Raw genomic sequence first — 56,809 nt, 5'->3', positions numbered from 1 at the left:
TGCGCCACGACGGGCGCTTCGACCTGTGCGAGCGCAGCTTCGATGCCAACGGCCGCATCGGCGAGGTGGCCTACCAGGGCCGCATGATGCTGCCGCACGACGCCGGCACCGAACCGGCGCCGCGCTGAGCGGGGCCGGGCTCAGGCCCGCAGCCGCTTGCGCATCTCCACGTGCGGGATGCCCGCCTCTTCGAAGGCGTCGCCGACCTGGGTAAAGCCGGCGCGCGCGTAGAACGGCGCAGCGTGGGTCTGCGCGTTCAGCACCAGTTCCGGATAGCCCAGCTCGGCGGCCTTTTCCATCAGTGCGTCGAGCACGCGCGCGCCGACGCCGGTACCGCGCGCGGACTTGAGCACGGCCATGCGCCCGACATGGCCATCCGGCAACAGGCGGCCGGTGGCCACGGCCGAGCCGTCCTCGCCCAGCGCGAGCGCGTGCCAGCTCGGCTCATCCCACTCGTCCCATTCCAGCTCGACCGGCACGCCCTGCTCCTCGACGAACACGGCATAGCGGATGGCACGGGCGCGCTCGCGCGCCTCGGCCCATTGGCAAAGGAGGATGGCAACGGTCATGACGGAAGGCAGTAACGAAAGATGATGATGAAAGACGGAGACGACAGGCAGGGCAGGCAGCCGAGGGAAAGCAGCGCATCCGGCTGCGCGCCGTGCAGCGCCGTGTCCAGCCACGATGATAGGGCCTCGGGAGCGGAAATGCGAAGGCCCGCGCCTCGCCGCCCCACCCCGCCACCGATCGCATCGCTGGTCGCGACAGATGGCGGTGCCGCGGATTTGCGGGACAATAGCGCCCTTGCCGCCCGGCCATCGCGCGGCGCGGCCATCGCCTGTGCTGCCGGCGGCGCCTCGCGACGGCCGGGCGGGCGCACTTGCAGTCGCTGCCGGCCATCCTACCGTTCCTGAATCTTCATGCGCCTTACCCGTTTTCCCTTGCTTCACCCCTTGCTGCGCCCGTCATCCGCCCTGCCCGCCCTGCGTTCCCTCTGTACCCGCCTCGGCCGCACCGCCACCGCGCTCGCGCTGGCTCTCGCCGCCGGCAGCGCCTGCGCCGCCGGCCAGGTGTTTTCCGACGCCGCGCCTTCACCCACGCTCGGCCGCGAGCTGAAGTTCACCGTCTATGTGCCCGACGGCTACCAGGCGGGCGCGGCCGCCTATCCGGTGATCTACCTGCTGCACGGCGCCGACGAGGATGAAAACAGCTGGCGCGTCAAGGGCGGTGCCATCGAGACCATGGACGGCCTCATCGCGCGCGGCCAGCTCCGTCCCTCCATCGTGGTGATGCCCAGCGAGGGGCCGTCGTCGTGGTGGACCGACGGCGCCGTGGCCAAGGCCGACACCGCGCTGGTCAAGGACCTGCTGCCCTATGTGGAATTGCACTACCGGACGCAGAAGGAGAGGCGCGCGCGCTCGGTGGCCGGCCTGTCGATGGGCGGCTACGGTGCGGTCAGCCTGTCGCTGCGCCATCCGGACCTGTTCTGCGGCGCCGCCGCGATCAGTCCCGCCGCCTACGACCCGCTGCCGCCCGAGACCTCGGCCGCGCGCCGCGCGCCGCAGTTCATGCGCAACGGCAAGTTCGACCCCGATGCCTGGAAGGCGCTCAACTATGCCGGCCAGCTCGATGTCTACCAGGCCGGCAAGCTGCGCGTGCCGATGTGGATCGCCTCCGGCGACCACGACCGCCTGGGCATCGCGGTGGTCTCGGCCATCATGTTCTGGCGCCTCTACCAGATCCAGCCCAAGCAGGTGGAGCTGCGCATCATGGATGGCGACCATGAATGGATGCTGTTCCGCGACGCGCTGCCCGATGCACTGCGCTATGTCGACCAGCAATGCGTGCGCAGCTGAGGCGCACAGCCTCGATGCGCAGCCTCAGCTGCGCCGGCCCGGCTCCGTCATGACGCGGGCTTGACCACCTCGTAGGCCTCGATGATTTCCCGCACCGGCCCCGGGATCGGCGCCGATTTCTGCGTCGCGGGATCGGCGCAGACGTAGACGATCTCGCCGGTGATCAGGTGCTCCTCGCCGCGGAAGATCTCCACGCGGAACAGCATGCTCGAACGCCCCAGGCGCGCCATGCGCCCCCGTACCTCGAGCTCGTCGTCGAAGCGGGCCGAGGCGTGGTATTCCAGCGTGGACTTGGCGACGAAAATGTCCACGCCGTGCGCGCCCAGCACGTCCTCCGGGTAGCGGACGCCGAGCGCGCGCCAGTATTCGGTCACGCAGATATCGCAGTAAGTCAGATAGTGCGCGTTGAAGACGATGGACTGCGGGTCCACCTCGGCCCAGCGCACGCGCAGCGGCACGCTGTGGCGGAAATCGGTCTTGGCCATTGCCGGTTCTCTCGTGGGCGATGCAAGGCGGCCGCGCCGGGCCCGGCGCGGCCGGCCACCTTACTGCGGTCGGGCCAGGCCGAGCTTCTCGATGATGGCCTTTTCCTTCTTGACCGTCTCGGCGGCGAACTGCGCATACTGCTCGCTGCTCATGTAGTACGGCTCCATGTCGAACTTGGCCAGCTCCTGGCGGTAGTTCGGCATTTCCATCGCCTTCTTGAAGGCGTCATGCAGCTTCTTGACGATCTTCGGGTCGGTGCCCTTGGGCGCCACCAGGCCGAAGGGCGAGGTCTGCACGATGCCGTAGCCCAGTTCCTTCAGCGTCGGGGCGTTGGGGAAGCGTGCCGAGCGCTTGTCGCCCCAGGTCGACAGCAGGCGCAGCTTGCCGCTCTCCACGTACTGCGCCCAGCCCGGCGTGTCGGCCACCGACATCACGTGTCCGCCCAGCAGCGCCTGCAGCGACTCCGAGTTTCCCTTGAACGGCACATGCGAGAACTGCACGTTCTGCTTCAGCGCCAGTTCTTCCATGGTCAGGTGCAGCGTGGTCATCGAGCCCGGCGAGCCATAGGTCAGCTTGCCCGGATTGGCGCGCGCGTAGGCGATGTACTCCTGCATCGACTTGATCGGCGAGTCGGCCGGCACCACCACGCCGAAGGAATAGCCGGCCAGGTTGATCACATAGGTCAGGTCCTTGACCGGGTCCCAGTTGATCTTGGTGGTATACGGCAGGCGGTACACCGGCATCGCCACCTGCGCCAGCGTGTAGCCGTCGGGGGCCGTGGCCTGCATCATCTGCGCCGGCAGCACCCCGCCCGCACCGGGCTTGTTCTCGACGATCACCGGCTGGCCGAGGATCTTGCTGGCGTTCTCGGCCAGCACGCGGAACGGGATGTCGGTCGAGCCGCCGGCCGTGTAGCCGATCACCAGCCGGATCGGACGTTGCGGGAACTTGTCCGCGGCGGAATCCGCGCGGGCCGGCGCGGCGGCGAGGCCGAAGGCGGCGGTGGCGGCTAGCGCGCTGGCGCGGACGATGAAATGGCGGCGTTGCATCGGTTCTGTCTCCTTGTGCTACGAACTGCGAAAAAAGGGGGTCGGGGAAGCCCGTCTTGTGCGCGGGCCTGGGCCGGGCCGGCAGCGCTAGGCGGCGCCGAAGGCGCCGCGCAGCGCGGCCACGGCATCGTCGTGGGCCTGCCCCACGGCCGGCACGAAGCGGCCCAGCTTGAAAAAGTCATGGATCATGCCCGGATACTCGGCCAGCTCGGCCGGCACACCCGCGGCGCGCAGCTTGGCCGCGTAGGCCACGCCCTCGTCGTGCAGCGGATCGTAGCCGGCCACGGCGATCCAGGCCGGGCAGCAACCGGCCACGTCGGCACCGCTGCCGCCGCCGTCCAGCGGGGCAAAGCGCCAGTCGTCGCGGCTGGAGTCCTGGTCCAGGTACTGGGCGAAGAACCACTGGATCATCTCGGCGGTCAGCAGGTAGCCCTCCGCCAGCGCCCGGTGCGACGGCGTATCCTGGCGCGCGCAGGTGCCGGGATAGATCAGCATCTGCAGCACCGGCGCATGGCCCAGGCGGCGCGCCTCGACCGCGCAAGCGGTGGCCAGGGTGCCGCCGGCGCTGTCGCCGCCCAGTGCGATGCGCGCCGGATCCGCCCCCAGCGCGCCGGCCTCGGCGTAGGCCCAGGCCAGCACGTCGAAGGCATCGTGGACCGCCGTGGGAAAGCGCCACTGCGGCCCGAGCCGGTAATCCACCGACAGCACCATGCAATCGGCACGCATGGACAGCAGCCGGCACAGCGGATCGTGCGAAGCCGGGCTGCCCACCGTGAATCCGCCGCCATGGAAGTACAACAGCAGCGGCAACGGGTCGGCCCAGCTCGCCTCACGCGGCGCATACAACCGTGCGCCGATGGCATGGCCGTCGCGTGCCGGCACGCTCAGGTCCTGCACGTGATGCACGGGCAGCGGCGCGATATCGAGGATGGGGGCGCTCTTCTCGTAGGCGATCTTCGCATCGAGCGGATCGAGCGCGTTGATGGGCGGGCGCTTGGCGCGCGCGATCAGGTCCAGCAGCTGCGCCACCTGCGGATCCAGCGCGGCGTCCGGCCTGCCGGCCTGGGGCCGCGGGTCGGAAGAAGCCTGGGGGGAGCCGGGGGTGGTGGAGGAGGCAGCGGACATGGGAAGCGAGGTCAAGCGGATATACGGGACAAGCTGCAAACGGAAATCTGATCACGCAAACGTCATCGGCGGGATGCGCACCGGCACACCGGCCGCCCCGGGATCGGCATCTCGCCTCCATACCGGAAGTTCGAATTATGAACGATCGTTCGATTTTTTACATCATGCCAGTGAACGGCGCGGCGGGCATTACGAAATAACCCCGATTCCGGCCGCTGACGCAGATTTTGCGCGATGATCGCGCAAAACGCGAACGGAGCCTTGACAGCCCGGCCGATGCGCCGCAGGCCTGCAAGAACAACGCCCCCTGGGCCGCGAAGCCGAGGGGGCGTTGGTCCGGGGCCTGCCAGGCACCCGGGGAAACAGCGGAGAAAGGGAAAGACGGGTGCTCTAGAAGTCCAGCCCGGCGCCGGCACCCGGCCCTTGTGCCACGCTCGGCTCCTCGCCCTTGGGCAGCTCGAACACCGCCGCATCGGTGGTCAGGATCAGGCCCGCCACCGACGCCGCGTTCTGCAGGGCGGTGCGCGTCACCTTGGTCGGGTCCACCACGCCGCCCTCGACCAGGTCGCCGTACTCGCCGGTGGCGGCGTTGTAGCCGAAATTGCCGCTGGCTTCGGCGACACGCGCCACCACCACGCTGGCTTCCTCGCCGGCATTGGCGACGATCTGCCGCAGCGGCTCTTCCAGCGCCCGCAGCACGATCTTCACGCCGGCTTCCTGGTCGGCGTTGGCTCCCGCGACGCCGCGCACGGCCGCGCGGGCACGGATCAGCGCCACGCCGCCGCCGGGGACAATGCCTTCTTCCACGGCCGCGCGGGTAGCGTGCAGCGCGTCCTCCACGCGTGCCTTCTTTTCCTTCACTTCGACTTCGGTCGCGCCACCCACCTTGAGCACGGCCACGCCGCCGGCCAGCTTGGCCACGCGTTCCTGCAGCTTCTCGCGGTCATAGTCCGAGCTGGCTTCCTCGATCTGGGCACGGATCTGCTGCACGCGCGCCTGGATGCGCGCCGCCTCGCCTCCCCCGCCGATGATGGTGGTGTTCTCCTTGCCGATCTCCACGCGCGAGGCCTGGCCCAGGTCATGCAGCCCGGCCTTCTCCAGCGTCAGGCCGATCTCCTCGGAAATGACGGTACCGGCGGTCAGGATGGCGATGTCTTCCAGCAGGGCCTTGCGGCGGTCGCCGAAGCCCGGCGCCTTCACCGCGGCCACCTTGAGGATGCCGCGGATATTGTTGACCACCAGCGTGGCCAGCGCCTCGCCCTCGACGTCTTCCGCCACGATCAGCAGCGGCCGGCCGGCCTTGGCCACCTGCTCCAGCACCGGCAGCAGGTCGCGGATGCTGGAGATCTTCTTGTCCACCAGCAGCAGGTAGGGCTGCTCCAGCGCGACGATCTGCTTCTCCGGCTGGTTGATGAAATAGGGCGACAGGTAGCCGCGGTCGAACTGCATGCCCTCGACCACCTCCAGCTCATCGCCGAGCGACTTGCCGTCTTCCACGGTGATCACGCCCTCCTTGCCCACCTTGTCGATGGCCTCGGCGATGCGCTCGCCGATGGCGCTCTCGCCGTTGGCCGAGATGGTGCCGACCTGGGCGATCTCCTTGCTGGTGGTGGTGGGCTTGCTGATGCGGCGCAGCTCCTCGATGGCCACGGCCACCGCCTTGTCGATGCCGCGCTTGAGATCCTGCGGATTGAGTCCGGCCGCCACGTACTTCACCCCCTCGCGCACGATGGCCTGGGCCAGCACGGTCGCCGTGGTGGTGCCATCGCCGGCGTTGTCGCTGGTCTTGGCCGCGACTTCCTTGACGAGTTGCGCGCCGATGTTCTGCAACTTGTCCTGCAGCTCGATCTCCTTGGCCACGGACACGCCGTCCTTGGTCACGGTCGGGCCGCCGAAGCTGCGCTCCAGCACCACGTTGCGGCCCTTCGGGCCCAGCGTGACCTTGACCGCGTTGGCCAGGATGTTGACGCCTTCGACCACCTTGGCCCGTGCTGCGTCGCTGAACACTACGTCTTTCGCTGCCATCTCTGCTTTCCTTTGTCCTTTCTTCCTGATCCGGTTCCGATCGTGCCGATGTTCTCCATCGTGCCGATGATCCCGATCGCTTCTTTCGTTCTGCGTGGGGCTTGCCGCTGCGCGCGACGCGCTCAGCGCTCGACCACCGCGACCACGTCCTCTTCGCGCAGCACCAGCAGCTCCTCGCCGCCGATCTTCACCGCCTGCCCGGCGTACTTGCCGAACAGCACGCGATCGCCCACGCGCAGGTCCGGCGCAATACGCTCGCCGGCTTCGTTGCGGCGGCCGGGACCGACCGCCACCACCTCGCCCTGGTCGGGCTTCTCGGCGGCGTTGTCCGGGATGACGATGCCGGACTGGGTACGGGTTTCGTTTTCCGACCGCTTGACGATCACGCGGTCATGCAATGGGCGAAGGCTCATCTGTTCTGGGCTCCAGGGAAATCGGGCGGGCGCGGGAGGCCGGGATCGGCGCGGTGCCGGCCATCAGCACTCCCTGCGAACGAGTGCCAAAGTATAGGAAGCCCCCCCGGCACGCGCGAACTGATCATTTCGCATTTACATAGGCGCCCGTCGCGCAGCACACAGCACGGCATGGCACCGTGCAGCAGGTGCCTTCTTGCCGCCGTGCACCGTTCGAAGGATTCCTCGCAAGCTCATGCGGATTTCCCGCTTCCCTTTTGCACGGGCTTGCGCAAGGCTCCCACCTGCACGGTAACCGCGGCAGCGATAGAAGCCACAGCAGCAGCGACCGCCGCCCTATCCCTCATCCGCCCCAAGGAGCCTCCATGACCCAGCCACGCCAAGCCGACCACGACATCGATCCGCTGTTCCTGCAGCGCTGGTCGCCCCGCGCCTTCACGGCGGAAGCCATCGCGCCGCAGACCTTGCTGCGCTTCTTCGAGGCCGCACGCTGGGCACCGTCCGGCTACAACGCGCAGCCCTGGCGCTTCATCTATGCGCGGCGCGACACGCCGGACTGGCAGCCGCTCTTCGCCTCGCTGTCGGAGTACAACCAGGGCTGGGCCGCGCGCGCGGCCGTGCTGGTGGCGGTGCTGTCGCGCAAGACCTGGACAGCGCCGGGCAAGAGCGAGCCGCAGCCGGTCGCCACGCATTCCTTCGACGCGGGTGCCGCCTGGGCCAACCTGGCGCTGCAGGCCACCGCGGCGGGCTGGCACGCCCACGGCATCGGCGGCTTCGACAAGGCGCGCCTGCGCGAGGCGCTCGGCATTCCCGAGGACTACGCCATCGAAGCGGTGGTGGCCATCGGCCGGCAGGGCGACAAGTCCTTGCTGCCCGAGGCGCTGCAGGCGCGCGAGCAGCCCAACGAGCGCCTGCCGCTGGCGCGACTGGTCAGCGAAGGGCGCTTTGCCTTCGCCGAAGACTGAACGGCGACCAGGCTGCCTCGCACCGGGCAGGCAGCCTGGCACGCACGGACTCAGGCGGCATCCGCCGCGTCGGCCCGTCTCCGCGCGGCCGGATGCGGCGGCCGCCGCAGCCCGAGATGCTCGCGCAGCGTGGTGCCGCTGTAGTCAGTGCGGAACAGGCCGCGCCGCCGCAACTCGGGCAGCACCAGTTCGATGAAGTCAGTGAGGCCGCCGGGCAGCACCGGCGCCATCACGTTGAAACCGTCCGCGCCATAGGCCTGGAAGCGCTCCTCCAGCGCATCGGCGATCTGCGCCGGCGTGCCGACCAGTTGCCAGTGGCCGCGCGCGCCTGCCACGCGCTGGTAGAGCTGGCGGATGGTCAGGTTCTCGCGCCGCGCCAGGTCGAGCATCAGGCCCTGGCGGCTCTTGCTGCCGTTGGTGGGCGGCAGCTCCGGGATGGGCCCGTCGAGCGGATACGCGGACAGGTCCGCCCCGGTCAGGGCCGACACCAGCGCCAGCCCGACCACCGGATCGATCAGCGCCTGCAACTGCTCGAACTTCTCGCGCGCCTCGGCCTCGCTGTGCCCCACCACCGGAAACACGCCCGGCAGGATCTTCAGGTCCTCGGGCCGGCGGCCGTGGCCGGCCAGCCGCCCCTTCAGATCGGCATAGAAAGCCACAGCATCTTCCAGGGTCTGCTGGGCGGTGAAGACCACCTCGCCGCGGCGCGCGGCCAGTTCCTTGCCGGGCTCGGAGGAGCCGGCCTGCACCACCACCGGCTGCCCCTGCGGGGGACGCGCGACGTTGAGCGGCCCCTGCACGCTGAAATGCCGGCCGCGGTGGCCCAGCACGTGGCGCCGCGCCGGCTCGTAGTAGCGCCCGCTCGCCTTGTCGCGCAGGAAGGCATCGTCCTCCCAGCTGTCCCACAGGCCGCTGACCACGTCGGCGAATTCTTCGGCACGCTGGTAGCGCTCCTCGTGGCTGAAGTGCCGCACCCGGTTGAAATTGCGCGCCTCGTGCTCGCTGGACGAGGTCACCAGGTTCCAGCCCGCGCGGCCTCCCGAGAGATGGTCGAGCGAGGCGAACTTGCGCGCGATGTGATAGGGCTCGTTGAAGCTGGTCGAGGCGGTGCCGACCAGCCCGATGCGCTCGGTGACGGCAGCCAGCGCCGACAGCAGGGTGATGGGTTCGAACTGGGCCTGGTAGCTGTGCGCGGTGCGGCTCAGGAACTCCACGTCGTCGCCGCGCGTGCCGACACCGTCGGCGAGGAACACCAGGTCGAACTTGGCCGCCTCGGCGGCCTGGGCGAGCGCGGCATAGTGACGGAAATCGATTCCCGCGTCGGCCTTGGCCTCGGGATGCCGCCACGCGGCGATATGGTGCCCGCTGGGGTACAGGAATGCACCGAGGCGCATCTGCTCATTGCGTCTTGCCATGGTGGCCGCGCTCCTTTGGTCCTTGGGTTCTCAGGCGGGCCGCCCGGGCAGGCGCCGCCGATTCGGTACGCGCGCCACCGCCCGGGCAAGACCTGGACGGCCATCGCGCGCGCTGCCGGAGGCCGTTCCGGCACGGTCCTCCCGCCGGCGTCCGGGCCGGCTGCTGCGCGCCAACATAGCGCCTGCCGGCACGCGCCGGCAACGAAGCAAAGCGCGCTTGCATATGCGCGGTGCGCCGCGCCCGGGCGCATATCGATATCCGCAATGCTTCCTTCGTGGCAGGGCCCGGCGGCACTAGCATCGCCCCTCCTGCATCTGCTTTTTCTTGCTCGCCACCATGCCACGCTCCCCCTCCCTGCCCCGCCGTGCCGCCGCGCTGCTCGCGCTCTCCCTGCTGACCCTGGGCACCGCCCGTGCCGACGCCACCCTCGACCGCATCAAGCAGCGCGGCAAGGTGGTCATCGGCGTCGGCGCCAGCGGCGGCCCGTTCGGCTCGGTCGACCCCGCCACCCAGCAACTGGTCGGCTGGAACCCGGAACTGGCGCGTGACCTGGCCAGGCGGCTGGGCGTGGAGGCGGAACTGGTGCAGGTCCAGCCCTCCAACCGCGTGCAGTTCCTGCAGGCCGGCAAGGTCGACCTGCTGATCGCCTCGATGGAATACAACCCCGAGCGCGGCGAGCTGCTCGGCTACGCGCCCACGCCCTTCTACCGCGTCGGCGGCACCGCGGCCGTCCTCAAGCGCAGCGGCATCCACCAGTGGGAAGACCTGCGCGGCAAGACCGTGTGCGCATCCCAGGGCAGCAGCTATATCAAGCCGCTGCAGGAGCAGTACGGTGCCAGCGTGCGCGGGTACAAGACCGCCGCCGAATCGCTGCTGGCCCTGCGCGGCGGCCAGTGCGTCGCAGCCGTGCACGACGCCACGCTGATCCACCCGCAACTGCGCGGCAATCCCGAGTGGGCCGACTACGCAGCGCCAATCCCCAGCGAGATCCTGCCGGCGCCCTCGGTGGTGTGGACCCGCAAGGGCGAGGCCGACACCATCGCCGCGGTCGACAAGATCGTGCGGGAATGGCACCGCAGCGGCTGGCTGATCGCCACCGAGAAACGCCTGGGCATCGCGCCGCCGCAGCCCCTGCTGCCCGAACTGCAGGCCCGCTTCAAGCAGTCCTCCTGATTCGCGTCCGCCTGCATGCCCGCCTGCATGTCCGCTGACGCCTGCCGCGCCGTCCACGCCGGCAGGCCGCCTCACCCCGCAGCCATGACCGCCTCCCGTTTTCTTTCGCCCCTTCTCTGCGCCGCGCTGGCGCTCTGCGCCGGCGCGGCCCATGCCGACGCCACCCTCGACAAGATCAAGCAGCGCGGCAAGCTCTCGGTCGGCATCGACGGCGCCAGCCCGCCTTTCGGCCAGCTCGACACCGCCACCGGCAAGACCGGCGGCTACCAGACCGAGCTCGCCGCCGACCTCGCGCGCCGCCTCGGCGTGACGCTGGAAACCGTGCCCGTCACGGCCTCCACGCGCGTGCAGTTCCTGCAGGCCGGCAAGGTCGACCTGCTGGTGGCCAATATCCAGTGGACGCAGGAACGCAGCGAGATCCTCGACTTCGCGCCCACCCCCTACGACCTGGTCGGCGGTGCCGCCGTGGTGTCCAGGCGCAGCGGCATCCGGCGCTGGGAAGACCTGCGCGGCAAGGTCGCCTGCGTCTCCCAGGGCAGCAATTTCGCCCGTCCGCTGGCCGAGCGCTACGGCGCCATCGTCAAGGGCCTGCGCGGCATTCCGGAATCGCTGCTGGCGCTCAAGGGCGGCACCTGCGCGGCCTCGGTCCATATCCAGCCTGCCCTGTACCACACCCTGCACGGCCCCAGCGCCGAGGAATGGAAGGACTTCACGCTGGCCACCGAGGAACAGCTGATCCCCTCGCCGACCGTGGTCTGGACCCGCCGCGGCGAGAAAGACACCGTGGCTTTCGTCGACCAGGCGATCCGCGACTGGCACCGCTCGGGCTTCCTGCTCGCCACCGCGCGCAAGTCCGGCGTGCCCGACGGCGCCTACATCAAGCCGGCCAATGCACGGGCGCAGCAGGGCAGGTACGACACCGCGCCCGCTGACTTCGCCGTCTTCACCGAGGGCAAGAAGCCATGACGCGCCAGGACACCTGAAGCATGACGATGGAAGAACTGCTTCCCAGCCTGCGCCACGCGCTCGGCGCAGCGCATGTGCTGACCGCGCCGGAGGATACCGCCGGCTACCTGACCGACCGCCACGGCCGCCTGCACGGGCGCGCGCTGGCCGTGGTCCGTCCCGCCGACACAGCCCAGGTCGCCGCCGTGGTGCGCCTGTGCCGCGCGCATCGCGCGCCGATCGTGCCACAGGGCGGCAATACCGGCCTGGTCGGCGGCGCCACGCCGGATGCCAGCGGGCACGCGGTGCTGCTGTCACTGGGCCGCCTGAACCGCATCCGCGCGGTCGATACCGACAACGACACCATCACCGCCGAGGCCGGCGTCGTGCTGGCCCGGCTGCAGGAAGCGGCACGCGAGGCCGGGCGGCTGTTCCCGCTCAGCCTCGGCTCCGAGGGCAGCTGCACGGTCGGGGGCAATCTCGGCACCAATGCCGGCGGCACCCAGGTGCTGCGCTATGGCAATACGCGCGAGCTGGCGCTGGGCCTGGAAGTGGTCACCGCCGACGGCGAGATCTGGGACGGCTTGCGTGGCCTGCGCAAGGACAATACCGGCTATGCCCTGCGCGACCTGTTCATCGGCAGCGAAGGCACGCTGGGCATCATCACGGCAGCCACGCTCAAGCTCTACCCACAGCCCGCGCTCCAGCTCACCGCGCTGCTGGCCTTCCCCGCCATCGGCGACACCATCGGCTTCCTGTCGCGGGCGCGCGCCGGCTTCGGCGCCGCGTTGACCGCCTTCGAGCTGATCTCCGACACCGCGCTGGGCCTGGTCGCCCGGCACGTGCCCGAGCAAGCCATCCCGCTCGCTGCCACGCAGCCGTGGTACGCCTTGCTGGAGCTGTCCGACAGCGAAGGCGAGGCGCACGCGCGTGCGCGCTTCGAGGCGGTGGTCGGGCAGGCCATCGAGGATGGCCTGGTGGCCGATGCCGCCATCGCCGCCAGCGTGGCGCAGAGCCAGTCGCTGTGGCGCCTGCGCGACCAGGCGCTGGGTGTGGCCCAGCAGCGCGACGGCGGCAACCTCAAGCACGATATCTCGGTGCCTGTCTCGCGCATCCCCGCCTTCCTGCAAGCCACCGCCACCGCGCTGCAGGCCGCCTTCCCCGGCGTGCGCCCGGTCGCCTTCGGCCACCTGGGCGACGGCAACCTGCACTACAACGTCTCGCACGCCCTCGCCTCCACCCCGGCCGCACTGTTCGCCGACGAGGCCGCCATCCATCGCCTGGTGCATGACAGCGTGCATGCGCACGGCGGCTCGATCAGCGCCGAGCACGGCCTCGGCCAGCTCAAGCGCAACGAACTGCCGCGCTACAAGAGCGCGGTCGAACTCGACCTGATGCGACGGCTGAAGCAGGCCTTCGACCCGCTCGGCCTGCTCAACCCCGGCAAGGTGCTGCCGGAGTCCCAACCCGACGCCTCGACACCATGACCTTCCCGCTTTCCCAACGCGCACGCCGGGTGCGCCTGTCGCCGATCGCCGCGGCCGGCCAGCGCGCCGCCGCCCTCGCCGGCGCAGGCCGCGACGTCCTGGCCCTGACCGCCGGCGAACCCGAGTTCGATACTCCCGAAGCCATCAAGCAGGCCGCGGTGGCAGCGCTGGCGCGCGGCGAGACCAGGTACACGCCCACCGCCGGCACCGCCGCGCTGCGCCGCGCCATCGCCAACCGCTATGCGCGCGAGCCCGGCCTGATCGTCACGCCCGCCGAGGTCTTCGTTTCCAATGGCGGCAAGCAGGTCATCTACAGCGCCTTCGCCGCCACCCTGGATGCCGGCGACGAGGTCCTGCTGCCGGCCCCCTACTGGCCGTCCTTCCCCGACATCGTACGCATCAACGACGGCTCGCCGGTGATCGTGCCCTGCGACGAGCGCAGCGGCTTCAAGCTCGACGCCGCCCGCCTGGAGTCCGCCATCACGCCGCGCACGCGCTGGCTCGTGCTGAACACGCCCGCCAACCCGACCGGCGCCGTCTACGGCAGCGAGGAGCTGGCCGCGCTGGCGGCGGTGCTGCGCCGCCACCCGCAGGTGCTGGTGCTGCTCGACGAGATCTACGAGCAGATCCGCTTCGTCGCGGCGGGCCCGCACTGGCTGCAGGTAGCGCCCGACCTGCGCGAGCGCACGCTGCTGGTCAACGGCGCGTCCAAGACCTATGCCATGACCGGCTGGCGCATCGGCTGGGGCATCGCCCCCGCCGAACTGGTGCAGGCCATGACCGCGATCCAGTCGCAGGTGTCGTCCGGCGCCAGCGCCCTGGGCCAGGCCGCCACGGCGGCCGCGCTGGAGGCCACCGACCAGGCCTTCGTGGTCCAGGCGCGGGAGGCCTACGCGCGCCGCGCCGCACTGACCGCGCAAGCCATCAACGCCATCCCCGGCCTGCGGCTGCTGGCCCCGCAGGGGGCGTTCTTCGCCTATGTGAACTGCGCCGGCCTGATCGGCAAGGTGCGCCCGGACGGGCGCCCTCTGGCCAGCGATGGCGATGTCGTCGAATGGCTGCTCGACAGCGAGGGCGTGGCCGTGGTCGACGGCGGCGCCTATGGTTTGTCGCCCTACTTCCGCCTGTCCTTCGCCGTCGCCGACGCGGTGCTGGAGCAAGCGCTGCGCCGCATCGCGCGCGCGGTCGCGGCGCTCTCGTCCCCGGCGAATGCAGCGCATGCGGCGGGCACGGTCGATGCGGACGCGCTCACCGCGCCGCTACCGCAGGAGGCCGCCGCATGATCGACCAGTGGCTGGCCACCGCCGTCGCGGCGCTCAAGCCGCTGGGGCTCAACTACGCCTTCGTGCTCGACGCCGGCGAACGCTCGGCCTTCCTGCATGGCCTGGTGGTGACATTGCAGCTCTGCCTGCTGACCATTCCCTGCAGCCTGCTGGCCGGCGTCGCACTCGCGGCGATGCTGACCTCCGGCCGCGCCGCGCTGTCCCGCCCGGCGCGTGCCTTCGTCGAGCTGACGCGCAACACGCCGACCCTGGTGCAGCTCTACTGCGCCTTCCTGGTGTTGAACATGCTGATCACCCAGCATCTCAACGGGCACGGCAGCAGCAATCCACTCACGCCCTTCTTCTGGGTGGTCGCGGTGGTGGCCCTGCACAAGGCCGTGTTCCACGCCGAAGCGCTGCGGGCCGGCATCGAGGCGGTGCCGCGCGTCATGCTGGAGGCGGGGCGCTCGCTCGGCTTCTCGCGCCGCCAGCTGCTGCTGCGGGTGGAACTGCCGCTGGCGCTGCGCTTCGCCCTGCCCGCGCTGGTCAACAACCTGGTCGACCTGGTCAAGATGACCGCCGTGGCCTCCGCCATCGCGGTCGGCGACGTGACCTACGAATCGATCATGATCTGGACGCAGCGCGACAACGTGCTCGAGCTGCTGCTGCTGATCCTGGCCTGGTTCGGCCTGCTGACCTGGGTGGTCAGCCGCGCCGGCCGCTGGCTGGAACAACACCTGAGGATGCCCGGCTATGGCCAGTGATTCCCTTGCCCAGGCGCCCGCACGAGAGGCCCGGCCGCGCGCGCTGCGCCTGCTGCGCGATCCCTGGATGCCGTTCCTGGCCGTGGCCGCGGCGCTGGTGCTGTACTGGAACGCGAGCGGCAGCGCGCCGGCGGCCCTGCGCCATCTGTGGACGTGGACGCCGGCGCTGCTGCGCGGCCTGTGGGCCAACATCGAGATCAGCGTGCTGGCCATGGCGCTCGGCACCGCGGCCGGCCTGCTGATCGGCGCGCTGTCGCTGTCGGCCAACCCGCTGCTGCGCGGCGCCACGCGCGCCTGGGTGCAGGCCTTCCGCAACGCGCCGGTGCTGGTGCTGGTCTATTTCACCACCTACGTGTTTCCCTTCGAGCTGCACCTGGTGCAGTGGACACTGCCCTTCCCCGACTGGATCAAGGTCGTGCTGGGCCTGGCCCTGCCGGCCAGCGCCAACGTCGCCGAAATCTTCCGCGGCGCCATCCTGTCGATCCCGAGCGCGCAATGGGAGGCCGCCCACTCGCTGGCCTTCCGGCGCAGCCAGATCTTCCGCCTGATCGTGCTGCCGCAATGCCTGCGGCGCATGCTGCCGCCGTGGATGAACCTGTACGCCAGCATCACCATGAGCACCTCGCTGGCCTCGCTGGTCGGCGTCCACGACGTGGTCGACACCGCCCAGGTCGCCAGCAACACGGTGGCGCGCACCGACTTCACGGTGCTGGTCTATTTCACGCTGCTGGCTCTTTTCTTCGCCTATTGCTATCCCATCGCGCGCGCCACGCGCGCCCTGGAACGCCGCCATGAACGCCACTGAATCCTTCCTGCGCCGCGAGCCCGGCGCCACCGAGGCCGCGCCGCTGGTGCGGCTGCAGGACGTCCACCTGCGCTTCGGCGCCAATGAAGTGCTCAAGGGCATCGACCTCGAGGTCAAGCGCGGCGAGGCCGTCACCATCATCGGCCCCTCCGGCTCCGGCAAGAGCACCATCCTGCGCTGCATCACCGGCCTGCTGCGCCCGCAGCAAGGCCATATCGGCGTGGGCGGGACCGCGGTCGAGAGCCTGCGCGGCGAGGACGAGCTGATCGCGCTGCGCAAGCGCGTGGGCTTCGTCTTCCAGCAGTACAACCTGTTCCCGCACCTGACCGTGCTGGAGAACCTGGTGATCGCGCCGACCCGCGTGATCGGCCGGCCGCGCGCCGATGCCGAACGCGAAGCCCATGCCCTGCTGGCGCGGGTGCGGCTGGCCGACAAGGCGCGCGCCTATCCCGGCGAGCTGTCGGGCGGCCAGCAGCAGCGCGTGGCCATCGCCCGCGCCCTGGCGATGCGGCCCGAGCTGATCCTGTTCGACGAGGTCACCTCGGCGCTGGATCCGGAGACCGTGGGCGAGGTGCTGACGGTGATCCGCGAACTGGTCGAGGATGGCATGACCTGCGTGCTGGTCACGCACGAAATGCGCTTCGCCGCGGAGATCAGCGACCATATCTACTTCACCGAGGCCGGCCGCATCGTCGAGCACGGGCCGGCGGCGCAGATCTTCGGCCAGCCGACGCAGGAGCGCACCCGTGCCTTCCTGCGCCGCGCACTCGGTGCGGTGCCGCGCCTGCCGCCGGAGTTCGACGCCGCCTTCGCCCCGGTGCCGGCGGCCGCACCTGCCGCACCTGCCGCACCTGCCGCACCTGCCGCACCTGCCGCACCTGCCGCACCCGCCGCCTCTACCGGATCCACGGCTTCCACCGCTTCCACCGCCTCCCTTCCCCGCTGACGGAGTCATCGAACATGAGCCTCACCGCATCTTCCGACCGCCTGGCCGCCCGCCGCGCCGCGGTCGCCACCGCCCTGGCCGACATCCGCGCGCTCGCCGCCGGCACGCCGGACCGCGCCGCCCTGGATGCCATCGCCACGCGCCTGCAGGCATTGGCCAGCCAGCGCGAGCTGTTCCCGCGCGAGGATTTCCCGCCGCCGGCCGATACCGCCAGCGGCGCCTCGACGCGCTACTGGCTGAACGGCGACGGCAACACCGGCGACGGCATCGCCCTGTACCTGAACTCGATCCGCCCGGGCAAGACCACCATCCCGCACAACCATGACACCTGGGCCGTGATCGTGGCCATCGAAGGCCAGGAGTTCAACCGTGTCTACCGCCGCACCGACGACCGCAGCAACCCTGCCTTCGCCAGTCTCGAGCTGGTGCGCGAACAGACCGTGGAAGCGGGCGCGCCGATCGCCTTCCTGGCCGACGACATCCACAGCATCCACGTGGCGGGCGACACCCCCACGCTGCATTTCCATTGCTACGGCCGGCCGCTGGAGGCCTTGACCGGCCGCTACGGCGTGCGCCTGGAGAGCGGTGAGGTGGTGAACTACAACGCCACCCAGATGCAACCGAGCCAGGTGGCGGCATGAGCGCGACCAGCCATCACAGCGACCGCGCCGCCACCCGGCTGCTGCACGCCGGCGCGCCGGCGCTGCGCGACGGCGCCGGCCCGGTCAACGTGCCGGTGGTGCGCACCAGCACCGTGCGCTTCGCCAGCCAGCAGGAGCTGGACGCACGCCACCACCGCCGCGCGGCCGGCGAGCGCATCGCCACCTACGGCCGCCACGGGCTGGACACCCACCAGGCGCTGGAAGACGCGCTGACCACGCTGGAAGGCGGCCATCGCGCCTTCCTCGCGCCGTCCGGGCTGTCGGCCATCACGCTGGTGCTGCTGGGCCTGCTGGGACCGGGCGACCACGCCCTGGTCTCGGACAGCGTCTACGCACCGGTGCGGCGCGTGGACAAGACCCTGCTGCAGCGGCTGGGCATCACGCTGGAATACTTCTCCCCGGCGCATGACGACCTCGACGCGCGCATCCGTCCCGAAACCCGCCTGGTCTACCTGGAGTCGCCCAGCTCGCTGCTGTTCGAGGTGCTGGACCTGCCGCGGCTGACGGCCATCGCGCGCGCCCGCGGCGTGCCGGTCGCGGTCGACAATACCTGGAGCGGCGGCTGGTTCCTGCAGCCGCTGCGCCTCGGCGCCAACCTCTCGATCCAGGCCGCGACCAAGTACATCGCCGGACATTCCGACGTGATGCAGGGTGCGGTGGTGGTCGACAGCCCGGCGCTGGCCGAGCGCATCGCCAGCGCCCACGAAGCGCTCGGCCTGACGGTCGGCGCGGACGACGCCTACCTGGCGCTGCGCGGCCTGCGCACGCTGCCGGTACGGCTGGCCCAGCATGAGCGCAACGCCACCGAGGTCGCGCAGTGGCTGCAGGCGCATCCCAAGGTCGGCCGGGTGTTCTATCCGGCCCTGCCCGAGGATCCGGGCCATGCGCTGTGGCGGCGCGACTTCAGCGGCGCCAGCGGCCTGGTCTCGTTCGCCTTGCACGGCGGCGACGCCAGCCGCGCGGCGGCCTTCGTCGATGCCCTGCGCCTGTTCGCGCTGGGCGCCTCCTGGGGCGGCTACGAAAGCCTGGCCCTGATCGCCGCGCCGGAGCGGCTGCGCGAGCATCGCAGCTGGCAAGGCGACGCCCCGGTGATACGGCTGCACATCGGCCTGGAAGACCCGCGCGACCTGCTGGCCGACCTCGACCAGGCCTTTCACCTGACCCTTGCCTGAGGACGGCGGCATGAGCGACCCTGCCAACAACGATCCCGACCAGGCCGCGCGCGAAGCCCTGCGCCTGCTCGGTCCCGCGCCGGAGAACTGGGTGCCGCAGCGCGCCGGCTTCGACCACAACGTGCTCGTCGTCGGCGGCGGCCAGGGCGGCAGCGCCTTTGCGTTCGCCTTGCGTCGTGCCGGCATCGGCGGCGTCGCGGTGATCGACGCCGCGCCGGATGCCTCGCAGGCGGGCGTCTGGCTGACGCGCGCGCGCATGCATCAGCTGCGCACCGTAAAGAACCTGGTAGGCCCCGAGCTCGGCCACACCGCGCTCGGCTTCCAGAGCTGGTACGAAGCCCGCCACGGCCAGGCGGCCTATGCCGGCCTGGACCGCATTGCCCGCACCGACTGGGCCGGCTACCTGGCCTGGTTCCGCCGCTTCCTCGGCATCGAGGTGCGCTATGGCACTCGCCTGCTCGGCATCGCGCCGGTCGAGGGCGGCGAGGTGCCCGGGCTTGCGCTGCAGATCGAGGCCGGCGGCGTCGTGCGCACCGAAACCACGCGCAAGCTGATCCTGGCCAACGGCGTGGCCGGCAACGGCGCACCGCTGGTGCCGGCCTGGCTGCGGCCGGCGGTGGCGGCGGGGCTGGCGGCCAACACCGCCGACCCCATCGATTTCTCCGCGCTGGCCGGCAAGACCGTGGCCGTGATCGGCGCGGCGGCCTCCGCCTTCGACGCTGCCGCGGTAGCGCTGGAAGCCGGCGCGCAAGCGGTGCACCTGTTCGCCCGCCGCGACCACCTCGCCGCCCGTGCCGTGGCCAAGCCGCGCGGCTATGCCGGCTTCTACGACCACTTCCCGGCGTTGCCGGACGCGCATCGCTGGCACCATGCCTGGCGCTACCGCCGCGCCGGCTCCACCCCGCCCGCCGACGCGGTCAAGCGCGTGGTGGCCCATGCCGGCTTCCACCTGCATCTCGGCGCGCCCTGGGAGACCGCCCGCATCGAGGACAGGCGCGTGCTGGCGGACGTCAACGGCCGTACCTTCGGTTTCGACTTCGTCATCGCCGGCACCGGCTACAGCAGCGATCCGGCCCAGCGGCCCGAACTGGCGGCCATCGCGCCGCTGATCGCACGCTGGCGCGACCGCTATACGCCGCCGGCCGCGGAGCATGACGACGCGCTGGGCGCCTCGCCCTACCTGGGCAGCGGCCTGGAGTACTGCGAGAAGACGCCCGGCTCGGCGCCGTGGCTGAGCGCCATCCATGTGTTCAACCCGGCCGGCTATGCCAGCGTGGGCGCCCCCCTGGGCGACATCCCCAGCATGCGGCGCGACATCCCCGCCATCGTGCACCGCATCGGCCGGGACCTGTTCCTGGCCGACCTGGACCTGCACGAAGCGCGGGCGCGGGTCGAGGTGGCGCCGGACTTCGGTCCCGAGCTGTACGCCAACGCCGTCTGGCGCGCGTAGGGGTCGACAGGCACGGCCAGGCAAGCTCCCTCGCACCGCGGCCCACGCGGTGCGAGGCGCTTACTTGCCGCCGTACTGCCGGTGCAGCTGCGCCAGCAACGGCGAGCGCGGCACCAGTTCGAGCCGCGCCTCCAGGCCGAGCAGCCAGCCGGAACCGTGCAGGCGCTGCAGGATACGGTCCACGCTGGCCACGGTGTCCTTCTCGCCCTTGCGCACCCAGGCCACCTGGGGCGCCGGATCGACCTCGTCGGACAGCACGGCGTAGTCGCGCCATTCCGGGTCGTGCGCCACCAGCTGGTTCAGGGTCAGGCTTTCATGCACCGCCGCCACGCAGGACGCGCCGCCGCGCAATGCCAGCAGCGATTCGGACATGCCCTTGAAACCCTTGACCTCCCCCCCGTAGACCGACGCCACCGGCTTGGCATAGCTGCTGCCCTGCGACAGGCAGACCGCCTTGCCGCGCAGGTCTTCCCAGCGGCGTATGCCGCTGCGCTTGAGGAAGATCGCGGTGCCGCCGTTGCGGTAGTACGGAGTCGGCACGTAGTCCAGCAGCGCGGCCCGCTCCGGGGTCAGCAGCATGCTCGCCACCAGCAGGTCGACCTTGCCTTGCTGCAGGAACTGCACGCGGTTGGTCGGCAGCACCGGCACCAGGTCGGCCTGCACCCCGAGTTCACTGGCCAGCTTGCGCGCCAGCTCCGGATTGAAGCCGACCGGCTGGCCGGTGGCCGGATCGATCGAGCCGAAGGCGCTGTTACCGTTGACGATGACGCCGATGCTGATGCGCCCGCGCGCGTGGATCCGCTCCAGCGTGGCATCGGCCTGCGCCGACGGTGCGGCGGCCAGCCAGGCCAGGGGAAGCACGGCATGCAAGGCTCGCGCGGCGAGGCCGCGTGGCCCGGGAAGTCTGCTCATGGGAAAGTCCGTCGGAAGGGATGGGATACCGCGCCGGCAAGGGCCCCAGGTCCTGCCGGCACGGCGTGCGCAACGCGTTGGCCGTTGGTGACAGGGGCGTTGGTTACAAGGGCGCTGGCTACAGGTCGTCGGCAAGCTGGTACAGGCAGTCTCCGCGCTCGGTCAGCGCCGGCACGCGGCGGCACACCACGATGCCCCCGGCGGCGAAGCGCACCAGCGCGGGCTCGCGCTCCGGAAGGTCCGGCGCATGCAGGCGGGCGGCTGGCTGCCCGGCCTCGACGCGTTCGCCCAGGCGGACCAGCGGCTCGAAGATGCCGTCGTCGCGGGCGTAGACGTAGTGCTGTGCCCGGTCCACGCGCAGCAGCCGCGTCTCGCCCGGCGGCGCCGCCGGCACCAGCGCGCCCTGCAGCACGCCGAGGTGGCCCAGCAGGTGCAGCAGGCCATGCCAGGCCGTGGCCAGGACTCCGGCGTCCACGCTGCCGGCTCCGCCCAGTTCCGTGAGCAAGCCGAGCACCCCGTGGCGGCGCGCGGCGGCCAGCAGGCCGACCGGATTGGGACTGTCGTTGACAAAGCCGAGCGGCAGGCCGAAGGCCCGGATCGCCTCCAGCACGCGCTGCTGGCGCGCCGGATCGGGATCGCGCTGCGCGAACAGGGTGGCGCCGTGATACTGCAGCGAGCTGCCGCCCGAGTGCAGGTCGATCACCACTTGCACGCGCGGCAGCAGCGCCCGCTCGATGTAGTCGGCGATCACCTGCGTGGGCGTGCCGCGCGGGTCGCCCGGAAAGCTGCGGTTCAGGTTGCCGCCATCCAGCGGCGAGGTGCGCAGGCCGGCCCGGGCGGCCGGATAGTTGGCCATCGGCAGCAGGATCAGGCGGCCGCGTACGGCGGCCGGCGCCAGTTCGCGGATCAGGCGTGCGACCAGGATCTGCCCTTCGTACTCGTCGCCGTGGTTGCCGGCCATCACCAGCACAGCCGGTCCGTCGCCGTCGCCGATGGTGGCGACCGGGATCGGCAGCCAGCCATAGGCGGAACGGTGCGACGAGTGCGGCAGGCGCAGGTAGCCCACCTGCTTGCCGCTCGCGCGGTCGAAGTCGATCTCGCTCTGCACCGGCGAGGCGATCGCCGCCTTGTGTTCCACCGCCATCGCTCAGTCAGCCAGCAGGCGGATGCCGATATCCCCCTCCCGCTCGAGTTGGGCGACCAGGCCCACCTCCCAGTCCAGGTAGGTCTGGAAGCCGGCATCGCGCAAGGCCACGTCGGCATGCAGGTAAGGGCTGTACCAGTGGTCATCGTCGCCGGTCAGCACGCCCTTGCCCCCGTTTTCGACGGGCAGGCCGGCGGCCACCCAGGCATTGGTGCCGCCCGCCAGCGCACGCACGTCGCGGCCGCTGCGCGCCGCCAGCTCGGCGGCGACGACACGCGCCAGCACGCCATCCGATGAGGTCAGCAACACCGCCTGCCCGGCCGGCAGGTCGGCCGTCAGGGCCTCCAGCCGGTCCGGCACGGCGAACCAGGCGCCGGCCACGTGGCGTTTTTCGTAGGCCGCGCGGCGTTCGACGTCGTAGAGGCGCGCGGCGCCGGACTTGAGCAGGCCCTCGGCCTGGCGCGGCGAGACCAGCGCGGCCGCTGCGCGCGACCGCAGCACGCGCAGCGGTTCGGGGCCGGTGACCACCTCGGCGTAGTCCGGCGGCGAGTAGACATAGACCTCATGCGCGCCGAGCTGGGCCAGCCAGGCGCCGGTGGTCAGCGCGCGCACGCCGTCCCAGTCGGCCAGCACGATGCGCGCGCGGCGGGTGGCGGCATACTCGTCGGTGGCCTGCACCAGCTGGCCGCCCGGCGCCCAGCGCCAGCCCGGCAGGTGGCCGGCTTCGTATTCGGCGCGCGAGCGCACGTCGAAGCGGTACAGGGTGCGCGCCGCGGCCTCGGCCTCGAGGCGCGCCAGCCCGGCGGCGTCGAGGCGCCGTACGCCGGCGCGCGCGGCAACTCGCTCGGCACGCTCGCGCGCCGCGCCGAGCGCCGTCTCGCCCGGCTCCGGCAAGGGCGTATGGCGGCCGTGCGCCAGCTTGCGGCCGGCCAGCAGCCAGGCCATGGTGCCGTCCTTGAGCGAGACCACCCGGTTCGGCACGCCGGCGTCGATCAGCGTCTGGGCGCCGACGATGCTGCGGGTGCGGCCGGCGCAATTGACCACCACCAGGGTCTCCGGCCGCGGTGCCAGCTCGCCGATGCGGTAGACCAGCTCCGCGCCCGGCAGGCTGTGCGCGAACGGCAGGCTGAAATCGGCGAATTCCTCGGTGGTGCGGCTGTCGACCACCACGATGTCCTCGCCGCCTTCGACGAGCCGGTGCAGTTCCTCGGTATCGATCCAGGGCGTGCCGCGCTCGTGCTCGATCACTTCGCCGAAGGCCTTGCTGGGCACGTTGCTGCCGCTGAAGATCTCATAGCCGGCCTCGGCCCAGCCGGCGCTGCCGCCTGCCAGCACGGAGACGTTGCCCCAGCCCAGGCGCACCAGCTTGGCCGCCGCTTCATGCGCCAGCCGGTCGTGCTCCGCGCCGCCGTCGGTCAGCACGATGCGGGCATCGCGCCGCGGCACCAGGCGATCGATCAGCAGCTCCAGCCGCCACAACGGCGCGGAGGCCGCCAGCAGCAGGTGGCCGCGGATAAAGACACCGGTCTCGCGCACGTCCAGCAGCGCGATCTCCTCACCATCGGCCAGCGCCGCCTTCAGCGCGGCGGGCGCGATCACCGCATGGGCGATGCGCTTGGGCGGGCCGAAATGCCGGTAGCTGCCGCCCTCGGCGCTCTCGAACACCACGCGCCGCGCCAGCCGGTCCAGCGCCAGGCCGTAGAAATGCAGATGCAGGCCGGCCTCGCCGCCGATCAGCTCGATGGTGTGCACATCGTCGCCCAGCAGGGTGACCGACGTGCCCGGCACGACCTCGCTGCGGCCGGTCTCGACCAGCTTGTCGCGCGCGGGGTCCTCGGTGCGCTCGCGACGGTAGAAGACATTGCGTTCGTTGCCGGCGATGCCGGCGATGATGGCCCAGGTGGTGTGGTCGTGCGGCGGCTGCGCCTTGCCCGGCTGTCCGGCCGAGACGTAGAGCGCGTAGCGTCCATCGACGTCCTCGGCCAGCCGGTAGACCTGGGCCGGATTGTCGGCGGACACGGGGAAATGCTCGGCCGGAAACAGCTCGCGCTGCAGGCCGAGGCGCTCCAGCGCCTGCGCCACCGGCTGCAGGCTGGTGCGGTCGGCCGGCGCGGCCTCGAGCAGGCGCTTGGCTTCGGCAAGGAAGGCGGCCACGGCCGCATGGCGCCGGCTGGCCACATCATGGCCGGCCGACAGGGCGAGAGGAGGAATGGGAGCGTTCATGCGACGACTCTAGCAGCGGCCCCGCCAGCGACCAACGAAGGGATTCGAGTAACCTCATGCGCACGCTACGGCAAGGCGACGACTGGTGCTATGCTGCCGGAGACCTTCCGTGACAGCCCGCCGCACCGCCCGCGCCGCCCCTCGCGCGGCATGGCCCAGGGCGGGCGGCGGCGGCAGGAACGACAAGAACGGCATAGCAACGCCCGCGATACGAGCCCGCCCCGGCATGCGGGCCGACCCCACAGACAAGGAGACGGCGCACATGGCATACATCTACTACCTGACCCATATCCACCTGGACTTCGGCACGGTCAGCCTGCTCAAGTCCGAATGCGAACGGATCGGCATCACCCGGCCGCTGCTGGTCACCGACCGGGGCGTGGTCGCGGCGGGTGTGGCCGCACAGGCCCTCGACGCGCTGGCCGGGCTGCCGGTGGCGGTCTTCGACGAGACCCCGTCCAATCCGACCGAGGCCATGGTGCGCAAGGCCACCGAGCAGTACAAGGCGGCCGGCTGCGATGGCCTGGTGGCGGTCGGCGGTGGTTCGTCGATCGACCTGGCCAAAGGCATCGCCATCCTGGCCACCCACCCCGGCGAACTGACCACCTACGCGACCATCGAGGGCGGCAGCGCCAAGATCACCGAACGCGCCGCGCCCCTGATCGCGGTGCCGACCACGGCCGGGACCGGCAGCGAGGTGGCGCGCGGCGCCATCATCATCCTCGACGACGGCCGCAAGCTCGGCTTCCATTCCTGGCATCTGCTGCCCAGGTCCGCCATCTGCGACCCGGGCCTGACGCTGGGCCTGCCGGCCGGCCTGACCGCCGCCACCGGCATGGACGCCATCGCGCACTGCATCGAAACCTTCCTTGCGCCGGCCTTCAACCCGCCCGCCGACGGCATCGCGCTGGACGGCCTGGAGCGCGGCTGGGCCCATATCGAGCGCGCCACGCGCGACGGTGCCGACCGCGAGGCGCGCCGCAATATGATGAGCGCCTCGATGCAGGGCGCAATGGCGTTCCAGAAGGGCCTGGGCTGCGTGCACTCCCTGTCGCATCCGCTCGGCGGCCTGAAGATCGACGGCCGCACCGGCCTGCATCACGGCACCCTCAACGCGGTGGTGATGCCGGCGGTACTGCGCTTCAACGCGGACGCGCCGAGCGTGGTGCGCGAGCAGCGCTTCGCGCGCCTGCGCCGTGCCATGCACCTCCCCGCCGATGCCGACGTGGCGCAGGCCGTGCATGATATGACGGCCCGCCTGGGCCTGCCCACCGGCCTGGCGCAGATGGGCGTGACGGCGGCGATGTTCGACCAGGTGATCGCCGGTGCGCTGGCTGACCACTGCCACAAGACCAATCCGAAAACGGCCAGCGCCGACGACTACCGGCATATGCTCGAGGCATCGATGTAGTACATCGATGCAGTGCGCCGCCGCCGCGGTGCGACCGCCGGCGGCCGAGCGACCCATCCAGAGACAGGGAGACCGCGTGATGCCCGACTCGCGCGGCCTCACGGTCCATCCGGCGGGCGGTATCCTGGCATACGTTCAACCAGCACCTTCGCCACCAGAGCCCGATGCTCCCGCTCTGCGGCCACGGCCCCGCATAAGACATGGAGGAACTGGAGCGCCAGGGTCGTGTCGTGACCATCTGCGCGCAATTCGCGCACAAGACCGATCTGGCGGCGAATGCGTTGCCGTCCCTCGGTGATATGCCGGGTGCTCATTTCGAAATCCCGAAGCTCCGCGTTGACATCGAGCATCTGACTTCTCCCGACTGAACCCTGGGAATCAGGCTCTTGCATACTCCAAGCCCGCTCTTGATGCGGCTCGCCGCGCCCCGCGCTTCGGGCGCGCGCTTTGCTTTGATGCGCGTGATGCGCGATCAGCAGATTGCCAATTCAAGAGAAATCTCGCCGGAGCAGCAAAAGCTCCAAGTATCTGCGGTGCATATAACGAAGTACGAGCAGCGCTAACTCCACGTCTCCATCATGAAGCTTTGCTTCTCTTACGCGCCCAATCTGGTCGCGGACCCGGGTGCGCGACGCGGCGATGTTGCTGTCGAGTCTCTCCAGCCGTCTAGCCTTGGCCCATATGAGCGGCAATTGCATTCGAGGCTTCCCAGAACGATCCCCCAACTTGATTGTAGGGCAGCGCACGTAACATCGCTTGGCCGATACCGCCGCCTTTCGGACGACGTTGTCGGGAAACAGCACAGCGGTACGCCGCGGTTGCATCGGTTCGTGCCTGGCCAAGCCCCCGCCCTCTTCGGTGCGGAGGCCTGACAACGCCCTGGAGCCCTCCACGCATGCACTCGTCAGGCGGCTGCGCTCAGCACCTATACTGTTCATGTATTGGACAAATCAATACGGGAGGGAACAAGCACCTGGTGCAGAAGGAGGTGAAGGATGCCCTATGTGCGGCCCCCGCGGATGCAACAGCCGCAGTCGATGCCCGAAGCAAAAGTCCCACTACCTGGAAAGAGTATTGCTGAAACCGCTGCGCAGACTGCCTTGTTGGTCAAGAAGAGTCGTGACCTTCTTGATGGTGTACGTTCCAGAGTGAAGGAAGAAGCAATCTCCCGTCGTGCTGTCAGCGACCAACTGCGTACGGCCAACGTGGAAGGCAGTCCTCCCCTCCGTGCGCCATGCATCGAATCGCCCCCCCAGGGCGCCCCGCCGCCCGGCGACACGCCCCAGAACATGAGCAACCGTCTCCAGGCCGACGCGCCAGTGGCAACTGCAACGGCCGCATCATGAGATGTCGACTGGCTCTCAGGCCTGGGCTGGCGACAGCAATACGCGCAATACGCTGGTTATCCTCCGCTCCGGCGCCGCAGGTTCACCTGCTAGCCTGCTCCGCATCCCTTTCGGCGCCCCCTCGAGCATTCGATCCGCACTCGGCGTCGCCACCTGCTTCACCTGCTTGGTCAGGACCCGGTTCGTCACCCTGATCGGCGACTCCGGATTCTCCTCGTTCCAGTCCTGCAGCCAGGCGGCCACGAACGTCCGCCTGTCCCCCACCGCGACAGGTAGGGGCTGGTCATCGTGAAGGGCCGGGTCAGGTCGAGCACCACCGAGGCCACGGCGGCGCGAGGGGGCGTGAGATGCCAGTCCTAGGAGTCCAGCTGCGCCAGCACAATCGGGTCGTCGTCACCCTTCCCGCCCACGTTCACGAGAACATTCCGCTTGCCGCACGAAGGGCACATGAAATGGCAACCCTGCTCATCGATCGACGGATTGGCAAGCTCAAACGACATTTCGAATCCACACTGTTTGCAGGTCCACATGGCCGTTGCTCGCTCGCTGGACCTGCCCTACAAGCCGATCAGGTTTTCGCCCTCGACCAGCCCATCGACGATGTCGCGACCCGACTGAATTGCAGCTCTCTTTGCCACACCCAGGCTTTCCCATTGTTCGGCGCGGACTTTGAAAATCCTCGCCACGGCCGTCACCGGATCGAGTCCTTCCCGGCATATCACGACAGACGCGTTGTAGGAGCGATCCGGCCGACGCTCATGCCACTCGCGCGGAGGGTCGTATCGGTAGACCAGCGGGTACAGGTCGAAACCCTTGTACGTCGAACTCGGGAACGTGTCCACGATTGGCTCCGGTTGGCATTGATAGCCCACTGTACGCCCTTCCAGTCCCGAACATCGAACTTATTTGCACACCGGGCAAGGACTGGATCGATACCGCTCAAAGGATCGTTGGAGATACACGCTTGAGCGACCCATCGGCGCCGGATGACCCACGACATCGCCAGCAAGATCCGGGCGCGTCAGGCGCAGGTACGAGAAGCCGTGCGCCGAGGGCCGCCGCGATCGCGGCGCAGCACACCAAAACGAGAGAGGGTGAAACAGTGACGCCCTTGACGCTCAAGCGCTCAAGTTAGACACTAGGCGTCAAGTTGGACAGACCATCGCATCGTCATAGACCGGAAACCCAATACAGGAGCCGACTCATGGGAATGCAAGTGGTTCACGGTGACATCACCCGCATGGAAGTCGACGCCATCGTCAACGCCGCCAACAGCGGACTGCTGGGCGGCGGCGGCGTGGACGGCGCCATCCATGGCGCGGGTGGCCCGGCCATCATGGAAGCCTGCCGCGCGATACGCGACAGCCAGGGCGGATGCCCGACCGGCGACGCGGTGATCACCACCGGCGGTCTGCTGCCGGCGCCCTACGTCATCCACGCGGTCGGACCGGTCTGGCGCGGCGGTGGCGACAACGAGGAGGAACTGCTGGCCAGCGCCTACCGCAACAGCATCCGCAGGGCAGCGGAAAAGGGCTTGCGCACCATCGCTTTCCCCAATATCAGCACAGGCATCTACGGCTTCCCGCGCGAGCGCGCGGTGGACATCGCCATTGCCGCGGTGCGCGACAGCCTGCCGCAGGCACCCTCGATCGAGCAGGTCACTTTTGTCTGCTTCGACGACGAGAACTACCAGTTGTACCGCGCGCGGCTGCTCTAGCTCTAGCTCTAGCTCTAGCTCTAGCTCTGGCTCTGGCTCTGGCTCTGGCTCTGGCTCTAGCTCTAGCTCTGGCTCTAGCTCTGGCTTGCCGCAGGGCCTGCGCCGCGCGGTCCCAGCGGCGCGGCGGCTTCCACCGCGGCCAAGGCGTGCAGGCGCGTGGTGTCGAACACCGGCAGCGCCACGTCGCCCGCACCGATCAACAGCGTGATCTCGGTGCAGCCCAGGATCACGCCTTGCGCGCCCTCCGCGGCCAGTTCGTCGACGATGCGCCGGAAGGCATCGCGCGACGCCGCGCGCACGGTGCCGTGGCACAGTTCTTCGTAGATGATCTCGTGCACGCGGCGGCGGCCGGCCTCGCCGGGAACCAGCACTTCGATACCGTGCCGCCCGGCCATGCGCGCCCGGTAGAAATCCTGTTCCATGGTGAAGCGGGTGCCCAGCAGGCCAACGCGGCCGATGCCGGCCGCGCGCAAGGCCTGCGCGGTCGGATCGACGATATGCAGCAGCGGAATCGACACCGCTTCCTCGATGGCCGGCGCCACGCGATGCATGGTATTGGTACACAACAGCAGGAAGTCGGCGCCGCCGGCCTGCACCTGCCGTGCCGCCTGCCGCATGCGCGCGACCAGTTCGTCCCAGCGCTGCGCGTGCTGCAGCGCATGGATCTCCTCGAAGCAGACCGTCACCATCACGCTGCGCGCATTGGCATGGCCGCCCAGCCGTGCCTTCATGCCCTGGTTGACCAGGCAGTAGTACTCCGCCGAGGATTCCCAGCTCATCCCGCCGATCAGGCCGATGGTCTTCATGCTCGCGCTCCCTTGCCATGCGGCCCCCGCGGCCGTCCGGGCCGCGCCACGCCGGCGCGACCCGGGCCGAACTCTAACGGCGAGCGCCCACCGCCCGCCAGGGACAATCGGCCCGCTTGCCGCCGGGCCAGCCGCGGCGCGCGGACCGTGGCAGTGCGGCGCGCTTCCTGTCCGCGGTCAATCTGCACGGACGCGGCTGAAGCAAGTCATGGTGGAGAAGAGCCTGGGCAAAGCGCGTCGATCGGCCACGAGGCGGCTCCGACCGGCCTGTCTCCTGGACCACCTGACGCACACTCCACTCAATGGAAGCCCCAGCGCAGGTTCAACCTGCCGCGATGCTCTCGGTTGTTGCCGGCATGCTGCCCGGCATATCCCAGGCTCAGCGTGGCATTGCGGGAAATCGCCACTTCCCCGCCAACTTCGATCAACGCCGCATTGCGCGCGATCGGCGTTCCAGTCACCGTGAAGGTTTCGCTGCCCCGGAACGCCAGTGTGCTTTCCGGGGTCACGCTGCCCAGGGCATGGCGCCAGCCCAGGCTTGCCGTGACACTGCCCTTGGCAGCCCCTAGTTCAAACGGTGTGCGTCCACGAACACCGAGCGTGGTGCTCGTCTGGTTGTCACGCTTGCGCTGGCCGTCCAGTGCGGCCGACCCGCCCGATTCGGAAAACCCGCGTGTACGGGTGTCGCTCCAGGCGATGCCGGCGAAGGGCTCAACCGTCGCGTCACGCACAGGAAGGGCGTAGCCGATTTCAGCGAAGAGCTGGCCGGTGCCCGCACCGTAATCGGCCGTAAGCGTCTGATCCAGGCCGGCGCCCGCCACCTTGCGCTCGGTATCGATGCCATGCCAGGTGTAGCCTCCGCCCATCATCAGGTTGAGCTTGCCTGAGCCGGCTTCAAAGGCCTTGCCGCCATACAGCAGTGCGCCATAGCTCTTGACACTGGCCTTGGACGCGCGGGCATCGGTGTGGATGCTGCTATCCGTAAAGCCCAATGTGCCGCCGACACGCCAGCCGTCGCCCACGGCACCATCGGCACCCACGGAAATTCCGTACAGGGATTGCTTGATGCCCGCGGTGTCGCTGGTGCCATCGATGATCTGCCGGCCGCCGCTCACTTCCGCCCAGAATGGCTGTGCTTCCGGCACAGGCAGCGCGCCGCCCGGATCTGGCGCATCGACCGTGCCGGCGTCGGCGATCGTGGTGTCAGCTTCAGGAGACGCGCGGAAATGGCTGCGCATGGAGTTGAGCGACGCCTTATGCATCGAGAATAGCCGGGCCCCCGAGGCAGTGGCGCCGGCCTGAGGGGAAGCGCTGAGGTTGTTGCGCAGATGGTTGAGCGACAGGGTGCGCATCGAGCCGGCGCCGCTGTGCAAGACAGCGCCGAGGCTGGCATGCGCCTCGCCGGAGAGGCTGTTGAACACCCCAGGCGGCGCTCCATTCGGCATGGTCAGCAGTTGCTGATAGAGCTCGCTGTTGGTGGGCAGGCTATCGAGGGCGCGTGCCACGGCACGCTGGTTCGGGGATTGCGCGAGCGAGGCAAAGCGTCCGCTTTGCCCGAATCTCAGCAGCACGGCAGTCGGGGTATAGGTCAGATTGGGTTCCAGGATGGCGAAGTCGGACTTCACCTGATCGAACTTGCCGTTGACGCCTCCGTCCGCGGTCAGGATCGTATAGTCGTGATTGGCCTTGAAATCCGTGCCGGTGTGCAGTGCCGTGCCGCCTTGCAGATCGGCTTTGCCGCTGGCGCTGATCCTGGTGCTCTGGTAGCAGTTCGAAGCCAGCTCGAGCGTCGACCCGGGCAGCATCGTCAGGTCTCCGGCAATCTTCAGGCTGCCGGGGTTGGCTGCCTGGCTCCCAGGAGAGGGAACGTAGTATCCGGGAGAGAGAATGCCGTGCGCGTCGACGACAGTCGAGCCCACCGTTCCATACCCTGCCAGCTTCGCGCCTTCCGCGACATGCACGGGTCCGGAAACGCGCGCCTGTGCCCAGGACCCATCGTGTTGGCCGACTACCAGCGTACCGGCACTCACTGTTGTGGTGCCGGTGTAGGTATTGCTGCCGTCCAGTATCACCTTCCCGGCGCCAGTCTTGACCAGGCTGCCACCCGTGCCTTGGCCCTCGCCGCCATCGGCAATCACGCCACCCAGCACGCTGTCGTGGCCCAGTCCGCCGATGGTCAGCGTCTTGCTGCCGAGGAAGACGGCACCCTCGCCGCTGAGCGCGCCGATCGCCGTGCCAGCCGATGTCAAGCCGCTGATATCGACGCGTCCGCCCGCTTTGTTGGCGATCCGGGCAGTGTCCGCACTGGCTTGATCGCGCAAGAGGATGCTGCCTTGGAACTCGTTGGTCATCCTGGCTTCCCCGGCAGACGCCTGCGCGGAAAAGACCGTCGCGCCTTGCCCCTGGTTGACGATGGCAGCCGTGCCGGCGCTTGTCTGTTCGGAGAACGACGTGGTGCCGCCATGGTCGTTGTGGATCGACAACGCCTGGGCATCGGCGTTTGCCTCGAAACGCAGAAGCGAGCCGCTTCCCGTGACACGGACCGGACCGCTGCCCAGCGCGCCGGTGGCCCCTGCCGCCAGGGTGCCTGCCTGCACCGAGGTGCCACCCTGGTAGTCGTTGGCGCGCGCGATCTTCAGCGTTCCAGCGCCTGTCTTTTCCAGTACCCCGTTACCGCTGATATCGCCTTTCAGGTCGAGCACCGTGGACATCTGCGTGTCGAAGGTGCCGCGCCCCTCCAGCAGGACGGAGCGGACCGTCGCCATATCGGCGGTCGTGCGCAAGGCGCCGCCGTTGAAGTGCAGCCCGTTGTCGGAGGCCCCCAGCGCGGTGTCGGCGGACACCGCAAGCGTACCGGCGGAGAGCTTGTTGCCACCGCTGTAGGTGTTGGCGGCGGTGAGGACCAGGGTCCCGGCCCCAGTCTTGTTCAGGCCGTCCGTGCCCGCGATGACGGCGTCGATCGTGGCGGTGTGCTGCGCTCCCGCCGCAGAACCGTCTCCCACGCGGATCTCCACCGGTGCCGGGTGCTCGCCATCGGCGACAAGGTGCAGCGCATCTCCGCGGAGCGTGTAGCCGTCGGTCGCGAACTGGATTCCCCTTGCCTGCACGGTGCCCTCGGCGCTGCTGAGGGTGACCTCGCCCCGCTCACCCGAAAAGATGGCGAATCCCGGCTTCGGCTGCATGGGCCCGCTCTGTGTCCCCATGGCATCCGCCCACATCGGCGATGCATTCGACCAGATGCCGGAACCCCCACCGAGTTGCGTGGCGCTGGCGGCGCCATTGGCATTCCAGAAGTTGAGCGTGGCCCCGCTGCTGTTGACCAGGTTGATCTGCCTGGCCGAGTCCAGGTACTGCAAGGACAGCGATGAGCCTGCCGGACTGGCCCCCAGCACCAGCCCGCCATGGCGTTGCGTCAGGATGCCGTCATAGTCGAAGAGGCGATACAGCCCCACCCCCAGGCCGCCTGCATTGCTGGTATTGACGGTAGCGCCCTCGAGGGTCAGGTCCCCATGCACGCGGACGCTGCCGCTCTGGCCGGCGGATCCTGACGCACCCGGCGCGCCCAGGACGGAGGCGACGATGCTGCCCGAAGCCAGGGTCAGGTCACCGTTCACGGTCAATGTCCCGCCCTGGGCACCGCCCGGCGCCAGGATCCCTGCTGCGGCGACAGTGGTGCTGCCCACGCTGCCGTGCCCACCGAGCGTGCTGTCGCTCGCCACGGACACGGCGCTGGCCACGGAGGCGTCGACTCCTTCGGCGTCGCCCACCAGGAGGGTTCCCTGACGGACTTCGGTGGGACCGCTGTATGTATTGGCGCCGTTCAGCGTCAGGGTGCTGGCGCCTGTCTTGACGATGCCGAGCCTGCCTGCGCCGCCATCCCGGATCTGACCGCTGTAGAACGAATCACCGTGGATGCTGCCATCGACCACCAGCGCCGCATCGTCGGCACCGGTGTTCTGGATGAAACTGTCGTGCGGCTTTGCCCATGGTGCCGTTGCCGGGATAGAAGTGATCTTCCCGATGGTCGTGCTGTGACCATTGAGGTTCAGCATGCCCCCGTTTGTATATTCGGTTCCGAACTCGATAACCGCATTGGTGCTGAGAGCGTTATGGGCTTCGACCTCGATGCGGCCATCTTCTTCGCCAACGATCCGTCCGCCATCGACTGCATGGGTTGCCATGGCGTGCAGGGCACCCCACTCAATTGTCTGCTGCCCACCGGTGATCGCCCGCGGCACCAACGCATTCAGATTGCCGCGCACATAGATTCGTCCGCCACTGACGGCCTCGGCAGCCTTGGCATTCAGGGTACGAATGTAGAACCCCCCATAGATTGAATCCGCGACGTTGGCATTGATCGTTCCGCCAGACATATAAACGCTAGCGCCCCTGAGGGGCTCTCGACCGTCATGGAAATTCTGGGCTGCGTTGATATTGAAGGTCGCATTATCCCAGAAGTCCATATTCCACCGATTGGCGGTTCTGAGCACGTCCTCGCCATTCAGGTTGAGGGTACTGTTGCCCCGAAATGCGAGACCATCCCAGTAGTAGGCTACGTTGGGCTCATATCCGCCGGGCCCGATCGCTCGTGGCGCATTGATTTCCATCGTGCTGTTGTCGTAGAAATCGACGACCGAAGCGCTGAAAATCCCACCCACTGGAGGGACAAAAGCACTCTCCACCAATGAATTCTCGCTGGCGAGCACGAACTTGCTGTCGTCATAGAACCTTGGCCTTGCGCTCACCGCCTGCGCGGCATTGGCATTCAACGTGCTGTTATCGTGAAATTCGAAGGCAGGGGAGTAACCGCCTTCGCTGCCGAGCGCCTCCGCAACATTGGCGTTCATGATGCTACGGCCACGCATGTAAATGTAAGCCGCTGCACGTTCAGCGTTGAGGTTCAACGTACTCTTGTCGAAAAAACTTGAGCTCGTGATGGCGCGTGTTGCATTTGCCATGGCAACACTGTTGCCATAAAAGGTGGCATCCCACAGTCCATTCTCTGCATTTCCATTTGCCACACTTTGATCAAGAAACGCTATGCTTGCTGGCAGGTACTCCTCTCCTTCCGTTCCCGGCCGAGCGGTACTCGTGCCGAGGACCGCGTTCTGTGCATTGATATTGAAAGTGCTTTGATCCCGGAACGTCAGTTTTGGAGGCCGCGCCGAAGGCGTGTAACTCTCTTTCCCCAAGATGCCATTGGTCTCCGATACTGTCAGCGTACTCGCCCCGGAGAAGTCAAGCGTTCCGACGAACATGCCACGGTATCTTCGAACATCGAGCTTGCTGTTATCGGTAAACCGGGCACTCTCTGCATTGAATATGCCGTCCTCGAGAGAGATCGTAGTGCCGTCGAGAATCATGGCGCTGTTGTCGTGGAAGCTCTGCTCACCACCGGTGATCGCGTTGCTCACGCTCGACTGGAGCACGCTGTTGCCATGGAAGCGCTGCACCCCTCCTGTCAGGGCATGCGCGGCGTTGATGTCCAGGCGAGACTCGTCGCGGAAGGTCTGTTCACCGCCACGAATGGCATTCTTTTCATCCGCTTCGAGGCGGCTGTTTTCGAGGAAGAGCTGCTTGCCATCGGCAAACGGCCCATGAACGACCTCATTTCCGGCGTAGACCTGTGCCATTGCACGCTCGGCAGGATGCACCAGCAGGCCGCCGACGGCGATCGCGAGAGCCAGGCTCCGACACTGTGAACGCCCGTTTTTAGAGTGCCCCTTGGCGACCTCGCTGACAGCCTGCCAGATTCCGATACTCCGATTGAAAATAATCCGATAAGTGTGATTCATGGCTTCCGTGTGTTCTTGCGTTGCTTTTCCAGCCGAGCTGGCGCTGGGGCAGCACGATCTGATAGCGACCCACGGAAATTGTCGAGGCTTGACTATTGGGAAATATGTGGGAATCCCTCATTCTCCACAAGGAATAATCCCAACCTCCCTGGCAATATGCATCCAAATCCGAATAATGCGACCTGACATGAGAATTGAGGACGCAATGGAAATAGGAAAGCTCTGTGAAAGTCAGATCTTGGTGATCTTGAAGGAAGAAACGTGCGACTTGAGGGGAAACCGGTGTGCCGCAAGCCTGGGATTAGCGCTGCCACCTATTCCAGCACACCTGCTCCGGCGCGACGCGCATGCGCGAACTTGAGGCAGAGAACGCGCGGCACAAGCGGATGCATGCCGGCTCGGCGCTGGAGCGCGCTGCCATGAAGGACATGTTGTCCCGAGGAGGTGACGCCGTCCGCAAAGCGGCGGCCGCTGCGACTGAAGGCCAAGGAACGCCGCACGCCGCGTCACGACGCGACATTGCCACCGAACTCACACGCCGCGCCGAGCCTCACGCTGGCGGCAGCGGCAAAAGTCGCTGAGTTATCGAACGAACAACCGCGATCGGACGTTCGCAAGGGGCACTTCGCAGTTGAAGACTCAAGACACTAACGGCAAGCGCCCACCGCCCGCCAGGGACAATCGGCCCGCTTGCGGCCGGGCCAGCCGCGGCGCGCGGACCGTGGCAGTGCGGCGCGCCTCAGGACAGGAAGCCGCGGATCAACCGGTTGATGCGCTCCGGCTGCTCATGGATGACCCAGTGCGTGCCCTCCGGGATGCGCTCCAGCCGCATGCCGGGCACGAAGCGATCCAGGCCCTCCACCAGCGACTTGGGCAGGGCGGTATCGCGCTCGCCCCAGATCACCAGGGTCGGCACGCGCACGACGAAGTCGTCGGGATTGAGGCGCGACACATCGGGCGCCGCTTCGCCCGGCTGCGGCGGATGCATCGGCGAGGCCCGGTAGAAGTTGACGCCGCCGGTGAGCGGATGCGAACCCGCCGCGCCCGGCTGCGACCAGGCGGCGTGGTACTTGGCGCGCGTCTCGCCGGCGAACCAGGGCGCCGGCTGTGCACCCTTGCCGGTCAGCATCGCCTCCAGCATGGCGAAGTTGTCGGCGGCCAGCGCCTGCTCGGAACCCGGCTTGCGCAGCCAGTTCATATAGGCCGAGGCCGCTTGCTGGGCGGGGTCGTGCGCCAGCGCCTGCGCGAACAGGTAGGGGTGCGGCGAATTGACGATGACCAGCCGCTCGACCAGGGCGGGATGCTGCAGCGCCAGGTTCCAGCAGATGGCGCCGCCCCAGTCGTGTGCCACCACGATGGCGCGCTGGTAGCCGAGCACGCCGATCAGCTGCACCAGGTCTTCGACGATATGGCGCGGCTTGTAGGCGTCGACGTCCGCCGGCTTGCTCGACAGGTTGAAGCCGCGCAGGTCTGGCGCGACCGCATAGTGCGTCTGCCCGAACTCGGCGAGCTGCGCCTCCCACTCGTACCAGAACTCCGGGAAGCCATGCACGAAGAGCATCAGCGGCTTGCCCGGCTCGCCGGCACTGGCGTAGTGCAGGCGGGTGCCGTTGGGCAGGTCGGCGAACTGCAGGTGGCGGATCACGGCGGCAGCGGTCATGGCATCTCCCTCGGATTGGATCGGTAGGCGGGCCGGCGGCATCAGCCGCGCAAGGCCTTGCTCAGTTCCTCGCGCATGCCCGGCTTGTCGGCGAAGGGGTCGCCGGGATTGCGCTGGGCGATCAGCGCCTCGAAGCGCTGCTGCACCGGAGCCAGCGATTGCGGATGGGAATAGATGTAGAAGCGGTCCTCGCGGATGGCGTCGAAGGTCATTTCTGCGACGTGCTGGGCGGTCACCTTGCCCGAGCTCACGGCCTTGTCCGACAGCGCCTGCGACACCAGCTGCGAGCGCGTCGGCGGCGCGGCGTTGGCCAGGTCGGCGGGACGGTTGCGCTGCGACTGCGAAATGCCGGTCGGCACGAAATAGGGGCACAGCACCGAGCAGCCGACCTGCTCGGTGACCAGGCTCAGGTCCTGGTACAGCGTCTCGCTCAGCGACACCACCGCGTGCTTGGAAACGTTGTAGACGCCCATCGCCGGCGGATTGAGCAGGCCCGCCATCGACGCCGTGTTGACGATGTGTCCGCGGTAGGAAGGGTCGCGCTCGGCGGCGGCCAGCATCAGCGGCGTGAAGATGCGCACGCCGTGGATGACGCCGTACAGGTTGACCCCCAGCACCCACTCCCAGTCACGCTCGGAGTTCTCCCATACCAGCCCGCCGGCGCCGACACCGGCGTTGTTGAACAGCAGGTTGACCTCGCCGAAGGCCGCCATGGCGGCATCCGCCAGGGCCTGTACCTGCTCGGCCTTGGACACATCGGTACGCACGCCGATGACCTGCGCGCCCTGCGCCTTGCATTCCGCCACCACGGCGTCCAGCGCTTCCTGCTGCACGTCCGCCAGCACCAGCTTCATGCCGAGCGTGGTGCCAAGGCGGGCGAATTCCTTGCCGAAACCGGAGCCACCGCCGGTGATCACTGCGACCTTGCCTTCGAATTGCTTCATGTTTGCCGTCCGTTCCTGACGTGTGAATGTCGATCGTGTGAGTGTGGGATGCAGGCGCCCGCCTTCAGGCCGCGCGCTGCACGTGGAAGCCCAGGCGCGGGAAATGCACGTTGAGGGCGCCGGCGCGCGGGTCCTGGCGCCGCAGCGTCACCATGCGGTCGTCCAGGGACACCAGCGTGCCGGACACCGGATCGCGCGCATAGTCGGTCGGCGTGACGCAGACCCCGTCGCCGACCGCAAACCCGCTGTCGGCCGAGGCCTGCGCCGTCAGCGGCTGCGGCACCGCGGCCTGCGCGGCGGCCAGGGCCGTGGCGCTGTCGATGACACGCACCTCGCCATGACCGAAGGCCTGCATGCGCGCATACCAGGACTGGATGGCCGGATAGCCTTCCAGCCAGGCCGTCTGCACCGGCGCGCGCTTGAGAAACCAGAGGTTGTGATAGAGCGAGAAGTCCGCCAGCGACAGAGCCGCGCCGGCCACGTGCGGCACGCCGCCGGCCATCTGCACTTCGAGCCGGGCCAGGGTGTCGCGCAGCAGCGCGGCGGCCTCGCCCAGCGGCACGCCGAGCGCATTGCCGTCGCCGCGCATGGCCTTGCGGTCGGCGCGGAAGGCCTGGATCTGCTCGGGCGTCATGCGGCCCAGGATCTCCTGCGCGCCGCCGGTCTGGAACAGGTAGGACGCCACCGCGCCGAACAGGACCGTATCGAACCAGCTGGCGAGCAGGCGCGCGGCGCCCGCCTGGGCTGGCGGGTACAGCGGCGCCGGGGACGGCGCCAGCGCGTCGATCACGTCGCAGATCAGCGCCGTGTCGCAATAGACGTCGGCACCGATCTGCAGCACCGGCGTGCGGCGGTAGCCGCCGGTCAGCGCGATCACGTCAGGCTTGGGCAGGATGGGCGGGATCTCGACCGCCTGCCAGGCCAGGCCCTTGGCGCCCAGCAGCAGCCGGACCTTCTCGGAAAACGGGGATGTCGCGTATTGATGCAGGATCAGCTCAGCCATGTCCTCTTCTCGTTGTTTCTTCATCTGCTCGCGCCGGGCCGCGCGTGCCAACCGGCGGCACCCGCCGCCGGCGGGTGCCGCCCTCCTTGTTGCTAACGTCCTGCCTGCTTGAGCGCGCGCAGGGCCATGCGGTCGACCAGCCCCGGCGCCAGCAGCTTGAGCCAGAGCCCGAGCCGCCCTTTCGCCGTCATCACCAGCTCGCGCCGGCGCGAGGCCATGGCGGCCAGCATCTGGCGCGCGCACTCCTGCGCGCTCATGGCATCGTCCTCGCGCAGCCGGCTCTCGCCCAGCGGCCGGCCGTCGGGCCCGAAGCCCGCCACCCGCGTGGCCGTGGCCACCACGCCGGGAAAGACCACGCAGACATCCACTCCGCTGCCCCGCAATTCGCAGCGCAGCGCCTCGCAGAAACCCGCCAGCGCGAACTTGCTGGCCGAGTAGGCGGTGCGGCCCGGTACGCCGACCTTGCCGGCCAGGCTCGATACCGCCACCACCAGGCCGCGGCGCTGGCGCAGGTGGGGCAGCGCTTCGCGCGTGCACCACATGGCGCCGAAGTAGTTCACGCGCATCACGGTCTCGTAGTAGGCGAAGTCGGAGACCTGCTCGAAGTAGCCATGCGCCGAGACGCCGGCATTGTTGACCAGTACGTCGATGCCGCCGAAGTGCGCGGCGACCTCGGCCACCAGTTGCCGGCAGGCGTCCTCGCTCGACACATCGGTCCGCCAGGCCACCGCGTCGGCGGCGGGATGCTCGCGGCGGATGCGCGCCACCAGCTCGTCCAGGCGCTCCAGCCGCCGGGCCGCCAGCGCCAGCCGCGCGCCCTGCTGCGCCAGCAGCAGGGCCAGTTCCGCGCCGATGCCGTCGGAGGCGCCGGTGATCAGCACCACCTTTCCGGTGAAGGGCGCCACGGCTCAGTCCAGCAGGTCCGGTTGTTCCTTGACGATGCGCGCATAGAGCGGCTGGAACTGGAACCAGCCCGCCTGCGACGTGCCGACGATGGAGTAGGCCTGGCGCGCGGCCGCGTCCGAGATCACCTTGAGCGGTGCATTGGTGCGCGCCGCGGCGGCCTCGGCCAGCAACTGCACCTGGCAGGAGCGCTCCATGGTGATGAACCACCAGGCCGCCTCGTCGACCGTCTTGCCGACGGTCAGCAGGCCGTGGTTCTGCAGGATCGCGGCCTTGTTCTGGCCGAGCGCGTTGGCGATGCGCTGGCCTTCGTCCAGTTCCACCACCACGCCGCCGAAATCGTCGTAGACGGCGTGGTCGTTGTAGAAGGCGCACACGTCCTGCGTGAGTGCGTCGAGCGGACGCCCCAGGGTGGACCAGGCGCGCCCGTAGGTGCTGTGCGAATGCGCGGCAGCCACCGCATCGGAGCGGGTCTGGTGCACACGCGAATGGATGGCGAAGGCGGCCGCGTTGACCGGGTAATCGCCCTCCACCACATTGCCGTGGTGATCGCAGCGGATCAGGTTGGAGACCTTGACCTGGCTGAAGTGCACGCCGAAGGGATTGACCCAGAACGTGTCGGTGAACTCGGGATCGCGCGCGGTGATGTGGCCGGCCACGCCCTCGTCGAAGCCGAAGCGCGAGAACAGCCGGAAGGCCGCCGCCAGGCGCTGCTTGCGGTGCAGGCGTTCCTCGGCAGCGGTGGCGAACTGCGGCGGGCGCGGCAGCATGCGGTAGCGCGCCTTGATCTCTTCCGACAGGCCGGCGGCCATCTCATCATCCCTGGCGGGCATGGCAGGTGCATTCATAGGGTGTCTCCTCTTGTTGTCCGGGCCGCGTGCGCGGCCTCCTGTGCCTGGCATGCGGGGCGGCGCGGCCGCCCCGGCGCGCCGGCTTACACCAGCTTGACCAGCTGCTTGCCGAAGTTCTTGCCCTTGAGCAGGCCCATGAAGGCCTCCGGCGCGCTGGCCAGGCCCTGCGCCACGGTCTCGCGGAACTTGATCTTGCCCTGGGCCACGCCCGCGCCCAATTCCTGCAGCGCCTGCGGCCAGAACTCCATGTGCTCGGAGACGATGAAGCCCTCCACCGTCAGGCGCGAGACCAGGATCAGCTGCGGATTCTTCAGCGGCAGCGGCTGGCCATCGTAGCCGGCGATCATGCCGCACACGGCGATGCGGCCGAACGGGTTCATGCGCGACAGCACCACGTCGAGCACGTCGCCGCCGACGTTCTCGAAGTAGCCGTCGATGCCGTCGGGCGTGGCCTCCTTCAGCATCATGTACAGCTCCTTGGCATCCTTCGCCGCCTTGTAGTCGACGCAGGCATCGAAGCCGAGTTCATTGACCACGTAGTCGCACTTGTCCTTGCCGCCCGCCACGCCGACCGCGCGGCAGCCCTTGAGCTTGGCCAGCTGGCCGACCACGCTGCCGACCGCGCCCGAGGCGGCGCTGACCACCACGGTCTGGCCGGCCTTGGGCTTGATGATCTGGTTGAGGCCGTACCAGCCGGTGACGCCGGGCATGCCCACCGAGCCGAGGTAGGCCGACAGCGGGATGTGGGTGGTGTCGACCTTCTGGATGCCGGTGCCGTCGCTGACGCCCATTTCCTGCCAGCCGAACATGCCCACCACCTTGTCGCCGGCGCTGAACTTCGGGTTCTTGCTGGCCACCACTTCGCCCACCGTGCCGCCGATCATCACTTCGCCGAGCGGCTGCGGCACCGCATAGGACTTGCTCTCGTTCATGCGCCCGCGCATGTACGGATCCAGCGACAGATAGTGGTTGCGCACCAGCACCTGGCCGTCGGCCAGCTCGGGCACCGGCACGGTCTCGAGGCGGAAGTTGTCCGGCGTCACCGCGCCGGTCGGTCGGGAAGCCAGCACGATGCGTTGGTAGGTCTGCGACATATTCATTTCCTTTCAGGGGAATAGACAGGATAGGACAACGACGGGCCGCCGCGTCCGTCTCCTGCCGCCATTTCACTGCTGCTTCATCAGTTCTTGTGCCAGCGCGCGGAAGGCCGGCAGCGTGACCGGGTCGTTGGCGCCATTGGCCGCGATCGGGTGCGAGGCATAGCGCACAATCGTCATCTGCGCCTTGGGATCGACGTAGATGGCCTGGCCGTGGATGCCGCGCGCCTCGAACGCGCCGTGGTCGTCGTTGGCCACCCACCACATATTGCGGTAGCTCCAGCCCGGCAGCGTGGCATAGCCTGCCTTGGCGAACTTGGCCGGATCGCCGCCGCGGCGGATATCCGCCACCACCGCGGCCGGGATGATCTGGCGGCCGTTGAAGCGGCCGTCGTTGCGCATGGTCTCGCCGAAGCGGGCCAGGTCGCGCAGCGCCGTGTTCAGGCCGCCGCCGCCGGATTCGTTGCCGATGCTGTCGACGATGAAATAGGCATCCTGCTCGGCGCCCATCGGTTGCCAGATGCGCTCCGACAGCACGGTCGACAGGTTCTGTCCGCTGACCCGCTTGACGATCCACGCCAGCAGCTCGGCATTGACCGTCTTGTAGGCGAAGGCGGCGTCATGCTCGCCGTCCTTCTGCAGCGTCTTCAGGAAGGCATAAAAATCCTTCGGGCCGGCGTAGTCGGCCGGGCGCGGGATCATGCCGCCCGCGCGCGAGTAATCCCAGATCTCGGCCTTGGGATCGGCGTAGTTTTCCGAGTACTTGACGCCGACGGTCATGTCCATGACCTCGCGCACCGTGGCATCGCCATAGGCGGTACCCGCCATCTCCGGCAGGTAGCGCGTGACCGGCGCCGACGGATCGAGCTTGCCTTCGGCGGCCAGCATCGCCGCCAGCGTGCCGACGAAGGACTTGGTGACCGACATGGCGATGTGCTGCGTGTGGTCGTCCAGCGCGCCGAAGTACTTTTCGTAGATGACCTTGCCCTTGTGCATCACCAGGATGCCGTCGGTATAGGTCAGCGCCAGCATCTCGGCGAAGGTGTGGCGCTGTCCGTTGGCATCGGTGTACGGCACCTGGCCGATATCGCGCGGCGCGTGCGGCAGCGCGCTGGGCGCGCCGCGCCCGCGCCAGACCGCCGCGGTCGGCATCAGCTGGCGCACGTGGGAGAAGGTCCAGCGGGTGACCGGGAAGCGGTTGCTGGCGAGGTCGAAGCGGATGATCTTGTCCGGCGCCGGCGGAAAGCCCTGCATCCAGCCCAGCGCGAGCGGATCGCTGTCGGCCGCGCTGGCGAAGGTCGGTCCGGCCGGCGCGGTGGCGGCGGAGGCGGGTTGGGCAGCGGTCTGCGCCTGCGCCGGATGGTTCATGGCAATCACTCCCGCGCCAGCCAGTGCCAGCGTGCTCAAGGTATGCGAAAAACGACCGCCGCGGCGCTTGCCGCGCTGGCTGCTCGTCATCTTGTCTCCTCCGTGCGTGTGCAATCGGATCGTTGTGTTTGTTGTACCGCTTGTTTTTATTGTGCTGCTGCTGGTGCTGCTGGTGCTGCTGGTGCTGCTGGTGCGTGCCGGACTGCCGGTGGCGGCCCTGCTTGTCCCGCAGGTGCCGCCCGTCCTCCCCGCCCGGCGTCAGCCGTCGCCGCCCGGCTCCTCGGCACGCGGGCGCTGCGGCGGCTTGCGCTTGACATACTTGAAGGTGCCCGAGCCGCGCGACACCGTCTTGCCTTCGCCGTCGACGATCTCCGCCTCGCAGAAGGCCATGGTCGCGGTGCGGTGCACGCACAGGCCGCGCGCGGTCAGCTTGCCGCGCCCCGGCGCCATGAAGCTGGTCTTCATCTCGATGGTCACGACGCCGCGGTCCTCGCTGTCGGCCGAGCGGCCGGCCATCGCCATGGCGACGTCCAGCAACGTCATCAGCACGCCGCCGTGGGCCATCTCGAGGCTGTTCTCGTGGTGGGGGCGCAGGTCGAGTTCGATCTCGCTGCGTCCCTCGCCGAACTGGTTGCACAGTACGCCGAGGGAGGCGAGGAAGGGAATCTGGATGGGAAAGCCGTTCTTCTGGGTCATGGTCCTACGTGTGGCGAAAAACAGGGGGGCGCCTTGGCGCACCGCTATTAGAACCCATTCCGGTGGCGCAAAGCGCGCTCAGACCGCGCTCAGACCGCGCTGACGCCGCCATCCACCGCCAGGATCTGCCCGGTGATGTGCTTGCCCGCCTGGCTGGCGAACAGCACGGCCGCGCCCTTCAGGTCCTCGTCGTCGCCGAGCCGGTGCAGCGGCACGCCGGCGCACATGGCGTCGACGCCCAGCCGCTCCAGCGAGCCCTTGGTCATCTTGGAGGGGAAGAAGCCCGGCGCCAGCGCGTTGACGGTGATGTTGTGCTCGCCCCACTCGCCGGCCAGGGTGCGCGTGAAGTTGACCACCGCGCCCTTGGAGGTGTTGTAGGCGATGGTCTCCATCGAGCCCGGCGGGTTGCCGGCCAGGCCGGCGATCGAGGCCACGTTGATGATGCGGCCATGGCGGCGCGGGATCATCGACAGCTTGCCGATGCGCTGGGTCAGCAGGAACAGGCCGCGGATATTCAGGTTCATCACCTTGTCCCAGGCCTCGACGGGATGGTCTTCGGCCGGTGCGCCCCAGGTCGCGCCGGCATTGTTGACCAGGATGTCGACGTGGCCCAGGCGGGCCAGCGCTTCGTCGGCCAGGCGCGCGATCTCGGCTTCCTGCGCGCCGTCGGCGGCGATCCAGTCGGCCTCGATGCCGCGTGCCTTCAGGTGGGCCTGTGCCGCCTGCAGTTCATCGGTCTTGCGTGCCGACAGCACCACGCGGGCGCCCTGCTCGCCCAGTGCCTCGGCGATCTGCAGGCCCAGGCCGCGCGAGCCGCCAGTGATCAGGGCGGTACGCCCGCTGAGGTCGAACAGTTCCTTCACGGTACTCATGGTCTTGTCTCCGCTGCTTGCTCAGGCGCGCTCCGGCGCGCCGTGTGGTTCGTCTTGAGTTCGTGTGGGGGGCTCGTATGCCGCCCCGGCCCGGTCCGCTCAGAACCAGGCGTCCTGCATGTCCAGCGTGGTGCGGTCCAGCGAGGCCAGCAGGTCGAGCTGCGGCCCTACCTTGGGCAGTTCCCATTGGAAGAAATAGGCGGCCGCGGCCAGCTTGCCGCGGTAGAAGTCCTGCTCCTGCGCGCTGGCGCCTGCGGCCAGGGCCGCCTGGGCGATCAGCGCTTGCTCCAGCCAGATCCAGGCCACCACTACGTGGCCGAAGGCCTCCAGGTAGACCGAGGCATTGGCCAGCGTCACGTTGGGATCGCCCGCCGCCCACAGGGCCTGCGTGACCTCCGCCAGGCGCGCGGCAGCCTTGCCCAGCGCCTTCCCCTGCGCCGCCAGCGCGGCGTCGCCGCTGGCCTGCGCGCGGCCGATGGTGGCCGTCAGTTCCTGGGCCAGCGTCTTGAAGGCGGCGCCGTCCTTCATCACCACCTTGCGGCCCAGCAGGTCCAGGCCCTGGATGCCGTGCGTGCCCTCGTGGATCGGATTGAGGCGGTTGTCGCGGTAGAACTGCTCGACGTTGTATTCGCGCGTGTAGCCGTAGCCGCCGTGCACCTGGATGGCCAGGCTGTTGGCTTCCAGGCACCATTGCGAGGGCCAGCTCTTGGCGATCGGCGTGAGGATGTCCAGCAGCAGCGCCAGGCGTCCGTGCGCGGCGGCGTCGCCGGCCGCGGCGGCGGCACGCTCGCGGTCGACCAGCTGCGCGCAGTACAGGTTCAGCGCCAGGCCGCCTTCCACGTAGCTCTTCTGCGCCAGCAGCATGCGGCGGATGTCGGCATGCTCGACCAGGCGCACCTGCGGGCTGGCCGGATCCTTGCCGCCGGGGCCGACGGGGCGGCCTTGCGGGCGGTTGCGGGCATAGTCCAGCGCATGCAGGTAGCCGGTGTAGCCCAGCATCACCGCGCCCAGGCCGACGCCGATGCGGGCCTCGTTCATCATGTGGAACATGCAGGCCAGGCCCTGGTGGGGCTCGCCGACCAGGTAGCCGATGGCGCCGGCCTTGCCGGCCGGGCGGTAGCGGGTGCCTTCGCCGAAGTTGAGCAGGCAGTTGGTGGTGCCGCGGTAGCCCATCTTGTGGTTCAGGCCGGCCAGCGCCACGTCGTTGTGCTCGCCAAGCGAACCGTCGGGGTTGACCAGGTACTTCGGCACGATGAACAGCGAGATGCCCTTGACGCCGGGGATCAGCTTGCCGTCCGGGCCCGGGATCTTGGCCAGCACCAGGTGCACGATGTTGTCGGACAGTTCGTGCTCGCCGGCCGAGATCCACATCTTGTTGCCGCGCAGGCGGTACTGCGCGCCCAGCGGCGACTCGCCCTCGTAGTCGGCACGCGTGGTGATGTCGGACAGCGAGGAACCGGCCTGCGGTTCGGACAGGCACATGGTGCCGAAGAAGCGCCCGTCCAGTTCCGGCTTGACGAAGGTGTCGATCTGCGCCGGCGTGCCGTGCGCCATCAGCAGGTTGGCGTTGCCGATGGTCAGGAAAGGATAGGAGCTGGTGCCGACGTTGGCGCCCTTGAAGTAGGCGAAACCGGCCTTCTCCACCACCACCGGCAGCTGCATGCCGCCCAGTTCGAAGTCCTGTCCGGCGGCCATCAGGCCGGCCTCGCAGAAGGCCTTCAGCGCGGTCGAGACCTCGGGAATGATGGTGACCTTGTCGCCGTCGAACTCGGGCTCGTGCTGGTCGTTCTTCTTGTTGTGCGGCGCGAACAGGTCGGTGGCGATCTTCTCGCAGGTGTCGAGCGCGGCGTCGAAGGTCTCGCGGCTGTGCTCGGCATAGCGGGGAATGCGGGACAGTTCCTCGACCCGCAGCCATTCATACAGCAGGAAATTCAGGTCTCGGCGGGATAGGATCAGCGACATGGCAGGATACGGCTCCCAGACGGATGGGTGGGAAATACGAATGCGCGCGGCGCACGGGGCACCGCGCCAGTCTCCGGACCGGCGCGCCGGGATGGCTGGCCGGTTCTCTGTATTGGATCGTTGCCGGACCGGGCCTTGCCCGGTTCAGCGGGTCTGCAGTGGAAAAAAGGCGCTTGCGCGCCCTTCGTCCGTGTCGATCAAGCCGCCTCGCCCAGCCTGGCGATGGTGCCCTGCGCCACCGCGCAGAGCTTCTCCTCGCCATCCTTGACGACGAACACGTCGCAGCGCACCACCGCCTGCTGGCGGCCGTGGCTGACGCATTCGGCGCGCGCGACCAGCAAATCGCCGATCGCGGGACGTACGTAATTGATCTTGAACTCCGAGGTCACCACGGGCGCCGCCATGGCCGCGCCGCCCGCATAGGTCAGCGCGTTGTCGGCCAGGTAGCTGACCACGCCACCGTGGGCGAAGCCGTGCTGCTGGCGCAGCGCCTGCCGCAGCGGCAGGCGCAGCTCGGCCCGCCCCGGCGACATCGCCGCCAGCTCGGCCCCCAGCAGCACCGAGAAGGGCTGGTCCGCCAGCACCTCCCGGCCCCAGGCCAGCATCGCGTCCGCGGTGGCCGGCGCTCCCATCAGAGCACTTCGAACAGCCCGGCCGCGCCCTGGCCGCCGCCGATGCACATGGTCACCACCACGTACTTGACGCCGCGGCGCTTGCCTTCGATCAGCGCGTGGCCGACCAGGCGGGCGCCCGACACGCCGTAGGGGTGGCCCACCGCGATGGCGCCGCCGTTGACGTTCAGGCGGTCCATCGGGATGCCCAGCGTGTCGGCGCAGTACAGCACCTGCACGGCGAAGGCTTCGTTCAGCTCCCACAGGCCGATGTCGTCGACCTTCAGGCCAGCCTTCTTCAGCAGCTTGGGCACCGCGAAGACGGGGCCGATGCCCATTTCATCGGGCTCGCAGCCAGCCACGGCGAAGCCGCGGAACACGCCCAGCGGCTGCAGGCCCTTGGCCGCCGCCACGCGGGCATTCATCACCACCGCCGCCGAGGCGCCGTCGGAGAACTGCGAGGCGTTGCCGGCGGTGACCACGCCACCGGGCACGGCGGTGCGGATCTTGGCCACGCCTTCCAGCGTGGTGTCGCCGCGGATGCCCTCGTCGGCCGAGATGGTGACTTCCTTGGTGACGAGCTGGCCGGTGGCCTTGTCGGCCACGCCGGCGAGCACGGTCATCGGCACGATCTCATCCAGGAACTTGCCGGCTTCCAGCGCCGCGAAGGCACGCTGCTGGCTGCGCACGCCGTACTCGTCCTGGCGCTCCTTCGAGATGTTGTAGCGCTTGGCCACGTTCTCGGCGGTCTGCAGCATGTTCCAGTAGATTTCCGGCTTGTTCTTCGTCAGCCAGCTTTCCTGGACCATGTGGCGGTTCATTTCCTGCTGCACGCAGGAGATGCTCTCCACGCCGCCGGCGACGAAGATGTCACCCTCATCGGCGATCACGCGCTGCGCGGCCATGGCGATGGTCTGCAGGCCGGACGAGCAGAAGCGGTTGACGGTGGCACCGGGCACGGTCACCGGGCAGCCGGCGCGCAGCGCGATCTGGCGGGCGATGTTGGCGCCGGTGGCGCCTTCCGGGTTGGCGCAGCCCATCAGGATGTCTTCCACCTCGCCCGCCTCGATCTTGGCGCGCTCGATGGCGTGCTTGACGGCGTGGCCGCCCAGGGTGGCGCCGTGGGTCATGTTGAAAGCACCCTTCCAGCTCTTGGCCAGGCCGGTCCGTGCGGTCGAAACGATCACTGCCTCGTTCATGTCTTGCTCCTCGGTATCTCTTGGTGTCTTGCGGTATGCGGTTGGCGCGTCGGTTTGCGCATCGGTCTATGCATCAATGGGCCGGACCGGGCCGGGCTGGCTGCGGCAAGGCATCGGACTGGGCGCGCACCACGCCGGCCGCCGCCATCTGCTGCCAGGCGCTCGCCAGCGAGCCCTGCAGGTCGATGGCACGGCAGGCATCCTCGACGACGACCGCCTCGAAACCGGCGGCACGCGCATCGAGCGCGCTCCAGGCCACGCAGAAGTCCGTGGCCAGCCCCACGCAGAACACGCGCCTCACGCCCTGCTCGCGCAGGTAGCCGGCCAGGCCGGTGCGGGTGGCACGGTCCGCCTCCAGGAAGGCGGAGTAGCTGTCCACCTGCCGCTGGCAGCCCTTGCGGACCACCAGCCGTGCGTGCGGTATCGCCAGTCCTGCGTGCAGCGCGGCGCCCGGCGTGTCCTGCACGCAGTGCACCGGCCACAGCACCTGCTCGCCATATGGCAGCGGCAGCGTCTGGAACGGCTGGGCGCCGGCGTGGTTGGCGGCGAACGACACATGGTCGCCCGGATGCCAGTCCTGCGTCAGCACCACCTGCGCGAAGCGGCGCGCCAGCCGGTTGACCACGGGCACGACCTCGTCGCCATGCGGCACGGCAAGCGCGCCGCCCGGCATGAAGTCGTTCTGCACGTCGATCACCAGCAGGCAATCACCGGGGCCGTATTCGAAGCCGTCTTCGAATACATTGCCGGCCCCCTTCGCGGTATCCATCTCGCTGCCCTTCCTTGCCGCCGGCCGCCCGGCGCGCGGGGAGTCCCCGCACGCACCCGGACGCGCCAGCCGCGCTCAGTCGTTAAAGCCCTTGCCTTCGGCCGCCAGCTTCTTCAGCAGCGGCGCTGCCTGCCACGCTTCGCCGTGATAGCCCTTGGCATAGCGGGCCATCGCCAGCGCGACGTTGTACAGGCCGACCTGGTCGGCGTACAGCATCGGGCCGCCGCGGAACAGCGGGAAGCCGTAGCCGGTCAGGTAGACCATGTCGATGTCCGAGGCCTTGGAAGCGATACCCTCTTCCAGGATCTTGGCACCCTCGTTGACCAGCGCGAACACCAGGCGCTCGACGATCTCCTCGTCGGAGATCTTGCGGCGGGTGATACCCAGGTCCTTGGAGTGCTGCACGATCATGTCGTTGACCTGCTGGTTCGGGTACGGCTTGCGGTCGCCCGCCTTGTAGTCGTACCAGCCCGCACCGGTCTTCTGGCCGAAGCGACCCATCTCGCACAGCAGGTCGGCGGTCTTCGAGTACTGGATGTCCGGCTTGTCCACGGCGCGGCGCTTGCGGATGGCCCAGCCGATGTCGTTGCCGGCCAGGTCACCCATGCGGAACGGGCCCATGGCGAAGCCGAACTTCTCGATGGCCTTGTCGACCTGCTCGGGCAGCGCACCCTCGTCGAGCAGGTAGCCGGCCTGGCGGCTGTATTGCTCGATCATGCGGTTGCCGATGAAGCCGTCGCACACGCCCGACACCACCGCGGTCTTCTTGATCTTCTTGGCGACCTGCATGACCGTGGCCAGCACGTCCTTGGCGGTCTTGGCACCGCGCACCACTTCCAGCAGCTTCATCACGTTGGCCGGGCTGAAGAAGTGCATGCCGACCACGTCCTGCGGGCGCTTGGTGAAGGATGCGATCTTGTCGACGTCCAGCGTCGAGGTGTTCGAGGCCAGGATGGCGCCTTGCTTGACGACTTCATCCAGCTTCTTGAACACGGTTTCCTTGACGCCCATCTCTTCGAACACGGCCTCGATCACGAGGTCAGCGTCCTTGATGTCGTCATAGGTCAGGGTGGTGGTCAGCAGGCCCATGCGCTGCTCGACCTTCTCCTGCGTCAGCTTGCCCTTCTTGGCGCTGTTCTCGTAGTTGCGGCGGATGGTGGCCACACCACGCTCCAGCGCGTCAGCCTTCATTTCCAGCATCGTGACGGGGATGCCGGCGTTCAGGAAGTTCATGGTGATGCCGCCGCCCATGGTACCGGCGCCGATCACCGCGACCTTCTCGATCTTGCGGATCGGCGTGTCGGACGGCACATCGGGGATCTTGCTGGCGGCACGCTCGCCGAAGAAGGCATGGCGCAGCGCGCGCGACTCCGGCGTGCCGACCAGGAACATGAAGCCTTCGCGCTCGGCCTTCAGGCCGGCCTCGAAGGGCTTGAGCGAGGCCGCCACGGCTTCCAGGCACTTGACCGGCGCCGGGAAGTTCTTGGCCATCGCGGTGACGGTGTTGCGGGCGAAGCCCAGGTAGCCTTCCGGGTTCTCGTGCTTGACCTTCAGGTCGCGCACCTTCGGGTAGGGGCCGGGCGCGGCCGCGGCGTTCCTGGCGAACTGGACGGCGGCAGGCAGGACATCCCCTTCCACGATCTCGTCGAACAGCTTGGTGCCGGCGAACTTCTCGCTGGGCACGGCAGCGCCCGAGACGATCATATTGGCGGCGGCCTCCAGGCCGATCACGCGCGGCAGGCGCTGCGTGCCGCCGGCGCCGGGCAGCAGGCCCAGCTTGACTTCCGGCAGCGCAATCTGCGCGCCCTTCGCGGCCACGCGGTAGTTACAGCCCAGCGCCAGTTCCAGGCCGCCGCCCATGGCGACGGAGTGGACAGCGGCGACCACCGGCTTGGTCGAACCCTCGATCACGCGGATCACCGAATGCAGGGTCGGCTCCTGGGTCGCCTTCGGCGTATTGAACTCGCGGATGTCCGCACCGCCCGAGAAAGCCTTGCCGGCGCCAGTGATGACGATGGCCTTGACGGCCGCATCATCCAGCGCACGGGTCATGCCTTCGACGATACCGAGCCGGGTGCTGTAACCCAGGCCATTGACGGGGGGATTGTCGAGCGTGATGACGGCTACGCCGTCCTGAACCTGATACTGCGCTGTCATGCTGGTTCCTTTGGTGTCTTGAAGGTTGTCTCGGGATTCGAATTCTCGAATTATTGTTTTACCGCCTGCCGCCCCCAACGGTGGCGCGTCCTGCCATCCGTTCCCGGCGCGCTGCGCGCATGCCTCGCAGAGGCGCCGCCGGGCGGCCTCCCATCGTCCCTCAGGGCGACGAGCGAGACAAGCATACACAAAATAGCACGGTCGTTCAATTTCATTTTCTGCGGCCTGGAAGCCGCTATTCGCGGAGTTCATGGCTGCCTGCGGCGCCGTGCATGCGGCGGCGGGAAAGCCGCCTGGAACTGTGGCCACGATGTCCTATCGGGCACTTCCTGCGCCCCGGGATCGCATTCGAGGCCGCCCTCTAGTCTCCGTGGCCCGATATTTGCCGGGTTGGCGGGCCCGCTCTCGCCCAAGGACTCCAGGACAGGGTAGACTCGCGCCTTTCCGAATCGACGCCCCACCCGCGCGCCAGCCCACGAAGCCGGCCCGACCGGCCGGGGCCGCCACTTGATGTCGTCCCGCCGTTCTTTCCCCTCCGCACCCGACGCCACCGCCTCGGCCCCCGCATCCCTTGCCCCGGCCACCGGCCTGGCCGGCACTCAGGCCGAAGACCTGCACCGCACCCTCAAGGCCCGCCACCTGACCATGATCGCCCTGGGCGGCGCCATCGGCACCGGCCTGTTCGTCGCCTCCGGCGCTTCGATCGCCCAGGCCGGGCCGGGCGGCGCCCTGCTGATGTACGCCCTGATCGGGCTGATGGTCTACTGCCTGATGACCAGTCTCGGCGAGATGGCGGTCCACATGCCGGTGGCCGGCTCCTTCGTCACCTACAGCGGGCTCTATGTCGAGGAAGGCTTCGCCTTCGCGCTGGGCTGGAGCTACTGGTTCAACCTCGCCGTCACCATCGCGGTGGAGCTGGCCGCCGCCCAGATGGTCATGCTGTACTGGTTCCCCGACGTACCGGGCGTGGCCTGGAGCGCCGGCTTCCTGGTCCTGATGCTTGCGATCAACGCTTTCTCGGCGCGCGGCTTCGGCGAGTCCGAATACTGGTTCGCCCTGATCAAGGTGGCCACCGTGGTGATCTTCCTCGCGATCGGCTCGCTGATGATCTTCGGCATCCTGCACGGCGGCCCGCAGTCGGGATGGCACAACTTCACCGTGGGCGAGGCGCCCTTCGTCGGCGGCCTGCCGGCGATGTTCGGCGTGGCCATGATCGCCGGCTTCTCTTTCCAGGGCACCGAGACGGTGGCGGTCGCCGCCGGCGAGGCGGCCGATCCGGCCCGCACCATCCCTCGCGCGATCCGGCAGACCTTCTGGCGCATCCTGCTGTTCTATGTGCTGGCCATCCTGATCATCGGCGTGCTGATTCCCTACACCGACCCCAACCTGCTGCGCAACGACGTCACCGACGTCGGCGTCAGCCCCTTCGCGCTGGTGTTCGGCCGCGCCGGGCTGGCCTTTGCCGCCGGGGTGATGAATGCCGTGGTGCTGACCGCGCTGCTGTCGGCCGGCACCTCCAGCATGTACGCCTCCACCCGCATCCTGTACGGCATGGCGGTCAGCGGCCGCGCCCCGCGCGCCTTCGCCCGCCTGACGCCGCACGGCGTGCCGCGCAATGCCCTGCTCGCCACCACGGCGGTGGGCGCGCTGTGCTTCCTCAGCTCGCTGTTCGGCGACAAGGTCGTCTATATGTGGTTGCTGAACACCTCGGGCATGACCGGCTTCTTCGCCTGGCTGGGCATCGCCGTCAGCCACTACCGCTTCCGCCGCGGACTGGTGCGGCAGGGCTACGACCTGGGCCGGCTGGCCTACCGTTCGCCGCTGTTCCCGTTCGGCCCGCTGTTCGCCGGCGCGCTGTGCCTGGTGATCGTACTGGGACAGAACTACCAGGCGTTCTCCGACGTGCGCGCGCACTGGGGCGAGATCCTGGCCACCTATATCGGTGTACCGGTGTTCCTGGCGCTGTGGCTGGGCTACCGCGCCGTGCGCAAGACCCGGCTGGTGGCCTATGGCGACATGCGCTTCCACCTGCCGCCGCCGGCCACCGCGGCAGGCGCGAAGGCGGGCGGCAGCGAAGCCCTGGCGGCAGCCGAGTAGGCCCGAGGGCGAGCGCGCACAGGCGGACCGGGCGCCGGGCGCAGATGCGGAGCCGGCGGATGTCATGCACGCGTCACACGGCTCGGGCATCGTGTGCGCCTCTCCATTGCCACGATCCCGCCCATGCGCCTGCTTCCGCTCGCCGCCGCCATCGCGCTGACCGCCTCGGCCTGGTCCGCGGCCGCCCAGACCCCGACACCCGCCTATCCCGCCACCCTCGCCGGCCACGCCGTGCTGCCGGCGCAGAGCTACATCCCCGCCCCCAAGGATGCGCCGGCCGACCTGCAGGTCAGCGGCAAGTTCACCACCGGCAGCCGCGTGGAAAAGGTCGGCAGCGTGGAGGGCCAGTCCAACGGCCGACCCACCGGCATTTCCCTGCCGTTCCAGGGCCAGCCGCTGCAAGGCCATTCGGGCATCAAGCACATGGCCGACGGCACCTTCTGGGTGCTGACCGACAACGGCGCGGGCAGCAAGGCCAACTCGCCGGACTTCATGCTCTACCTGAACCACTACAAGGTCGATTTCCAGAGCGGCAAGTTCCAGCGCCTGGCCACCGTCTTCCTGCATGATCCCGACAAGAAGGTGCCCTTCCGCATCGTCCATGAAGGCACCAGGCAGCGCTACCTGACCGGCTCGGACTTCGACACCGAGAGCTTCCAGTTCGCCGGCGGCTCACTGTGGATCGGCGACGAATTCGGGCCCTTCCTGATCCAGGCCGACCTCAAGGGCAAGGTGCTGGCGGTCTACGACACCCTGGTCGACGGCAAGGCGGTGCGCTCGCCCGACCACCCCGCCGTCACCACGCCGGGCGTACCCGGCGGCGCGGTCGATTTCCAGGTCAAGCGTTCCAAGGGCTTCGAAGGCATGGCCTCGTCGCCCGACGGCAGCCGCCTGTACGCGCTGCTGGAAGGGCCGCTGTGGAAGGCCGACGCCAAGGACTATGAGCGCCTCGACGGCAAGGAAGCGCTGCGCATCCTGGAATTCGACACCCAGGCGCGCAAGTGGACCGGCCGCTCCTGGCTGTATCCGCTGGAAGCCAACGGCAACGCCATCGGCGACTTCAATATGATCGATGCCGGCACCGGCATGATCATCGAGCGCGACAATGGTGAAGGCACCGCCGACAAGGCCTGCCCGCAAGGCCAGAAACGCAACGACTGCTTCGCCGACATCGCCCGCTTCAAGCGCGTCTACAAGATCGCGCTGGACGACAGCAACGCCGGCGGCGCCGTGCGCAAGATCGGCTACATCGACCTGCTGAACATCGCCGACCCCGGCAAGCTGGCGCGCAAGCCCCTCAACGAGGGCGTGCTCAAGTTCCCCTTCTTCACTATCGAGAATGTCGATGTGGTCGACGCCAGCCACATCGTGGTCGGCAACGACAACAACCTGCCGTTCTCCAGCAGCCGCGAGCCGAACAAGGCGGACGACAACGAGCTGGTGCTGCTGGAAGCCGGGGAATTCCTGAAGGCGAAGTAAGGAAGCCGGCTGCGCCAACCCCGATCGCCAAGCACACGGTCTTGGCTCCCTCTCCCCGCACGGGGAGAGGGTTGGGGAGAGGGGTGGTCTAGCAAGGCGCCACGCACGAACGAAGCCATCTGTGTTGTCCAGCACGACAAGGCCAAAACGAAGCCGATGGTGTCGTCCAGCACGTCGCCGCTCGCCAGCGCCTGCCCTCTCCCCCGGCCCCTCTCCCGCAAGCGGGAGAGGGGAGCAAACCAGCGGAGCAAACCAGGGGAGCAAACCGGCGGGAGCAATCCCGCGCGGCGCGAAGCCGATCGCGCCGCAGCCCCCTTCCCTTACACCTCCAGCCACTCCTTGCGCACCTGCGCATTGGCCTTCAACTCGGCGGGCGAGCCCTCGAACACGATGTGGCCGTGGCCCATCACGTAGACGCGCTGCGAGATGTCCAGCGCGATGGCCAGCTTCTGCTCGATCAACAGCACCGAGATGCCGCGCTCCTTGAGCGCCTTCAGGTACTCGCCCACCAGCGCCACGATCATCGGCGCCAGCCCCTCGGTCGGCTCATCGATCAGCACCAGGTCGGGGTCGCCCATCAGCGTGCGGCACAGCGTCAGCATCTGCTGCTCGCCGCCGGACAGCACGCCGGCGGCGGTGTGCTCGCGCTCCTTCAGGCGCGGGAACAGCCGGTACATGTCCTCAACAGTCCAGCGCGGCTTGGCCTGGCGCGGGTTGCGCTTCTCGCCCAGCAGCAGGTTCTGCCGCACCGTCAGCGTCGGGAAGATGTCGCGGTTCTCCGGCACGTAGCCCACGCCCAGGTGGGCGATCTCGAAGGTCCGCCGGCCGAGGATCTCCTCGTCGCGGAAACACACCGAGCCTTCGGCCCGCACCATGCCCAGGATGGCCTTGGCCAGGGTCGAGCGGCCCACGCCGTTGCGGCCCAGCAGCGCCACGATCTCACCTTCCTCCACGTGCAGGTCGACGCCATGCAGGATGTGGCTCTTGCCGTAGTAGGCGTGCAGGCCCTGCACGTTCAGCATGCGCTTGGCCATCAGTGCGCTCCTTCGGTGGCGGGTTCGTCCAGCGTCGTGCCCAGGTAGGCTTCCTTGACCTTGCGGTTGTTGCGGATGGCCTCCGGCGTATCGGTGGCGATCACCTCGCCGTAGACCAGCACCGAGATGCGGTCGGCCAGGCCGAACACCACGCTCATGTCGTGCTCCACCATCACCAGTGTCTTGCCCACGGTGACCTTGCGGATCAGCTCGACCGCGTGGTCGGACTCGGAGCGGCTCATGCCGGCGGTCGGCTCGTCGAGCAGGATCACCTCGGCGCCGCCGGCGATGGTGATGCCGATCTCCAGCGCGCGCTGCTCGGCATAGGTCAGCAGGCCGGCCTGGGTGTCGCGGCGGTGATGCAGGCCGATCAGCTCCAGCACCTCCTCGGCCCGCACGCGCGCGTCGCGCAGTTCCGACAGCCGGTGCCAGAACGAGTACTTGTAGCCGAGCGACCACAGCACGGCGCAGCGCAGGTTCTCGAACACCGACAGGCGGTGGAAGATATTGGTGATCTGGAAGCTGCGCGACAGCCCCATGCGGTTGATGACGAAGGGCTGCAGGCCGCCGATCTCCTGGCCGTTGAGCTGGACCGAGCCCGAGCTCGGGGCGAAGCGGCCCGAGATCAGGTTGAAGGTGGTCGACTTGCCGGCCCCGTTGGGGCCGATCAGCGCGTGCCGCTCGCCCTTCGGGATGCTCAGGTTGACGCCGCGGATGATCTCCGTCTGGCCGAATTTCTTGCGCACATCGCG

Annotated in this window: 49 protein-coding genes (2 of these 49 cut by a window edge); 18 read left to right on the top strand and 31 right to left on the bottom strand. The window is 68.7% G+C overall.

The window, feature by feature from the left end:
- Positions 1-128, top strand: partial view of an NRDE family protein gene (locus BKK79_RS01565; RefSeq protein ID WP_071012806.1) — the 3' end only. 700 nt of this gene lie to the left of the window's left edge; only the last 128 of its 828 coding nucleotides appear in the window; its start codon lies beyond the left edge, outside the window; its stop codon occupies positions 126-128.
- 12 nt (positions 129-140) lie between these two features.
- Here the strand turns inward: BKK79_RS01565 and BKK79_RS01560 are convergent, their stop codons facing one another.
- The gene (locus BKK79_RS01560; RefSeq protein WP_071012808.1) at positions 141-569 is read right to left on the bottom strand and encodes a GNAT family N-acetyltransferase; all 429 of its coding nucleotides are present in this window, start codon (positions 567-569) and stop codon (positions 141-143) included.
- Positions 570-920: 351 nt separating this feature from the next.
- Here BKK79_RS01560 and BKK79_RS01555 point away from each other — a divergent pair, with 351 nt between their 5' ends.
- On the top strand, positions 921-1,856 hold the full coding sequence (locus BKK79_RS01555) for an alpha/beta hydrolase (RefSeq protein WP_084084392.1): 936 nt from the start codon (positions 921-923) through the stop codon (positions 1,854-1,856).
- 47 nt (positions 1,857-1,903) lie between these two features.
- Here BKK79_RS01555 and BKK79_RS01550 read toward each other — a convergent pair whose 3' ends face one another.
- The 5 genes from BKK79_RS01550 to groES all read right to left on the bottom strand — a co-directional run bounded on the left by BKK79_RS01550 (position 1,904) and on the right by groES (position 6,954).
- Complete coding sequence (locus BKK79_RS01550) at positions 1,904-2,341, bottom strand: YbgC/FadM family acyl-CoA thioesterase (RefSeq protein ID WP_071036920.1); 438 nt, start codon at positions 2,339-2,341, stop codon at positions 1,904-1,906.
- A gap of 60 nt (positions 2,342-2,401) precedes the next feature.
- On the bottom strand, positions 2,402-3,391 hold the full coding sequence (locus tag BKK79_RS01545) for a tripartite tricarboxylate transporter substrate binding protein (protein ID WP_071036919.1): 990 nt from the start codon (positions 3,389-3,391) through the stop codon (positions 2,402-2,404).
- An 87-nt stretch (positions 3,392-3,478) separates the two neighbouring features.
- The gene (locus BKK79_RS01540; RefSeq protein ID WP_071036918.1) at positions 3,479-4,516 is read right to left on the bottom strand and encodes an alpha/beta hydrolase; all 1,038 of its coding nucleotides are present in this window, start codon (positions 4,514-4,516) and stop codon (positions 3,479-3,481) included.
- Between the two features lie 390 nt (positions 4,517-4,906).
- Positions 4,907-6,541 carry a chaperonin GroEL gene (gene groL / locus BKK79_RS01535; RefSeq protein WP_071036917.1) on the bottom strand — a complete coding sequence of 545 codons (1,635 nt, stop codon included), beginning with the start codon at positions 6,539-6,541 and terminating at the stop codon, positions 4,907-4,909.
- A 122-nt stretch (positions 6,542-6,663) separates the two neighbouring features.
- Positions 6,664-6,954, bottom strand: coding sequence for a co-chaperone GroES (groES, locus tag BKK79_RS01530; RefSeq protein ID WP_071012816.1), 291 nt, complete (start codon positions 6,952-6,954; stop codon positions 6,664-6,666).
- A gap of 365 nt (positions 6,955-7,319) precedes the next feature.
- On the opposite strand from groES, the gene BKK79_RS01525 reads away from it, so the two are divergent.
- Complete coding sequence (locus tag BKK79_RS01525) at positions 7,320-7,919, top strand: nitroreductase family protein (RefSeq protein WP_071012818.1); 600 nt, start codon at positions 7,320-7,322, stop codon at positions 7,917-7,919.
- 50 nt (positions 7,920-7,969) lie between these two features.
- Here the strand turns inward: BKK79_RS01525 and BKK79_RS01520 are convergent, their stop codons facing one another.
- Entirely contained in the window at positions 7,970-9,334 is a 1,365-nt protein-coding gene (locus BKK79_RS01520; protein ID WP_071036916.1) for an LLM class flavin-dependent oxidoreductase, read from the bottom strand.
- Positions 9,335-9,671: 337 nt separating this feature from the next.
- Between BKK79_RS01520 and BKK79_RS01515 the strand changes: the two genes are divergently transcribed.
- From BKK79_RS01515 to BKK79_RS01470, 10 genes are all read left to right on the top strand, one after another.
- A complete protein-coding gene (locus BKK79_RS01515; protein ID WP_071016363.1) occupies positions 9,672-10,508 on the top strand; it encodes a transporter substrate-binding domain-containing protein in 837 nt (278 codons plus the stop codon).
- 84 nt (positions 10,509-10,592) lie between these two features.
- Positions 10,593-11,474: a transporter substrate-binding domain-containing protein gene (locus BKK79_RS01510; RefSeq protein WP_071012821.1), complete on the top strand. Its 882-nt coding sequence runs from the start codon at positions 10,593-10,595 to the stop codon at positions 11,472-11,474.
- A gap of 20 nt (positions 11,475-11,494) precedes the next feature.
- Positions 11,495-12,940, top strand: coding sequence for an FAD-binding oxidoreductase (locus BKK79_RS01505; RefSeq protein WP_071036915.1), 1,446 nt, complete (start codon positions 11,495-11,497; stop codon positions 12,938-12,940).
- Positions 12,937-14,223 carry an aminotransferase class I/II-fold pyridoxal phosphate-dependent enzyme gene (locus tag BKK79_RS01500; protein ID WP_071036914.1) on the top strand — a complete coding sequence of 429 codons (1,287 nt, stop codon included), beginning with the start codon at positions 12,937-12,939 and terminating at the stop codon, positions 14,221-14,223. The genes BKK79_RS01505 and BKK79_RS01500 overlap by 4 nt, the downstream gene beginning before the upstream one ends.
- Positions 14,220-14,966, top strand: coding sequence for an amino acid ABC transporter permease (locus BKK79_RS01495; protein ID WP_071012827.1), 747 nt, complete (start codon positions 14,220-14,222; stop codon positions 14,964-14,966). The genes BKK79_RS01500 and BKK79_RS01495 overlap by 4 nt, the downstream gene beginning before the upstream one ends.
- On the top strand, positions 14,956-15,771 hold the full coding sequence (locus BKK79_RS01490) for an amino acid ABC transporter permease (RefSeq protein WP_071036913.1): 816 nt from the start codon (positions 14,956-14,958) through the stop codon (positions 15,769-15,771). Before BKK79_RS01495 ends, BKK79_RS01490 begins: the two co-directional genes overlap by 11 nt.
- A complete protein-coding gene (locus BKK79_RS01485) occupies positions 15,758-16,717 on the top strand; it encodes an amino acid ABC transporter ATP-binding protein (protein ID WP_084084389.1) in 960 nt (319 codons plus the stop codon). The genes BKK79_RS01490 and BKK79_RS01485 overlap by 14 nt, the downstream gene beginning before the upstream one ends.
- Positions 16,718-16,731: 14 nt before the next feature.
- Entirely contained in the window at positions 16,732-17,358 is a 627-nt protein-coding gene (locus BKK79_RS01480) for a cysteine dioxygenase family protein (RefSeq protein ID WP_071012830.1), read from the top strand.
- Complete coding sequence (metC, locus tag BKK79_RS01475; RefSeq protein WP_071036912.1) at positions 17,355-18,551, top strand: cystathionine beta-lyase; 1,197 nt, start codon at positions 17,355-17,357, stop codon at positions 18,549-18,551. The genes BKK79_RS01480 and metC overlap by 4 nt, the downstream gene beginning before the upstream one ends.
- Positions 18,552-18,561: 10 nt before the next feature.
- Positions 18,562-20,001 (top strand): FAD-dependent oxidoreductase, encoded by a 1,440-nt coding sequence (locus tag BKK79_RS01470; protein ID WP_071036911.1) that lies wholly within the window; start codon positions 18,562-18,564, stop codon positions 19,999-20,001.
- A gap of 60 nt (positions 20,002-20,061) precedes the next feature.
- Here the strand turns inward: BKK79_RS01470 and BKK79_RS01465 are convergent, their stop codons facing one another.
- The 3 genes from BKK79_RS01465 to BKK79_RS01455 all read right to left on the bottom strand — a co-directional run bounded on the left by BKK79_RS01465 (position 20,062) and on the right by BKK79_RS01455 (position 24,280).
- Positions 20,062-20,913, bottom strand: coding sequence for a transporter substrate-binding domain-containing protein (locus BKK79_RS01465; protein ID WP_071036910.1), 852 nt, complete (start codon positions 20,911-20,913; stop codon positions 20,062-20,064).
- A gap of 118 nt (positions 20,914-21,031) precedes the next feature.
- Positions 21,032-22,057, bottom strand: coding sequence for a succinylglutamate desuccinylase/aspartoacylase family protein (locus BKK79_RS01460; protein WP_071012838.1), 1,026 nt, complete (start codon positions 22,055-22,057; stop codon positions 21,032-21,034).
- Between the two features lie 3 nt (positions 22,058-22,060).
- Positions 22,061-24,280: a rhodanese-like domain-containing protein gene (locus BKK79_RS01455; protein ID WP_071036909.1), complete on the bottom strand. Its 2,220-nt coding sequence runs from the start codon at positions 24,278-24,280 to the stop codon at positions 22,061-22,063.
- A 262-nt stretch (positions 24,281-24,542) separates the two neighbouring features.
- On the opposite strand from BKK79_RS01455, the gene BKK79_RS01450 reads away from it, so the two are divergent.
- Positions 24,543-25,691, top strand: a complete 1,149-nt coding sequence (locus BKK79_RS01450) for an iron-containing alcohol dehydrogenase (RefSeq protein WP_071036908.1) — start codon at positions 24,543-24,545, stop codon at positions 25,689-25,691.
- A gap of 98 nt (positions 25,692-25,789) precedes the next feature.
- Here BKK79_RS01450 and BKK79_RS40110 read toward each other — a convergent pair whose 3' ends face one another.
- The 3 genes from BKK79_RS40110 to BKK79_RS01440 form a co-directional block, all read right to left on the bottom strand.
- Complete coding sequence (locus tag BKK79_RS40110) at positions 25,790-26,041, bottom strand: hypothetical protein (RefSeq protein ID WP_071069454.1); 252 nt, start codon at positions 26,039-26,041, stop codon at positions 25,790-25,792.
- Between the two features lie 1,011 nt (positions 26,042-27,052).
- Positions 27,053-27,280 (bottom strand): hypothetical protein, encoded by a 228-nt coding sequence (locus tag BKK79_RS01445; RefSeq protein WP_071036907.1) that lies wholly within the window; start codon positions 27,278-27,280, stop codon positions 27,053-27,055.
- Between the two features lie 314 nt (positions 27,281-27,594).
- On the bottom strand, positions 27,595-27,879 hold the full coding sequence (locus tag BKK79_RS01440) for a hypothetical protein (protein ID WP_071012846.1): 285 nt from the start codon (positions 27,877-27,879) through the stop codon (positions 27,595-27,597).
- A gap of 362 nt (positions 27,880-28,241) precedes the next feature.
- On the opposite strand from BKK79_RS01440, the gene BKK79_RS01435 reads away from it, so the two are divergent.
- Entirely contained in the window at positions 28,242-28,754 is a 513-nt protein-coding gene (locus BKK79_RS01435) for an O-acetyl-ADP-ribose deacetylase (protein WP_071012847.1), read from the top strand.
- A 74-nt stretch (positions 28,755-28,828) separates the two neighbouring features.
- Here BKK79_RS01435 and BKK79_RS01430 read toward each other — a convergent pair whose 3' ends face one another.
- Positions 28,829-29,560 carry an aspartate/glutamate racemase family protein gene (locus tag BKK79_RS01430; RefSeq protein WP_071036906.1) on the bottom strand — a complete coding sequence of 244 codons (732 nt, stop codon included), beginning with the start codon at positions 29,558-29,560 and terminating at the stop codon, positions 28,829-28,831.
- A 299-nt stretch (positions 29,561-29,859) separates the two neighbouring features.
- Positions 29,860-35,355 carry an autotransporter domain-containing protein gene (locus tag BKK79_RS42040; RefSeq protein ID WP_084084388.1) on the bottom strand — a complete coding sequence of 1,832 codons (5,496 nt, stop codon included), beginning with the start codon at positions 35,353-35,355 and terminating at the stop codon, positions 29,860-29,862.
- A 347-nt stretch (positions 35,356-35,702) separates the two neighbouring features.
- On the opposite strand from BKK79_RS42040, the gene BKK79_RS40105 reads away from it, so the two are divergent.
- A complete protein-coding gene (locus tag BKK79_RS40105; protein WP_157128342.1) occupies positions 35,703-35,936 on the top strand; it encodes a hypothetical protein in 234 nt (77 codons plus the stop codon).
- Between the two features lie 158 nt (positions 35,937-36,094).
- Here the strand turns inward: BKK79_RS40105 and BKK79_RS01415 are convergent, their stop codons facing one another.
- From BKK79_RS01415 to BKK79_RS01350, 14 genes are all read right to left on the bottom strand, one after another.
- Positions 36,095-37,015: an alpha/beta fold hydrolase gene (locus tag BKK79_RS01415; protein ID WP_071038382.1), complete on the bottom strand. Its 921-nt coding sequence runs from the start codon at positions 37,013-37,015 to the stop codon at positions 36,095-36,097.
- Between the two features lie 41 nt (positions 37,016-37,056).
- The gene (locus BKK79_RS01410) at positions 37,057-37,959 is read right to left on the bottom strand and encodes an SDR family oxidoreductase (RefSeq protein WP_071012853.1); all 903 of its coding nucleotides are present in this window, start codon (positions 37,957-37,959) and stop codon (positions 37,057-37,059) included.
- Positions 37,960-38,023: 64 nt separating this feature from the next.
- Entirely contained in the window at positions 38,024-38,986 is a 963-nt protein-coding gene (locus BKK79_RS01405) for a glutathione S-transferase family protein (RefSeq protein ID WP_232346250.1), read from the bottom strand.
- 68 nt (positions 38,987-39,054) lie between these two features.
- A complete protein-coding gene (locus BKK79_RS01400; RefSeq protein ID WP_071036903.1) occupies positions 39,055-39,867 on the bottom strand; it encodes an SDR family oxidoreductase in 813 nt (270 codons plus the stop codon).
- Positions 39,868-39,870: 3 nt separating this feature from the next.
- Positions 39,871-40,713 (bottom strand): class II aldolase/adducin family protein, encoded by an 843-nt coding sequence (locus BKK79_RS01395; RefSeq protein ID WP_071012858.1) that lies wholly within the window; start codon positions 40,711-40,713, stop codon positions 39,871-39,873.
- 86 nt (positions 40,714-40,799) lie between these two features.
- Positions 40,800-41,810, bottom strand: a complete 1,011-nt coding sequence (locus tag BKK79_RS01390) for an NADP-dependent oxidoreductase (protein ID WP_071012860.1) — start codon at positions 41,808-41,810, stop codon at positions 40,800-40,802.
- A 72-nt stretch (positions 41,811-41,882) separates the two neighbouring features.
- Positions 41,883-43,181 (bottom strand): serine hydrolase domain-containing protein, encoded by a 1,299-nt coding sequence (locus tag BKK79_RS01385; RefSeq protein ID WP_232346332.1) that lies wholly within the window; start codon positions 43,179-43,181, stop codon positions 41,883-41,885.
- 258 nt (positions 43,182-43,439) lie between these two features.
- Positions 43,440-43,877 carry a PaaI family thioesterase gene (locus tag BKK79_RS01380; RefSeq protein ID WP_071012861.1) on the bottom strand — a complete coding sequence of 146 codons (438 nt, stop codon included), beginning with the start codon at positions 43,875-43,877 and terminating at the stop codon, positions 43,440-43,442.
- An 89-nt stretch (positions 43,878-43,966) separates the two neighbouring features.
- Positions 43,967-44,749, bottom strand: coding sequence for an SDR family oxidoreductase (locus tag BKK79_RS01375; RefSeq protein WP_071036902.1), 783 nt, complete (start codon positions 44,747-44,749; stop codon positions 43,967-43,969).
- A 99-nt stretch (positions 44,750-44,848) separates the two neighbouring features.
- Positions 44,849-46,711, bottom strand: a complete 1,863-nt coding sequence (locus BKK79_RS01370; RefSeq protein WP_071036901.1) for an acyl-CoA dehydrogenase — start codon at positions 46,709-46,711, stop codon at positions 44,849-44,851.
- A gap of 197 nt (positions 46,712-46,908) precedes the next feature.
- Positions 46,909-47,343, bottom strand: a complete 435-nt coding sequence (locus BKK79_RS01365) for a PaaI family thioesterase (protein WP_231907909.1) — start codon at positions 47,341-47,343, stop codon at positions 46,909-46,911.
- Entirely contained in the window at positions 47,343-48,521 is a 1,179-nt protein-coding gene (locus tag BKK79_RS01360; protein ID WP_071012866.1) for an acetyl-CoA C-acyltransferase, read from the bottom strand. The genes BKK79_RS01365 and BKK79_RS01360 overlap by 1 nt, the downstream gene beginning before the upstream one ends.
- A gap of 73 nt (positions 48,522-48,594) precedes the next feature.
- Positions 48,595-49,290 (bottom strand): bifunctional nicotinamidase/pyrazinamidase, encoded by a 696-nt coding sequence (pncA, locus tag BKK79_RS01355; protein WP_071036900.1) that lies wholly within the window; start codon positions 49,288-49,290, stop codon positions 48,595-48,597.
- 75 nt (positions 49,291-49,365) lie between these two features.
- Entirely contained in the window at positions 49,366-51,447 is a 2,082-nt protein-coding gene (locus tag BKK79_RS01350; RefSeq protein ID WP_071036899.1) for a 3-hydroxyacyl-CoA dehydrogenase NAD-binding domain-containing protein, read from the bottom strand.
- 510 nt (positions 51,448-51,957) lie between these two features.
- Between BKK79_RS01350 and BKK79_RS01345 the strand changes: the two genes are divergently transcribed.
- The gene (locus BKK79_RS01345; RefSeq protein WP_083384068.1) at positions 51,958-53,544 is read left to right on the top strand and encodes an amino acid permease; all 1,587 of its coding nucleotides are present in this window, start codon (positions 51,958-51,960) and stop codon (positions 53,542-53,544) included.
- A gap of 123 nt (positions 53,545-53,667) precedes the next feature.
- Complete coding sequence (locus BKK79_RS01340; RefSeq protein WP_071036898.1) at positions 53,668-55,023, top strand: esterase-like activity of phytase family protein; 1,356 nt, start codon at positions 53,668-53,670, stop codon at positions 55,021-55,023.
- Between the two features lie 320 nt (positions 55,024-55,343).
- Here BKK79_RS01340 and BKK79_RS01335 read toward each other — a convergent pair whose 3' ends face one another.
- Positions 55,344-56,057, bottom strand: a complete 714-nt coding sequence (locus BKK79_RS01335; RefSeq protein ID WP_071036897.1) for an ABC transporter ATP-binding protein — start codon at positions 56,055-56,057, stop codon at positions 55,344-55,346.
- A protein-coding gene (locus BKK79_RS01330) for an ABC transporter ATP-binding protein (protein WP_071012874.1) crosses the window boundary here: on the bottom strand, positions 56,057-56,809 show its 3' portion. 21 nt of this gene lie beyond the right edge of the window; only the last 753 of its 774 coding nucleotides appear in the window; the start codon falls outside the window, past its right edge; its stop codon occupies positions 56,057-56,059. Before BKK79_RS01330 ends, BKK79_RS01335 begins: the two co-directional genes overlap by 1 nt.

It is taken from the genome of Cupriavidus sp. USMAA2-4, from assembly GCF_001854305.1.
Lineage (GTDB): Bacteria > Pseudomonadota > Gammaproteobacteria > Burkholderiales > Burkholderiaceae > Cupriavidus > Cupriavidus malaysiensis.
The sequence above is the reverse complement of the archived record's forward strand: the minus strand, read 5'-3'. Positions and strand labels throughout refer to the sequence as shown.

Bases quoted from the DNA above. Each gene is read 5' to 3' on its own strand.
- BKK79_RS01465 (WP_071036910.1), bottom strand. From the start codon at position 20,913: ATGAGCAGACTTCCCGGGCCACGCGGCCTCGCCGCGCGAGCCTTGCAT.
- BKK79_RS01360 (WP_071012866.1), bottom strand. From the start codon at position 48,521: ATGAACGAGGCAGTGATCGTTTCGACCGCACGGACCGGCCTGGCCAAG.
- BKK79_RS01520 (WP_071036916.1), bottom strand. From the start codon at position 9,334: ATGGCAAGACGCAATGAGCAGATGCGCCTCGGTGCATTCCTGTACCCC.
- BKK79_RS01515 (WP_071016363.1), top strand. From the start codon at position 9,672: ATGCCACGCTCCCCCTCCCTGCCCCGCCGTGCCGCCGCGCTGCTCGCG.
- groES (WP_071012816.1), bottom strand. From the start codon at position 6,954: ATGAGCCTTCGCCCATTGCATGACCGCGTGATCGTCAAGCGGTCGGAA.
- BKK79_RS01485 (WP_084084389.1), top strand. From the start codon at position 15,758: ATGAACGCCACTGAATCCTTCCTGCGCCGCGAGCCCGGCGCCACCGAG.
- BKK79_RS01545 (WP_071036919.1), bottom strand. From the start codon at position 3,391: ATGCAACGCCGCCATTTCATCGTCCGCGCCAGCGCGCTAGCCGCCACC.
- BKK79_RS01510 (WP_071012821.1), top strand. From the start codon at position 10,593: ATGACCGCCTCCCGTTTTCTTTCGCCCCTTCTCTGCGCCGCGCTGGCG.
- BKK79_RS01335 (WP_071036897.1), bottom strand. From the start codon at position 56,057: ATGGCCAAGCGCATGCTGAACGTGCAGGGCCTGCACGCCTACTACGGC.
- BKK79_RS01365 (WP_231907909.1), bottom strand. From the start codon at position 47,343: ATGGGAGCGCCGGCCACCGCGGACGCGATGCTGGCCTGGGGCCGGGAG.
- BKK79_RS01540 (WP_071036918.1), bottom strand. From the start codon at position 4,516: ATGTCCGCTGCCTCCTCCACCACCCCCGGCTCCCCCCAGGCTTCTTCC.
- BKK79_RS01450 (WP_071036908.1), top strand. From the start codon at position 24,543: ATGGCATACATCTACTACCTGACCCATATCCACCTGGACTTCGGCACG.
- BKK79_RS01500 (WP_071036914.1), top strand. From the start codon at position 12,937: ATGACCTTCCCGCTTTCCCAACGCGCACGCCGGGTGCGCCTGTCGCCG.
- BKK79_RS01435 (WP_071012847.1), top strand. From the start codon at position 28,242: ATGGGAATGCAAGTGGTTCACGGTGACATCACCCGCATGGAAGTCGAC.
- BKK79_RS01390 (WP_071012860.1), bottom strand. From the start codon at position 41,810: ATGTCGCAGACCTACCAACGCATCGTGCTGGCTTCCCGACCGACCGGC.
- BKK79_RS01370 (WP_071036901.1), bottom strand. From the start codon at position 46,711: ATGTCGCTGATCCTATCCCGCCGAGACCTGAATTTCCTGCTGTATGAA.
- BKK79_RS01550 (WP_071036920.1), bottom strand. From the start codon at position 2,341: ATGGCCAAGACCGATTTCCGCCACAGCGTGCCGCTGCGCGTGCGCTGG.
- BKK79_RS01495 (WP_071012827.1), top strand. From the start codon at position 14,220: ATGATCGACCAGTGGCTGGCCACCGCCGTCGCGGCGCTCAAGCCGCTG.
- BKK79_RS01525 (WP_071012818.1), top strand. From the start codon at position 7,320: ATGACCCAGCCACGCCAAGCCGACCACGACATCGATCCGCTGTTCCTG.
- BKK79_RS01345 (WP_083384068.1), top strand. From the start codon at position 51,958: ATGTCGTCCCGCCGTTCTTTCCCCTCCGCACCCGACGCCACCGCCTCG.
- BKK79_RS40105 (WP_157128342.1), top strand. From the start codon at position 35,703: ATGCGCGAACTTGAGGCAGAGAACGCGCGGCACAAGCGGATGCATGCC.
- BKK79_RS40110 (WP_071069454.1), bottom strand. From the start codon at position 26,041: ATGCTCGATGTCAACGCGGAGCTTCGGGATTTCGAAATGAGCACCCGG.
- BKK79_RS01555 (WP_084084392.1), top strand. From the start codon at position 921: ATGCGCCTTACCCGTTTTCCCTTGCTTCACCCCTTGCTGCGCCCGTCA.
- BKK79_RS01350 (WP_071036899.1), bottom strand. From the start codon at position 51,447: ATGACAGCGCAGTATCAGGTTCAGGACGGCGTAGCCGTCATCACGCTC.
- BKK79_RS01395 (WP_071012858.1), bottom strand. From the start codon at position 40,713: ATGAATGCACCTGCCATGCCCGCCAGGGATGATGAGATGGCCGCCGGC.
- BKK79_RS01375 (WP_071036902.1), bottom strand. From the start codon at position 44,749: ATGAGTACCGTGAAGGAACTGTTCGACCTCAGCGGGCGTACCGCCCTG.
- BKK79_RS01385 (WP_232346332.1), bottom strand. From the start codon at position 43,181: ATGAACCATCCGGCGCAGGCGCAGACCGCTGCCCAACCCGCCTCCGCC.
- BKK79_RS01455 (WP_071036909.1), bottom strand. From the start codon at position 24,280: ATGAACGCTCCCATTCCTCCTCTCGCCCTGTCGGCCGGCCATGATGTG.
- BKK79_RS01490 (WP_071036913.1), top strand. From the start codon at position 14,956: ATGGCCAGTGATTCCCTTGCCCAGGCGCCCGCACGAGAGGCCCGGCCG.
- BKK79_RS01430 (WP_071036906.1), bottom strand. From the start codon at position 29,560: ATGAAGACCATCGGCCTGATCGGCGGGATGAGCTGGGAATCCTCGGCG.
- BKK79_RS01340 (WP_071036898.1), top strand. From the start codon at position 53,668: ATGCGCCTGCTTCCGCTCGCCGCCGCCATCGCGCTGACCGCCTCGGCC.
- groL (WP_071036917.1), bottom strand. From the start codon at position 6,541: ATGGCAGCGAAAGACGTAGTGTTCAGCGACGCAGCACGGGCCAAGGTG.
- BKK79_RS42040 (WP_084084388.1), bottom strand. From the start codon at position 35,355: ATGAATCACACTTATCGGATTATTTTCAATCGGAGTATCGGAATCTGG.
- BKK79_RS01470 (WP_071036911.1), top strand. From the start codon at position 18,562: ATGAGCGACCCTGCCAACAACGATCCCGACCAGGCCGCGCGCGAAGCC.
- BKK79_RS01480 (WP_071012830.1), top strand. From the start codon at position 16,732: ATGAGCCTCACCGCATCTTCCGACCGCCTGGCCGCCCGCCGCGCCGCG.
- BKK79_RS01415 (WP_071038382.1), bottom strand. From the start codon at position 37,015: ATGACCGCTGCCGCCGTGATCCGCCACCTGCAGTTCGCCGACCTGCCC.
- BKK79_RS01405 (WP_232346250.1), bottom strand. From the start codon at position 38,986: ATGAAGAAACAACGAGAAGAGGACATGGCTGAGCTGATCCTGCATCAA.
- BKK79_RS01410 (WP_071012853.1), bottom strand. From the start codon at position 37,959: ATGAAGCAATTCGAAGGCAAGGTCGCAGTGATCACCGGCGGTGGCTCC.
- BKK79_RS01505 (WP_071036915.1), top strand. From the start codon at position 11,495: ATGACGATGGAAGAACTGCTTCCCAGCCTGCGCCACGCGCTCGGCGCA.
- BKK79_RS01380 (WP_071012861.1), bottom strand. From the start codon at position 43,877: ATGACCCAGAAGAACGGCTTTCCCATCCAGATTCCCTTCCTCGCCTCC.
- BKK79_RS01560 (WP_071012808.1), bottom strand. From the start codon at position 569: ATGACCGTTGCCATCCTCCTTTGCCAATGGGCCGAGGCGCGCGAGCGC.
- metC (WP_071036912.1), top strand. From the start codon at position 17,355: ATGAGCGCGACCAGCCATCACAGCGACCGCGCCGCCACCCGGCTGCTG.
- pncA (WP_071036900.1), bottom strand. From the start codon at position 49,290: ATGGATACCGCGAAGGGGGCCGGCAATGTATTCGAAGACGGCTTCGAA.
- BKK79_RS01460 (WP_071012838.1), bottom strand. From the start codon at position 22,057: ATGGCGGTGGAACACAAGGCGGCGATCGCCTCGCCGGTGCAGAGCGAG.